The sequence below is a fragment of the Devosia sp. 63-57 genome (genome assembly GCF_001899045.1).
Classification (GTDB): Bacteria; Pseudomonadota; Alphaproteobacteria; order Rhizobiales; family Devosiaceae; genus Devosia; species Devosia equisanguinis.
The window spans coordinates 286,687-342,062 of the sequence record NZ_MKUY01000004.1 but is presented as its reverse complement, the minus strand read 5'-3'; the positions used below and the strand labels follow the sequence as shown (position 1 = coordinate 342,062).

Here is a 55,376-nt window from a genome sequence, read left to right as displayed (position 1 = left end):
GATCCGCAAGGCGGACGGCATCGCCTTGCTGTTCACGCCACCATTCGACAAGACGTCACGCGATCCCGGTTACATCAAGGGCTATCCACCGGGGCTTCGCGAGAATGGGGGCCAATATAGCCATGCGGCCATGTGGGCAATAATGGCGTTCGCCAAGCTGGGCCTCAGCGAAAAGGCGCATGATCTGTTTGCTCTCGTCAACCCAATAAACCACGCTTCGGATCCTCGGTCCGTCGCACGCTACAAGGTGGAACCCTATGTCATAGCGGCCGATGTCTATTCGGTCGCACCGCATATTGGTCGAGGCGGCTGGACTTGGTACACGGGATCAGCCGGCTGGATGTATCGCGCCGGCATCGAAGGCATCTTGGGGCTGCGGCGGCAGGGTGATGCGCTGGTTGTCGATCCCTGCATTCCGCCGGATTGGCCGGAGTTTTCCGCAACACTGAACTTGGCGGACACAAATTGCCAAGTCATCGTGCGCCACCGAAGTGAGCGATCCGAGGCACCCAGCAGCGCGACAATGGACGGGGCAGCGCTGCTGCCTCAAAGGGGCGTCTTCCAGGTGCCGCTCGATGGCGGCGAACATACCCTTGTCATCGAACTTGGCCGCAAAGCCCCGCCTGGCCCCTGAGCGTGCCCTGCGCCTGAGATTCATCCCGCCGCAATTCGGCGTGCAGCCATTTCCGTTACGCCCCAGGACGCGGGAGCAAGGTGCATCCGAGATGAACTCCGCGCCGTGGCGGGAGCCGCATTCGGCCTCGGCTTGTGCGGATTGGAAAGAAGTGACCGTAGGACAAGGAACGAAGGCATGTGCACCTCGTTGAGCCTGCACCTCACCTTCCGTGAGCGAGCTGATCAAGGAGCGTCACGGTGGCCGCCGAGAAAACACTAAGCGACCTCTTTGAGGATACTCTCAAGGACATCTATTACGCGGAACGGAAAATCCTGAAGGCCTTGCCCAAGATGAAGAGGGCAGCGCAATCCGAGGCACTCAAGGCGGCGTTCGAAAAGCACCGCGGCGAAACTCAGGGGCATGTCGAGCGCTTGCAACAGGTGTTCGAGCTGATGGGCAAGGTCGCACGCGGCAAGACCTGCGAAGCCATCGAAGGCATCATCTCCGAGGGCGAGGATGTCATCGACGCATTCAAAGATACGGTTGCGCTTGATGCCGGCCTTATCTCCGCCGCCCAGGCCGTCGAGCACTATGAGATTGCCCGCTATGGCACCCTCAAGCGCTGGGCCACCGAGCTCGGTCTCGACGAAGCGGCCACTTTGCTCGACGCGACGCTGCAGGAAGAACTTCAGACCGATACCGATCTGACCCAGTTGGCGGAGACTTCGGTCAATTCAGCCGCTGTGGCTTGATGCGCATGGGCCCGGGAAACCTGGCCTTTTTAATTGTCTGCGAGAATCGGAGGCCCACAATGGCCAGGAAAACCAAGTCGACGGCTTCATCCCCATCAATGGATGCGCGCGTGCATGACCAGGTGTTGACGCGCGACAATGGCGGGGAGTTGCATCAGCTTGCCACGGGCGATACCCCGGTGACCACCACCGCTCACGGCGTGCCGGTCAGCGACGACCAGAATTCACTCAAGGTCGGGGCACGCGGTCCGGTCCTGATGGAAGACTTCCATTTCCGGGAGAAGATCTTTCATTTCGATCACGAGCGCATTCCCGAACGTGTCGTGCATGCCCGAGGCTATGGCGCGCACGGCTATTTCGAGGCCTATGATGTCCTGGCCGATTATACCAGGGCAGACATCTTCCAGCGTCCCGGCGAAAAGACACCGGCCTTCGTGCGGTTTTCAACCGTGGCGGGGTCCAAGGGGTCATTCGATCTTGCGCGGGATGTCAGGGGCTTTGCCGTCAAGCTTTATACGCAGGAGGGCAACTGGGATCTCGTTGGCAACAACATTCCGGTCTTCTTCATTCAGGACGCCATCAAGTTTCCCGACGTCATCCATTCGGTGAAGCCCGAGCCCGATCGCGGCTTCCCCCAGGCACAGTCGGCGCATGACAATTTCTGGGACTTTATTTCGCTTACACCCGAATCCATGCACATGATCATGTGGGTCATGTCCGACCGGGCCATCCCGCGATCCTTCCGATTCATGGAAGGGTTCGGCGTGCACACCTTCCGCCTGCTGGACGCGGAGGACCGCTCCACCTTTGTCAAATTCATCTGGAAGCCCAAGCTTGGCCTGCAATCGGTGGTGTGGAACGAAGCCGTCAAGATCAACGGCGCCGACCCGGACTTTCACCGCCGCGACCTCTGGAATGCCATCCAGGCTGGCGACTATCCCGAATGGGAATTGTGCGTCCAGCTTTTCGATCAGGACTTTGCCGACAGCTTCGACTTCGACATTCTCGATCCCACCAAGCTCATTCCCGAAGAAATCATCGCCCCGGTCCCGGTTGGCCGGCTGGTGCTCGATCGCATGCCCGACAATTTCTTCGCCGAAACCGAGCAGGTCGCGTTCATGACGCAGAATGTCCCGCCCGGGATCGACTTTTCCAACGATCCCTTGCTGCAGGGGCGGAACTTTTCCTACCTCGATACCCAGATCAAGCGGCTGGGCTCGACCAATTTTACCCATCTGCCGATCAACGCGCCCAAATGCCCCTTCCACCATTTCCAGCAGGATGGTCACATGGCGATGCACAATCCGGCGGGTCGGGCGAACTACCAGCCCAATTCATGGGCGGCCGGGCCGCGTGAAGATCCCAGGAGGGGACATCGCGCCTTTCCCGAGGAACTCGAGGGCACCAAGAGCCGGCTGCGTCCTGAAAGTTTCGCCGACCACTACAGCCAGGCGCGGCAGTTCTTCAACAGCCAGACCGTGCATGAACAAAAGCACATCGCCATGGCGCTCACATTCGAGCTGAGCAAGGTGGAAACACCGGTTATCCGCGAGCGCATGATTTCCCATCTGCTCAATATCGATCCGGGCCTGGCCGAAACCGTGGCCGACAAGCTCGGCATCACTGAACTTCCTGCACCTGCCGATGCGGCGGTGCCGCCACGTGATGACCTTCCCGCATCGGACGCACTGAGCATCATCAAGAATGGCCCGGACAGCTTTGCCGGCAGGAAGGTCGGTGTTCTCGTCACTGACGGCTGTGATGCTAGCCTGGTGAAGAAGGTTCAAGCGGCGCTAGAGAAAGAAGGCGCATTGATGGAAATCGTCGCGCCCAAAGTGGGTGGCGTAACGGCGGGCGATGGCTCGCATATCGATGCTCACCATATGATCGATGGCGGCCCGTCGGTCCTGTTCGACGCCGTCGCCCTGATCGTGTCCGCGGATGGTGCTGAGCGCCTATTGGGCGAGGCGGCGGCGCGAGACTTCGTTACCGATGCTTTTGCTCATTGCAAATTCATTGCCCACAGTGCCGAAGCCGCTCCGTTGTTTGAAAAGGCCGGGATAGCAGCGGATCTGGACGAGGGGGTCATCGCCCTAGACTCAGCGAGCGCGATCACTCAGTTCATCGAGAGCTGCCGAAAGCTGCGGCTCTGGTCGCGGGAGGATGTGGTCAAGCTCTAGCCTGCCTTCCAACCGGCACGGCGTGAAAAGGCGGATGAACAGCCAGTTCTCCAGTGGCACATTCTCATCGAGGAGTCCTTAATGCGTATTCTTGTCGGCAGTGAGCTGACCTTCGAGCTGGCCCAGCCCACGCCGCTGATCGCCATCCTCAACGTGCATTCCTCCCGCGTATCCGACCTTGAGGGGCCGGACCATCTGCTAACCTCCCCAATCGTGCCGGTGGAGGGATATCGCGACACGTTCGGAAACTGGTGCAATCGGCTGGTGGCACCCAGGGGACAAATGATCCTGCGAACGCGAGCCGTGGTTCGGGATGATGGGCGATGGGACGAGGCCGCGCCGGATGCAGAGCAACTACAGATACAGAACCTGCCGCACGACACGCTGCAATTCCTTTTGGGCAGCCGCTATTGCGAGACCGCATTTCTATCGGAAACGGCCTGGAACCTGTTTGGCAACACGCCTTTGGGCCGCGCTCGCGTTGAGGCGGTCGTGAATTTCGTCCATGAGCACCTGCAATTCGACTATACCAAATCGCGCCCCACCCGCACCGCCTGGGAGGCCTACAACGAAGGTGTCGGGGTCTGCCGGGATTTCGCCCATCTGGCGATAACGTTTCTGCGCTGCCTCAACATCCCGACGCGCTATTGCACCGGCTATATCAGCGATATCGGCCTTCCCCCGCCCTATGCGCCGCAGGATTTCGCGGCCTGGATCGAGGTCTTTCTGGGCGGTCAGTGGTATATGTTCGACCCTCGCAACAACGATCCAAGGATCGGCCGCATACTGATCGCGCGTGGCCGCGATGCCGAAGACGTGCCCCTGACGCTAACCTTCGGGCCGAGCACACTTGTGGGGTTTTCCGTGATCACCCAAGAAGCCGACAGCTGATTAAGACCCCTTTGCGGGCATTCGCGGTTCGTGCATCAGACAGGTCCAGTCAATGGGACGCGGTCCTCCAGGACAGTTTTGGCAAGTCAAAAGACCCCAGCCGGGACGAAGATCATCCAGCCTCGCGCAGGTGGAGCGATACGCTATGAAGCGAGCGTTTTTAGCGCCGCGGTCAGCCGCGGCAGATCGTACGGCTTGGAAAAGAACAAGGCACCACGAGGCAAATCCTCAGGTGCGACCTTTCTATGTCCGGAACCGATGATGACACAAATATCTGGGCGGCTCCGCGATATAGTTCGGGCAAGTTCCAGCCCATCCATGGATCCGGGCATGTCGACATCGGTGAACAATGCGGAGATTTCTGTCTTCTGTCCGAGATAGGACATAGCTTCGTCGGCATTTGCTGCTTCGATGGCGACGAACCCCGCTTCTTCCACGAGATCGACGGCAGACATACGAATAAGCGGTTCGTCCTCTACGACGAGCACGACGAACGGTGCCGCTTCAGTGGGCCGGTATGCCATTTATTGTCCTAATCGCCGAGTTCCTGGATCAGGCTCATCGGCGCGCGGAACACCGCGACCAACCCTGTCGGTTCATAACGTTTGTCGACATCGCCTGTTCCGGCGATTCCCATACGGATCAGCCGCGAGCCAAATCCCTTGCGCGTTGGCTCGACGACGCTGGGACCGCCTCGCTCGTGCCAAGTCAGGTTCAGGACCCTGTCACCGCCCTCACCCGTTACGGTCCAGGAAACATCGACCCTGCCGTCCTGGTTCGATAATGCCCCGTACTTGACGGCATTGGTTCCCAGTTCATGGAAAATCAGGGACAGCGAAAGACCTGCCTTGGGGCCGAGAGGAACGTCGGGGCCGGTAATGGCGATGCGATTTGGCTCCGCGTGGATCGCCAGCACTTTTTCGATCACAGCTCTCATTCTGGCTCGTGACCATGACTGGTTCAGCAGGATTTCATGAGCAGCGCTCAACGCCTGCAATCGAGCTGAGAAGGCGTCGACTGCGTCGCGCTCCGACACATTCTTCAATGTCTGTGTGGCAATGGCCTGCACGATGGCCAGAGTGTTCTTGAGGCGATGGCTCAATTCCTGATTGAGGACGCGTTGCTCGTCTTCGGCCCCGATCTTGCCAAGGGAAGCGTAAGTGCGGTCGGCGACGCCCCTGGCGAATTCCATTTCGTCCCGGGTCCATATCCGTGCCGTGCTGTCATGGGCGAACAGCACGCCGACGAGCTGGCCGCGTTCGACGACAGGCACTTTCAGCAGCGAGCGCACGTTGTGCTCCAGATAGTCGGCGCCATGCCCCCCAAGCCATTCAGCCTGCGCAACATCGGGCAGCGCCAGCGTCTGCCCGTTTGCCAGCTTCTCCAATATCTCCGCAAACCCGCCGAGCGGTTTACCACCAGCAAGGGAAATGACGTTCGGAGCGTTCCAGTCGAGTTCGACCACGAAAGCATCGGCCTGGCGATCGATGCGGGAATAACCGGCGCGATCGACCGCCAATCCCTGAGCCAGGACCGCTGAGGAAATGCGCAGGGCCTCCTCGATCGTGCCGACTTCGCGAAGACGGTCGCCAAGCGAGAGCAACGCGGCATTCCGGATATCGCGCTGCTTGCTGTCGCTGATGTCGATGACCACACCAACCATTTTGGTCGGCTGGCCATTTGGGTCCATCACAAATCTGGCGCGCCGTGCCACCCAGCGTAATTCGCCATCGTCCGGCCGCCGGATTCGATATTCCACGTCCAGGCGTGCCGTCCCGGTGCGCCTTGTCTGCTTGTCCGAACGGAGAGCCTCATCGTCCTTTTCCACCAGCGCTTCAAGAGTAGCAGCGGGATAAGATCGCTGTGCCGGAAGCCCGAAAATGCGGCAGAACTCCTCGGAAACTTCTACTTCGCCGCTGGCGATATCGACTTCGAAGATGCCGATGCCGCCGGCATGCTGGGCAATGCGCAATCGGGCTTCGTCCAGCCGTATCTGTTCGTTCTCCGCCACCAGACGTGTTGCTTGCGCCTGGCGACGTATGCCCAGACGGCGCTGCACCTCGGTCTGATATGCCTGTGCCCTGAGGGCGCGACGAAGCTCGAGCTGCGTCATGACCTGACGGGCAAGCACGCGAAGCGTGCGCTGCTGCAGTTCACTCAATTGCCGAGGCTCGAAATCGAGTACGCATACCGTACCGATTGGGAGTCCCTCATCGGTCTTGAGTAGCGCGCCGGCATAAAATCGCAGATGCGGTTCGCCAGTCACCAGAGGATTGCCGTCGAACCGCGCATCCTTGGTGGCGTCAGGAACGATCAAGAGGTCTTCCTCCAAAATCGCCTTGGCGCAGAATGAGCTTTCGAAAGGTGTTTCCCTTACACCCAAGCCCACTTCGGCCTTGAAGAACTGGCGTCTGTCGGCAATCAGGTTGACCACCGCAATCGGTGTACCACAGATGTCCGAGGCCAGCCGGGCGATATCGTCGAAGTCAGTCTCGCGCGGCGTATCAAGTATTTCGTAGCGCGCCAGTGCGGACAACCGCTCTTCCTCACGGTCGATGGCGTCGTTGACCGCAATAATCATCGCCCGAAATCCTTTATGTCATTCTCGACGTTTTTGATCGAATTTGGCCTCTGTTCGCAAATACAATCATAATATGGCGGCAGGCCCCACGCGTAAGGCATTTTAGTGAAAAAGGTCATGGCACGATGATGGATTACATGCCATCGCGGAAGCCGTCGGAAGGCGCCCATCGCTGAAGCCAATCATATTTGCCAGGCTCTATCCACACGTCGTGCAGTTAGCATTCCAGCGGAACCGCCTGTTCTCCTAATACAGGCGAGTATGAAATGTCCGTCGGCGGGTTGTACGATAGGAATGGTTCCGGAAACAGAGCGGCTGCTATCTGCGTTCTGAACTTAAAAGGCAGACAGTCTGAAAACGGCCCCAAGTGAGCCATCGGCGCGCCTGCAGACCTAATGGCGGCTTTCCGCCATGCGACCACCAATTGCGGACAGACTGCTCACGGCCCCAACCTTGCCATTGCTAAAACTGGTGTCGCGAGCAGCTCTATTCTGAAACCACCTGTTTGCAAGGCCAGTACCCGGGAAATTTCTAAGGGCCTTGCCCTCGCGCCAGCAAGGTAAGTGGAACCGTCCGGGGCGGTATCCCCAGCCTTCCGCGCTTCGCTTGTGCAGACCGGGTGATCCTCCTCCGCCCCGACCGCCCTTGCTCGTTGCTACCCCAGTCTCGGCGACGGCCAGAAGGTCAGGCGCGGCGTTCCGCTTCGCTGACCTTCAGGCCCGAGGATCAGACATGACCAACATATCCGACAGCAATCCCCGCATCTATGTTGCCTGCCTTGCCGCATACAGTAACAGCTATCTGCATGGGGCTTGGGTCGACGCGGATCAGGACACCGATCAGATCAGGGATGAAATTGCCGCGATGCTTGCCCGTTCCCCTGTAGAGGGCGCGGAGGAATACGCCATTTACGATTATGAGGGCTTCGAGGGCGTTAGCATCTCCGAATATGCCGGCATCGACACCGTGGCGCGAATGGCCGCTTTCATCGCAGAGCATGGCGCACTTGGCGCGGGCCTGCTGGAGCAGTTCAGCGGCGACATGGACCAAACCGAGTCCACGTTGGAGGATTGCTATCATGGTCGGTTCGCCAGCCTCGCCGACTACATGGAGGAATTGACCACCGAGAGCGTCACGATTCCCGAGGCGCTGCGCAACTATGTCGATTGGGACGCGATGGCGCGCGAAGCCGAGATGGGCGGCGACCTGTTCACCATCGAGACCGCGCGCGGCGAGGTGCATGTGTTTTCCAATAGATGAAAACATGACTTCCTGTCCGTGCTCATGCGGGCAGGCATCTCGAAAGCACCGACTGTCGCCAACCCAAATGCACCAATAGAGTGATCGAGTTAGCCGCTCAACGTATCTGTTTTGAGCGGGTTCTATATTTCCAGTGATCCTTGAACCTCTTTTTGCCGGGCGCTGCCCAGCATCCCGGCTTGGGGAGGTGACGCCATGCTCAGCATCGATTGGCGATCTCCGGCGGCATACGGGCACACAAAGCACATCCCTGCCGCTGGTTTCGCTTGGGAATATTGCGCCGCAACGACGAATATCGTCGGGACTTTCAGACCATCGCATCGACCGGAGGGGCGGCTGCCCGCGACCTTGAAGCGTTCGCGCATCGCTGGGGTTTGCGAATTCCCTTGCGATCCCGACGCGCCGCATGACCGGCAATCGCTGATCTGGTGTCCGCGCCTTCAACCGCAAGCCGTGATGTTGTCGCCGGTCGATCACAAGGATGACGACACCGAACCGATATTGACGTTGGCACATCTCGAAGGCCTCGACCTGCGCCAGGCTACCGATGGCTGGCACGGTATCTGGCAGGTGGATGGCGTCACCCATCAATTCTGGCTGCCCGAGGCCGTGCCGGACGCCGCCGCGTTCTATGCCGTCACGCTGCCGATGGATTCATTTCTGGAGCTGCGCACGCACGCGGCACGCCGTTTCTGGCGATCTCTCACCGGCCGCGCACCCGGTCCTGATTTCCGAGCCGTGCCTGCGCAACTCCGGCAATGGCATATCTTGACCCTGCGCGCGCTTGACGCGCGGTTGCGCGGTTGCGCGGCGAAAGCTATCGCACCATCGCCGAAGTCCTGCTCGGCTTTCGCGGCACGAAGGAGGATTTCGAGAGCGATCCGCGCAAGAACAAAGCCCGCAGTCTGGTCGCGCACGGCATCAAGATGATGCGCGGGGGCTATCGGCTTCTGCTTCACTACCCGATCAAGCCCGACAAGCGTTGATCGTTCTCGGCCTTTGACCTCACGCCTTGTTGGCTGCCGCCTGCTCCAGAATCTTTCGATAGCCCTCGCGCGAAAGCCATTGCGCGCGTTCGAGGTGGCTTTGCCAGCAACGGTAGGTCCGAAGCTCCTTGGCGACGGGATCACGGTGCAGCACGATTTGCGCGACTTCCTTCCAGTCTACGCCCTCGGCCTTGGCATCGAGCAGCCGCAGATAGGTCACGAAATGCCGTTCGTCATAGATGGTGATGGCGTCGCCGGTTGGCGCTTCATCGTCCACATCTGGATCGAGTTCGACGGGAACCCGCATAGTCATTCCCGTATCCGAGAGAGCTTTGTCTGCGGTGCGCCCCCGCAAACGATTCTCTCTGACTCTTGGTCATGGGGGAGTTAGTAACCGTCACGAAACGGCCCCATGGCCTTTAGCTCGGAAAGCCTGTTGTATACGCCACAGGCTCCCCGACCATAGGTCAAAGCCCCGTCCTCGCTGGAGGAACTGGCGGAAATCACCGGCCGGGCCGGCTCCAATCTCTCACGCACCCTGAAAACGATGGAGAGCTACGGCCTTGTGCGGTTTGAGCCGGGCCACGGCCGCAAGCTCGCGCCCAAGGTGGTGCATGACCGCGTGGAACTGACGTTGCCCCTGATCGACCGTACGAAGCCGAGGAAGGCCATAGGAGATCGGCCATGAACATGCACAGCCCAACCATAACCGCTCGCGCTGCCCTCTATCTGCGCGTTTCGACCGCCCGGCAGGCCGAGCATGACATTTCCATTCCCGATCAGAAGCGGCAGGGCGAAGCCTATTGCGAGCAACGCGGCTTCCAGCTCGTTGAGACTTACGTTGAACCCGGTGCCACCGCCACCAATGACAAGCGCCCCGAGTTCCAGCGCATGATCGAGGCAGGCACGTCCAAGCCTGCGCCCTTCGATATAGTCGTGGTGCATAGCTTCTCGCGCTTCTTCCGCGATCACTGCGAGATGGAGTTCTACGTTCGCAAGCTGGCGAAGAACGGCGTCAAGCTGGTGTCCATCACGCAGGAGATGGGCGACGATCCCATGCACCAGATGATGCTGCAGATCATGGCGCTGTTCGACGAATACCAGTCAAGGGAGAACGCCAAGCACGTCCTGCGCGCCATGAACGAGAACGCCCGGCAAGGCTTCTGGAACGGCGCACGGCCACCTATCGGCTATCGCATCGTCGCGGCCGAGCAGCGGGGATCGAAGACCAAGAAGAAGCTGGAGATCGACCCGCTGCACGCCGACACCGTGCGGCTGATCTATCGCCTGTTCCTCGAAGGCGATGGCACGGCCGGCGCGATGGGCGTCAAGGCCATCGCCACCTATTTCAACGAGCGCCGCTTCTTCACCCGCGATGGCGGGCGCTGGGGACTGGCGCAAATCCACGCCATCCTGACCCGCACCACCTATATCGGCGAGCACAGGTTCAACACCCGCTCGCACAAGGACCGGGAGAAGAAGCCAGAGAGCGAGGTCGCGATTATGGCGGTGCCGCCCCTGATCGAGCGCGAGATTTACGACGCGGTGCAAGCCCGCCTCAAATCGCGCAATCCCATGGTGACGCCGGCGCGTGTCTCCAGCGGCCCCACACTGCTGACAGGCATTTGCTTCTGCGCCAAGTGCGGAGGTGCGCTGACGTTGCGCACCGGCCAAGGCAGCACGGGAGCGACATACCGATATTACACCTGCTCGACCAAGGCTCGGCAGGGCAAGACCGGCTACAAGGGCCGCACGCTCCCGATGGACAAGCTGGACCATCTGGTCGCCGATCATATCGGGGATCGGCTGCTCCACCCCAAGCGACTGGAAACCGTCCTCGCCAGTGTCATCGACCGGCGGCAGGAGCGCGCCGAGCCCGCCGGGAGCATCTTGCCGAGCTGAACCGGCGAATCACGGAAGCCGACCAGCGGCTCGGCCGTCTCTTTGACGCCATCGAATCCGGCATGGTGGACAAGGACGACGCCATGGCGAAAGAACGCATGGTGAGCCTAAAGGCGTTGCGGGATCAGGCCGCCGCCGACGCCGAGCGCACACAGCTCGCCCTCGACAGTCCAGGCAATCAGGGCGTCAGCCCCGATATGCTCAAGGGCTTCGCCCGCAAGGCTCGTGAGCGGATTCGACTCGACGATGGCGGCTACCGACGCGACCATCTGCGCGCTCTGGCGCAGCGCGTCGAGGTCGCCGACGACGAGGTTCGCATCATGGGATCGAAATCGGAACTGCTGCGAACGCTGGTCGCCGCTTCTAGCGTAGAAACGGCGGCGTTCGGCGTTCATAGTTCTGTTCTGAAATGCGCGCCCGAAGAGATTCGAACTCCTGACCCCCAGATTCGTAGTCTGGTGCTCTATCCAGCTGAGCTACGGGCGCGCAGGCCTGCTTTGGCAGGCACTTGTTGGAGCGGGGCAAGGCCGCCGTCCAGAAGTGAGGCATCCCTTACAGGGCCCTTTTGACCATTGCAAGCGGCTACTTACGTTTTTTGCAACAGAGCTGTGGATCACGCCTCGATCGGCGCCATTGGCAGGGTGAGGTCGAAGCGCGTGCCCTTGGGCTGGTCGACAAAGCTGAGCTGGCCGCCATGCGACTGCACGATTTCGCGCGCGATGACGAGGCCCAGCCCGGTGCCACCGGAGCGCGCCGAGCCTTCGAAGGCGACGAAAAGGTTGTCGCGCGCCCGCGGCGGCAGGCCCGGCCCATTGTCCATTATCGAAACCTGCGCCATCGCCCCGGCCAGCCCGGCAGAGGCAGAGACCACAACTTCGAGCGGGTCGCCGCCGCCATTGAGCTTTTCCAGTGCCTCGCGCGCATTCTTGAGCAGGTTGAGAAACACCCGACTCAATTGCCCGGCATCGGCAGTGACCACCAGTTCGGCCGGCACCTGGTTGACGAAGGCCACCGTCGGATGGCCGGACAGCCGCGCCTCGAAGGCGGCCTCCTCCACCAGCGGCCGCAGCGCCACCGGGGCAAACTTCGGTGGCGCCACCGCGTCGCGCCCATAGTCGAGCACCGCCTGGGCAAAGCCGATGGCCTTGTCCAGCGTCGTGACCAGTCGCGGCGCCAGCCGCTGCACATTGGGATCGTCCAGCGTCGCCACCTGATCGGAAAGCAATTGCGCCGAGGTCAGCGTATTGCGCAGGTCGTGATTGATCTTGGCCACCGCTAAGCCGAGATCGGCCAGGTGCTGGCGTTGTCGCAACATGGAGAAAAGGTCGCTCTCCATCGCCGCCAGCTCGCGCTCGGCAATGCCGATTTCGTCGCGCCGGCTGGAGGGGGTGAGAATCAGCGCCGCATTGTCCGGCTCCTTGCGGAAAGCCAGCATATTGGCGCTGAGCCGCACCATCGGGTCGATGAACAGCCGGCTCACCACCATATAGAGCGCGAAGGCGGTCACCGAGGCGATCCCCAGCGACACCAGCATGATATTGCGCGAATAGTCGAGCATGTCGCGGCGCAGCGGCTGCTCGGGCATCAGCAGCTCGACCAGACTTTCTTCATTGTCGCCCTCGCCCACGATGCGCAGCGTGCGGCCCGGGCCGGCGAGCAGGGTGTCGATGGCGCCCATGATCTGGCTGGGCAGGTCGCGCTGCCGCAGGTCGGCCATGGTGACGACGTCGGGCATCACCGGTTCGGCCCGCTCGATCAGCTGGCTCTGTCCGGCACGGCGATAAACGATGGCGTCGGCTTCGGCCGAGGTCAAAAGCCGGTCGGTCAGCTCGCGCGGCAGCGCCATCACGTCGGGCACGGCATCGAGCACCCGCGCCGCGACCACGCCCACGCGCAGCCGGTCTTCGAGCCAGGTATTGCGAAAGCTGGCGACGGAGGGGAAATAGATGACGATTTCGACCAAGAGGATCACCCCGATAATGGTGGCGATCAGCTTGTTGGAGAGGCCGGCAAATCGGCCGCGCAGGGCGCTCGGGTCGTCGTTCATCGTCTTGGGATCATAGGGCAAATCCGCCCGCCCCGACAGTCCAATCCGCAATTTTGCTTAGCGCGGCAGCAACCGCCTTATCGCGCGCAGCATTGGCGTCGCCCAGCCCGGCTTTTCGCCGGCCCGTTGCCGCTCGCCCAGCGCCGCCAGTACGCCGAACAGGCTCGGATGGGGCATGCTGAGATCAGCCAGCGCCCCGGCCGGCAGACCGCGCTCCATGGCCAGCGCCAGCACTGCAGCGAGCTCGCCGGCATCGGGCCCGACAATGCTGCCGCCCAGGACCCGGCCCCGGGCATCGACCACTATCTTGGCCACGCCCATTTCGACGCCGAGCGCCCGCGCCTTGTCGTTCTCGACCATATTGGCGCGCAGCACCCTAGTGCCAGCCCGCGCCTTCTCGCCATTGCCGGGCAGAAGACCGATCTGCGCCAAGCCTGGCGCCGTCTGCACCAGCAGCGGTTGCGCCGGCAAGCGCCGTTGCGGCGCCCCCAGCACCAAGGCCTCGACCACGCTCCGACCATGCGCCAGCATATGGTGCCATTGCTCCAGCCCCGCCGCCGGCCCGGTAAGGCGCAGCAGCCGGTTGGAGGTGCGACCCAAGGCACCGGTGACAAAATTGCCGTTCTGGCCGCTGGCCGGCCGCAGTTTCAACCGATCGATTCGCAGCGTCTCGAGATCGGCCCTTCGCCCCATCGCCACCAGCACATGCGACACGTCGAGCGCCTCCTGCGTGCCGTCGGCATGTTCGGTGACCACCCCGGTCCCCATGGCGCGCGGCACGATGCTGCGCACATTGGCCCCGGTCATGATGCGGATGCCCTCTTCGCTCAGCGCGCGTAGCAAAAGCGAGGCCGCCTCCGCGTCATGCCCGGGCAGGACCGGCCCCTGTGGCACCACGGTCACCGCCGCGCCCAGCCGCCTCTGGATCTGCGCCTGTTCCAGCGCCTCGGCGCCGCCGCCGATCACAACCAGATGGGTGAGTTTTCGCGTATTCGCAGCCAGGCTATCCACGGTGAAAAAGCCGATCTCGCTTAGCCCCGGCAAGTCCGGCACCACCGGAGCGCCGCCCATGGCAATGAGCACGTGGCGCGGCCGCATCTGCACATCACCAATGGCCAGCGTCCGCTGATCGACGAATTCCACCGGCCCGCGCACCAGGTCTACACCCTGGGCGCGCATATGGTCGGGACTGTCCTCGGCCGCGCGACTCGCCGCAATTTGCGCAGCGCGCTCTTGCACCGACTTGGGCACAATTTTTGGCGCTTCATCGGCAAAGCCGAAACCGGCGCCGCGCCTTTGCGCCTGCGCAATGGACGCACTGACCGCCAGCGCCGCCTGCCGCAGCGCGGCCTGCGGCTGGTCGCCGGGCTCGGCAACGCCGCGGTCGGCCAGCACGACATGGGCCCCTAGGCGCCGCGCATGCAGGGCCAGTGCCATGCCGAGTGCGCCCGCGCCGACAATCACCAGATCGGGTTTCGTTGTTTCAGCCATGTGTGCCGCTGGCGAGATGAGGTTTCCCTCTTATCTTCGCATATGGCCTCCATTACAACCGGTCCAAGCAGACGAGGAAAGCGCGGCAGGCGCGTTGACTTGGCCCCGTCTTTTCCCTATAGACCCCACCAACCTGACGCTGGCGCGGTCTCCCCGCCGGCGGGTATCGATTTTCTGCGAAAGCAGCAGCAATAAGAGGAACCGTGCCTCGCGCGGTCTGATGTTATGAAGCGTACATACCAGCCTTCCAAGCTCGTGCGTGCCCGCCGTCACGGTTTCCGTGCCCGCATGGCAACCAAGGACGGCCGCGCGATTCTCAATCGCCGCCGCCGTGACGGCCGCAAGAAGCTGTCGGCCTAAGGGTTCGTGGCCGGATGACGGCCGAGGACACCCGATCCGAAGCGAAATTGCGCCGTCTCGTGCGGCGCTCGCAATTTTTAGGAGCAGCCCGGGGCAATCGCGCCGGGCGCTCTGCGTTTGGGCTACAGGTCGCGCCGTCGCCGGAAAGTGAACCCGGCATAGGGTTTACGGTGACCAAGAAGGTCGGCAATTCTCCTGAACGCAACCGCATGAAACGCCGCCTTCGGGCGGCTGCGGCAGCATGTGCGCGTGACTTTCACGCTGGCCATGACTATGTGCTGCTGGCGCGGCGTGAGGCTCTCACTGTGCCCTTCGCCAAGCTCGTCGCCGATCTGGGCGGCCTCATCTCCCGCGTGCACGACACCAACGCGGCCCCGAAACGCAATTCTGCCGGCCACGGCCAACGGAACGCCTGATCATGAATTCAGACAATCGCAATGTGATCCTAGCCATCGTGCTCAGCATGGCTGTGCTGTTTGGCTGGCAGTTCTTCATTGCCGGCCCGCAACTCGAGCGCGCCCAGCAACAGGCCCAGCAGGTCGCTGCCCAGCAGCAGGCTGAAGCACAGGCAAATCTGGCGGTTCCCCAGACCGGCACCGATGGCGCCACCAGCGCCACCCCGGCTGAAAACACCGCCAACCAGACCTTCGCAGATCGCGCCAGCGCCATTGCCGCCAGCCAGCGCGTCGAAATTTCGACGCTCGATCTCGAAGGCTCGATCAACCTGACCGGCGCCCGCATCGACGATCTCGAGCTCAAGCAATATCGCGAGACGGTCGATCCCAATTCGCCCATCATCACCCTGCTCTCCCCGTCCGGCGCACCGAACGGCTATTACATCGAGCAGGGCTGGGCCCCCGCCGCCGGCACCACCATTGCCGTGCCCGATGGCCAGTCGGTATGGACGCTCGAAGGCGACAACACCACCCTGACCGCCACCACGCCGGTGACCCTGCGTTTCGACAATGGCCAGGGCCTCGTCTTCCGCCGCACCTTCTCGTTGGACGACTATTATCTCTTCACCGTTACCCAGAGCGTCGAAAATGCCGGCTCGGGCGATGTGGCGCTGTTCCCCTATTCGCGCGTCGTGCGCCAGGGCACGCCCAAGGTGCAGAACTTCTTCATCCAGCACGAAGGCCTGTTGGGTGTGCTGGGCTCCAACAACTGGGTGGCGCGCAAGTATCACGACATCCAGAACGACAAGCAGGTCGATTTCGCCTCGACCACCGGCTGGCTCGGCATCGCCGACAAATATTGGGCCACTGCCGTGCTGCCCAAGCCGGGCACCAATATCAATGCTCGCTTCACCTATGCCATGTCCGGCACCACGCCGGTCTACCAGTCCAACTATGTTGAGACCCAACCGGTCGTGGTTCCCGCCGGCGGCTCGGTGACCCACGAATCCTACGTCTTTGCCGGCGCTAAGGAAGAATCGGTCATCAATTCCTATGAGCGCGAATACGGTTTCGACCGCCTCGAACTCTTGATCGACTGGGGCTGGTTCCACTTCATTACCAAGCCGATGCACTGGCTTCTGGTGACGCTCTATGGCTTGCTCGGCAATTTCGGCCTCGCCATCCTGGCGGTGACCGTTATCGTCAAGGCGCTGTTCTTCCCGCTGGCCAACCGCTCCTACGCCTCCATGGCGGCGATGCGCCGCGTGCAGCCGGAGATGAAGGCCATCCAGGAGCGTCTAAAGGACGATCGCACGGCCCAGCAGCAGGCGATGATGGAGCTCTACAAGAAGGAAAAGATCAATCCGCTGTCCGGCTGCTGGCCGGTGCTGATCCAGATCCCGGTCTTCTTCGCGCTCTATACCGTCATCTTCATCTCGCTCGAAATGCGGCACGCGCCGTTCTTCGGCTGGATTCAGGACCTGGCGGCACCCGATCCGACCAATATCTTCACCCTGTTCGGCCTGATCCCGTGGAACCCGATGGCGGTTCCGTTCATCGGCTCCTTCCTGCATCTGGGCATCTGGCCCGTCATCATGGGCATCACCATGTGGGTGCAGATGAAGCTCAACCCGCCGCCGCCGGATCCGACCCAGGCGATGATCTTCAACTGGATGCCGATCATCTTCACTTTCATGCTCGGCGCTTTCCCGGCCGGTCTCGTGATCTACTGGGCCTGGAACAACCTGCTCTCCATCACCCAGCAATGGGTGATCATGAAGCGCCACGGCGTCGAGGTGAACCTGCTCGGCAACATCGCCGACAGCTTCCGGCGCAAGCCCAAGCCGGCCGAAGACGCCAAGAGCTGATCGACCGCAACCGACCAATCCAATCCTGCCCGCCGGTGATAGACCGGCGGGCAAGTTCTTTGAGGCGACACCAATGACCCAGCCCGATTTTTCGCCCCACATCGTCGAGCGTGGCCGGCTGCTCTTTGCCCGCCCCTTCGCCTTCGTCAAAGGCTGCGTGCGCATTGCCGACCTGCCGCCCATGGACCGGGTGGAGATCGCCTTTGCCGGCCGCTCCAATGTCGGCAAGTCCAGCCTGATCAATGCGCTTTGTGGCACGTCGGGCCTCGCCCGCACCTCGAACACGCCGGGTCGCACGCAGGAACTCAACATCTTCGAGAGCCAGAGCGAAAACCTGCGCATCGTCGACATGCCCGGCTATGGCTTCGCCAAGGCGCCCGAGCCCAAGGTGAAGGCCTGGACCCAGCTCATTCACCAGTATCTGACCGGCCGCGCCACACTGCGCCGCGTCTATGTGTTGGTCGACAGCCGCCACGGTCCCAAGGACAATGACATCAGCGTCATGAACGAGCTCGACCGCGCCGCGGTGAGCTATCAGGTGGTGCTGACCAAGATCGACAAGCCTGCGGCCAAGGATCTGCAGAAGGCCATCGATCTCACCCGCGCCACCATCGCCAAGCGCCCTGCCGCCCACCCCGACATCATCGAGACCTCTAGCGAAAAGGGCGACGGTCTCTCCCACCTCCGCAGCGAAATCGCCCTGCTGCTGGAAAGCTGAGACGCGCAGGAGCCCGCCCCTTCGGGAAGGACTGACCCGGCCCTCGCCCCCATCACCTTTCCGCCCTCGGGCTCGACCCGAGGGCCACCCATCAGCCATCAGCCACCCACCGCTCGTCACCCTCGGGCGAAGACCCGAGGGCTCTGCACGTCACGACATCGCCACAAGCAAGACCCCTCGGCTCAAGACCGAGGGTGACGTCCGGTGAAAACCGTCTCGGCCCAGCCCCACTGAAGTGCAGCCGGTTCACCGCCCCTGCCCCAGATCACACTTCCGGCACCGCTTTCTGTTTTTTAACTCTTTGGTGACCATAAAGGCGGCAAAGGGAAGTTCGGCTGGCTGCTTGTCCCGCAGGGGACCGGATTGCCGGGCATTTCTCTTAATTTTGACAGATTCCGCCCCCATCGCCTTCCGCACTGGGGTCGGGCGCTTGAGCCGGGCCGAAAAGGATCACTTCATGGAAGCCATGGATGCAGTGGGAGCAGCCGCTCCACATGCGGACCTCTCCATCTGGGGGCTGTTCTGGGCCGCCGACATCGTCGTGAAGTCGGTGATGCTCGGCCTGCTCGCGGCCTCGATCTGGTGCTGGTCCATCATTGTCGACAAGTCCATTTCCTACCGGCGGATGAAGGCGGAGATGAACCGCTTCGAGCGCACCTTCTGGTCCGGCCAGTCGTTGGAAGAGCTTTACCAGCAACAGGCAGAAAAGCCCTCGGGGGGCCTCGGCGCCGTCTTCGTCGCCGCGATGAAGGAATGGAAGCGCAGCCACGAGCAGAACGCGGCCAGCTTCGTGGGCATGCAGCAGCGCCTCGACAAGGTGCTCGATGTCGCCATCGCGCGTGAAAGCGAATATCTCGAGAAAAATCTCGGCTTCCTGGCCACGGTCGGCTCTGCCGGTCCCTTTATCGGCCTTTTCGGCACGGTCTGGGGCATCATGAACGCCTTCACCAATATCGCGGCCTCCTCCGACACCAATCTGGCCGTCGTCGCCGGCCCGATCGCCGAAGCCCTGTTCGCCACCGCCATTGGCCTCGTGGCCGCCATTCCGGCCGTTATCGCCTATAACAAGCTCTCCTCCGATGCCGGCAAGATGATCGGTCGGCTCGAAGGCTTTGCCGACGAATTCTCCACCATTCTCAGCCGCCAGCTCGAAGCCAGGAGCCGCTGACATGGGCATGGGTGTTTCATCGGGCGGAGGGGGCGGCGGTGGCCGCCGTCGGCGCCGCAAGAGAAACGCGGTGATGAGCGAGATCAACGTGACGCCGATGGTCGACGTCATGCTGGTGCTGCTGATCATCATGATGGTGGCCGCCCCGATGATGACCTCGGGCGTGCCCATCGACCTGCCGCGCACCGCCGCCAGCGAAATGCCGAGCCAGACCCGGCCGATCACCGTCGCGGTCACGCCCGAAGGCACGCTGTTCATCGACGAGACCCCGGTCACCGAACAGACCCTGGTCTCGGCCATGAGCGAATTGGCCACCCCGGAAGACCGCATCTTCCTGCGCGGCGACACCACCGCCAATTACGGCACTGTCATGCGCGTCATGGGCCTGCTCTCGGCCGCCGGCTATACCAAGATCGGGCTCGTCACCGAGCGTGAGCGATAGGCCGGCACGACATGCGCACCGGCCTCACCGTATCGATATCCGCACACGTGCTGCTGATTGCTCTCGGCCTGCTCAATCTGGGCTGGACCGAGCCGTTGCAGCCCAGTGTCGAGTCGATCTCGGTCGATCTGGTGCCGATCGAGGAATACACCAATATCCGCATGGGCCAGCTCGATAGCGAGGTGGTGGAAACCAATACCCCCTCGGTGGTCGAAAGCGACCAGCCGCCCGAACTGGCGCAGCCCACCGGCAATACCGAACAGGACCAGGTGACACCCTCGCCGGCCGATGTGCCGACGCCCCAGCCGGTGACCGAACAGGCCCCCGCCCCCGAGCCCGCGCCGCAGCCTGAGCCGACGCCCGAACCGACGCCTGAGCCGGAACCAACCCCGGAACCCGAGCCCACGCCCGAGCCGACGCCAACACCGCAGCCGCAGCCCGAACCTGCGCCCGAGCCGACACCCGAACCGGTGCGCGTCGCCCCGGTGCCGATGACGCGCCCGCAGCTGCCCGAGCCCACCACGACGCCCGAACCGACCCCGACGCCAGAACCGACCCCGACGCCAGAACCGACCCCCACGCCGACGCCCGCTCCCACCCCGGCGCCAACACCGGCGCCCACGCCCGAGCCGACGCCCACACCTGAGCCGACACCCACCCCGGAAACCCCGAGCGTCGCTGCCCCGGTGCCAGCCGCACGGCCGAGCAATCTGGCGCAGTTGCGCCAGCAATTCGCCGCCGCCGAAGCCGAGCGCAAGAAGCGTGAGGAAGAAGAGCGCCGTCGCCAGGCCGCTGCCCAGCAGACCCAGACCCAGGGCAGCACGCCGACGCCGCGCCCAGGCCCGACCGCGCCCAATGCCAGCCAGGCCGACGATATCGCCGCCTTGATCAACAATGCGCCCACCACCGGCGGCACCACCGGCCAGGGCGGCTCACCCACCCTGGGCGACACCACCGGAACATCCGCCCGTCTCAGCCGTTCGGAAATCGACGGGCTGGTGGGCCAGATCAAGAACTGCTGGAACCTGCTGCCCAGCGATCTCAATTCGGGCATGACCGTGCGTCTGATGGTGAGCCTTAATCGCGACGGGTCGGTCAATGGCACGCCGCAGATCATCTCCGCCGATCCGTCCCCGGCCGGTGGCCAGATCGCCCGCGCCGCCCAGCGCGCCGTCATGAGCTGCGGCCCCTATACCCTCTCCGCCAACGCTTATGACGAGTGGCGGCAAATCGATGTTGAACTGAGACCCTGACCTTGAATTTGCCCGTTTGCCGGCCTTGATTGGCGCAAACGGCCAGACCGGAGAAAACACAAGATGACCCTGCTTTCCCGACGCAACGCGCTCAAACTTGGCCTCGCTGGCGGCGCCCTATTGGCCACCTCGTCCTGGTCGATGGCGCAGCTGCGCATCGTCGTCGAAGGCGCCAATTTCCAGCCGATGCCGATCGCCATCCCCAATTTCGCTTCGGCCGATCCCAATTTCGGCAAGGAGATCGCCGAGATCGTGCGCAACAATCTGCGCCGCTCCGGCCTGTTCCTGCCGCTCGATCCGGCCTCGCTGCCGGTGCAGGTGGGCGACGTCAACAATACGCCCGATTTCGCCACCTGGCGCACCGCCAATGTCGATGCCCTGGTCATGGGTGCCGTCGAGCGCGGCGGCCAGATTTCCGCTTCCGTGCGCGTCTGGGATACCCAGCAGGCCAGCCAGGTCGTCGGCAAGAGCTACAATACCGACCCCAATTCGGCCCGCCGCATCGCCCACCAGGTCTCCGACGCCATCTATGAGCAGCTGACCGGCGGCTCCGGCTATTTCGATACCCGCGTCATCTATGTCGCTGAGAGCGGGCCCAAGGCCAATCGCGTGCGGCGCCTGGCCATCATGGACCAGGACGGCGCCAATGCGCAGTACCTCACCGATGGCTCCTCCATGGCCCTCACCCCGCGCTTCTCCCCGCGCGGCGACATGGTCACATATATGAACTTTGCCGATGGCAATCCGCAGGTCTATCTGCTGCAGCTGGCCACCGGCCGTCAGCAGCGCCTGGCCTCGGTTGGCGCCATGACCTTCGCTCCGCGCTTCTCGCCCGATGGCGGCACCGTCGCCTTCTCGGTCGAACAGGGCGGCGCCACCAATATCTATTCGGTGGGCACCGGCGGCGGCCAGCCACTGCAACTGACCTCGGGCGCGGCTATCGATACCGGCCCCTCCTATTCGCCCGATGGCAGCCGCATCGTCTTTGAAAGCGATCGCGGGGGCTCCCCGCAGATTTATATGATGGGCGCCGGCGGCGGCAATGCGCAGCGCGTCAGCTTCGGCCAGGGCAGCTATTCCACTCCGGTCTGGTCCCCCAAGGGCGATCTCATCGCCTTTACCCGCCAGTCCGGCGGCCAGTTCCACATCGGCATCATGAACCCCGACGGCTCGGGCGAGCGCCTGCTCTATTCCAGCTTCCACGCCGAAGGCCCCACCTGGGCGCCCAATGGTCGCGTCATCATGTTCTTCCAGGATCCGGGCGGCAATGACGGCCCGCGCCTGATGAGCGTCGACATCTGGGGCCGCAACGCCATCACCATCCCCACCGAAACCTACGCCTCCGACCCCGCCTGGTCCGGCCTGCGCAGCTAGGCGCACGGCAGGTCACACAAACGCGATGGTACTCCTCCCCCTCCTTCAGGGGGAGGTGGGGTGGGGGTGTGCAGCACTCTCAAACCCACATTCTTGGCAGGCATGGGGTAGTGCTAGGTCTTGTCATGCGCCTTCGCACCCCTCCCCCCATCCGTCACGCAGGATTGACGATGCATCCGCCTGCCGCTGCGTTATGATCCAGCGAAACGCTCAGGGAGTTGGTCAATGCAGATGTCGCGCAGGGGATTTATGGTGGCCGGGGCCGCGAGCCTGGCTCTCTCGGCACTGACACTATGGCGCCGGCCCGATGCCGTTATGGCCAGCGAAGGTGATTTTCCCTTCAAGCTGACCGACGCGGAATGGCAGGCCAAGCTCTCGCCCCAGGCCTATGACGTGCTGCGCCACGAAGGCACCGAGCACCCCTTTACCTCCACGCTCAACACCGAAAAGCGCGCCGGCATCTTCCATTGCGCCGGCTGCGACCAGGCGCTTTTCGACTCCACCACCAAATTCGACAGCGGCACCGGCTGGCCCAGCTTCTACGATTTCATTCCGGCCAGTATCGGCACTTCGGTCGATACCAGCTACGGCATGACCCGCACCGAGGTGCATTGCTCCAATTGCGGCGGCCACCAGGGCCATGTCTTTAACGATGGCCCGGCCCCGACCGGCCTGCGCTATTGCATCAATGGGGTGGCGCTCAGTTTCGTGGCGGCGTGACGCATTGCACAATGCGCGCCAATGGCGATATGGCTGGGCAAATCCCGCCAAGCACCAGACTCATGAAACTCACCATCATCCAGACCGGCGACGTGCCCGAGCCGCTGCGCCCCACTTACGGGCCCTATTACCAGATGTTCGAGCGCATGTTCGACGCGGCCCGCCCCGGCTTCACTTATGAGATGGTGACCAGCTATGACGGCAATGCTTTGCCCGATCCATCCCAGCTGGAAGGCATCGTCATCACCGGCTCTGCCGCCGGCGTTTATGACGACTTGGACTGGCTCGAACCGCTGCGCAATTTCATCCGCTCGGCCTACGCTGCCAAAACACCGATGCTCGGCATCTGTTTCGGCCACCAGATCATGGCCGATGCGCTGGGCGGCGATGTGCGCAAATCCGAAAAGGGCTGGGGCCTCGGACGCCACGATTATCATGTCGTGAGCCGCCCCGGCTTCATGGCCGACGCCCCCGAAACCCTCAGCGTCGCCTGTTCACATCAGGACCAGGTGATTGGCACCCCGCCTGAGGCCGAGGTCATCCTTGCCTCCGATTTCACCCCCAATGCCGGTCTTTTCTATCGCAATGGCCGGGCCCTCAGCTTCCAGCCCCATCCCGAATTCGACGAGCCCTATGCCAGGGCACTGGCCGAACTGCGCCGTGGGCGGGCCCCGGACACTGTCGTCGCAACCGCCGAAAGCTCCTTCACCAAGGCGTCGGACAGTGCGCGCATGGGCGGCTATTTGGCGCAGTTTTTTGCCGACGCGGCGGCCTCAACGGTAAAGCTGCCTTAACGATACGGGGAGCAGTGTTGGCGCCGAAATCGAACAGTCGAGCGTCAACAATGCGACTTTTCCAGACCCTTTCCATTCCCGGCAAGCTCGTCGCCGCCTTTCTGGTCTTCGGCGTACCGGTGGTCATCTTCGGCGGCCTGGCGCTGCATGCGCTGTTCCAGGCCGGGCAGACCACCGCCATGGCCATGCTGATGGTGGCCGGCGCCGCCGCCGCGCTCGGTTGTCTCAGCGTCTTCCTCCTGTTCCAGCGCCTTGTCGCCGCCCGCCTACGCACGCTGGTGGGCATTACCGGCGCCCTGGCCGCAGGCGACACCGCCGTCGCCATTCCGCCCCAGACACTCAATGACGAGCTGACCGTCATGTTCGAGGCCTTCGAACGCTTCCGCGCCGCCCTGCTCGAACAGCAGGCCCTCGTAGAGACCGATCGCCAGCACAATGCCGAAAGCGGCCAGCGTCGCCGCGCCGCCGACCGGCTCACCCAGGATCTCGAGACCACCATTCGCGCCGTCATGCAGGGCGATCTCGCCTGCCGCGTCGCCAGCGACTACGAGCAGGCCGAACTGCGTCAACTGGCCGGCGAGGTTAATGCGCTCCTGACCGCCATGGACCAAGGCCTCACCGGCACCGGCCACGTCCTCTCCGCTCTTGCCCGCGCCGACCTCTCGCAGCGCGTCACCGGCGATTTTACCGGCGCTTTCGCCGCCTTGCGCGACAATACCAATGCCGTGGCCGACCGGCTTGCCCGCGTCATGGGCGATCTGCAGACCACCTCGCACCGGCTCAAGACCGCGACGGGCGAAATCCTTGCCGGCTCCAACGACCTGTCCGAACGCACCAGCCGCCAGGCCGCCATGGTCGAAGAAACCACCGCCACCGTCGAACAGCTGGCCACCACCGTGGGCGCCAATGCCACCCGCGCCGAGGACGCCAATCGTTCGGTGGTCGACGCCTCGCGCATCGCCGTCGAGAGCGGCAAGGCCATGGATGCGGCCAAGCGCGCCATGGAGCAGATTTCCACCTCTTCGGCAAAAATCTCCAACATCATCGGGCTGATCGACGACATTGCCTTCCAGACCAATCTGTTGGCTCTCAATGCCTCGGTGGAAGCCGCCCGCGCCGGAGAAGCCGGCAAGGGCTTTGCCGTGGTCGCCGTCGAAGTTCGCCGCCTCGCCCAGAGCGCAGCCGGCGCCTCCGCCGAAATCAAGCAGCTGATCGACATCTCGGCCGGCGAAGTGCAATCCGGCACCCAGGTTGTCCTGCAGATCGCCGAGCGCATCGCCGCCCTCAACAGCTCGGTCACCCAGAGCGCCACCCTGATCGGTCAGATCACCGCCGCCAGCCGCGAACAAGCCATCTCCATCGACGAGGTCAGTGTCGCCGTGCGGCAGATGGACGAGATCACCCAGCACAATGCCGCGCTGGTCGAACAAACCAACGCCGCCATCGAGCAGACTGAAGCGCAAGCCAGCGAACTCGACCGCATCGTCGCCGTGTTCAAGCTGGATGGCAGCCCGGCACAGGCACAACGCCGCGCAGCGTGAGTTCTCAACCCGGACACGATGCAGCTTTTCCCCCTTGAGCGGGAGTGTTCCCTCTTGGCGAATTGATAACAGATGTCTGTGCTGTTTCGCCTCCCTCCCCCTTGAGGGGAGGGATTGAGGGTGGGGGTCTATCATTGGATTGGTAGACAACACCCGCGCGGGCCATACCCTCAAGGAGAAGGGGGCCGGCTGGTGCTTTTGGCATCATATTTCCCAGTACTCAACGCGGCTCCTCCCCATCCTTCAGGGGGAGGTTGGGTGGGGGTGTGCAACAGGCTCAAACCCAAATGCAATAACCCTGCCCCCAAAGGCCTCGGCGCGATGACGCCGCCAACAGGACCTGAAACCGTCTATCCCCCCGCCAGCCGCGCTCGCAATTCTGCCGGCAGCCGCGCCGCGCCGCCTTCGGTGCGGATCGACACCACCACCACCTTGGCCGTGGTCAGCACCTGACCATCCCGCAAGATGCCCTGCGCCAGCGTCAGCCGCACCCCAGTCATGGCAACGACTTCGGTGGTCACCTCCAAAAGGTCATCGATCCGCGCCGCGGCGACGAAATCGATCTCCATCGACCGCACCGCAAAGGCCAGCCCCTGCCCCGCCAGTTCGGAATGATGAACGCCCAGATCGCGTAAAAACTCGGTGCGCCCGCGCTCGAAGAATTTCAAATAGGCCGCGTGATAGACGTTCCCAGAAAAATCGGTGTCTTCATAATAGATGCGGATAGGGAAGCGGTGGATGGTCACGACATCTCCCGCTCGTCATGCACGACATGCACCGGATTTCCCGGCTGTTGCCGCAAAAATTCCGGCAGCCAGGGTGGCAGCAGGTTGACGGTTTCGAGCGCGTCGCCGGCAAGCGGCACCCAGGAGAACTGCAGCTCGTGCCCCTCGTCCTGCCGCACCAGCCAGGGTGATTGTCCGTTCGGCCCCTGCCCGGGAAGGTCTGCCGCATAGAAAAAGCCCAGCTCGTGATAGGCCTCGCCCCGCCCGGCATAAAAGCTCTCTGACGTCGCCAGCAGCGGCCCGACCACCCCTGGCATATCCAGTTCCTCGGCAATCTCCCGGCCCAGGGCCACCGCGCTGGCCTCGCCCATTTCAACCCGCCCGCCGGGCAGCATCACATAGTGATCGTCATCCTCGCGACAGACCAGCACATGCCCATTCACCACGATCACCGCCGCGACGCGGTAGTTGAAGGTCGTCCCCTCGATCGGAAAACTGATCACCTGGCGGCTCATTCCTCGCCCTCCTCGAACAGGCTCGGCTGGATGCCGACAAAGCCTTGCGGCACCACTTTGCCCATATGTTGGAAGGCGATCGAGGTCAGCATGCGGCCGCGCGGGGTGCGCTGGATGAAGCCCTGCTGCAACAGATACGGCTCGACGATTTCCTCGATGGCGTCGCGCGGTTCGCTCAACGCCGCCGCAATGGTCTCGATTCCCACCGGTCCGCCATTGTAGAAATCGGCAATAGTGGTGAGATATCGCCGGTCCAGCTGGTCGAGGCCCCGCGCATCGACATCGAGCCGGATCAGCGCCTTGTCGGCAATGGCGCTGTTGACTTCCCTGGCCCCGTCCACCTGCGCGAAATCGATGACCCGTCGCAACAGCCGCCCGGCGATACGGGGCGTCCCTCGCGAGCGACGGGCGATTTCCATCGCGCCATCGGCCGCCATCGGCATGCCCAGGAGCCGTGCCCCGCGCGTCACGATCTGCACCAGTTCCTCGGGCGTATAGAAATTGAGCCGCACCGGAATGCCGAAACGGTCGCGCAGCGGCGTGGTCAAGAGGCCCGCGCGCGTCGTCGCCCCCACCAGGGTAAACTTTGCCAGATCGATGCGTACCGAGCGCGCCGCCGGGCCCTCGCCGATGATCAGGTCGAGCTGAAAATCCTCCATCGCCGGATAGAGCACTTCCTCGATTGCCGGATTGAGCCGGTGGATTTCGTCGATGAACAGCACATCGCGTTCCTCGAGATTGGTCAGCAGCGCGGCGAGGTCCCCGGCCTTGGCAATCACCGGGCCGGAGGTGGCGCGAAAGCCGACGCCCAGCTCCTTGGCGATGATCTGTGCCAAAGTGGTCTTGCCCAGCCCGGGCGGGCCGACGAACAGCACATGGTCGAGCGCGGCCCCGCGCTGCTTGGCCGCCTGGATAAACACTTCCAGATTAGCCCGCGCCGCCGCCTGGCCGACGAAATCGGCAAAACCGGACGGCCGCAGCGAGACATCGAGATTATCGTCGCGTCCGGCGGATGCGGAAGTAAGAGAGGTCACGAAAAAGTCTCCGCTGCCGTCATGCCGGCCAGCGCCTGGGCATCATGATCGAAAGTAACTGTGGTGGAGCAGCCTGCCCGCAAATTGGTTGCTGCGATCAGTGCATCTGCCAGGTCGCATCTGGCATTTTCTGCCTCATACAGACATTGCTCGACCAAAGCCGCTGACTCGATGAGGAAGTCTTCGCTACGCAAAAGGCCACGACAGGCCCTAAATACATCGGATTTCGGCCACCGCTTGAGTTTGGTGAGCACCCAAACCAATTCAACCAGCGCGACCAGGGATATATGGATGGGATGATGTTCAGCTGCCGTTATTATGCGACGGGCGATTTCCGATTGAAGGGGATCATCCCGCGTCAGAAACCGCACCAGCACATTGGTATCAACGCCCAGCACGAATACGCTCGTCTTCTTCGGCCAGTGCCGCGGCATAAGCCTCATCTTCTTGCCCAACCGTCATGGCGTGATCGCCCGGCCGATGCAAAATGCCATAGAGATCTTCTGCTCGGACAGTGCGTGGCATCAGCACATAACGATTGCCGTCCTTGATAATATCGACCTTATCGCCGGGCTGAAGCCCCAAATCTTCCCGGACATCCTTGGGCAAGGTCATCTGCCCCTTGCTCGTTAGTGTCGCAGTTGCCATTGCAGCCTCCATTCCTTACTTTTAAAATTTAGTAAGGAAACACACCAAAAACAAGGATCACTGGCTCAATTCCCGCAGGCCCAGCCGGATCAGCTTTTCTGTCGCCGTGTCGTCGCCCTCCTTGGCCACCACCCGCGCGACAGCAGCTGAGGCCTGGGCACTGGAATAGCCCAGATTGGTGAGGGCCGAGACCGCGTCGGCAATATTGCCCGAGGCCACGCCCTCGCCCAGCGCCGCCTGCAGGCCCAGCGTGCCGGCATCCACCGCGCCGATGGCGGGCACCTTGCCCTTGAGTTCGGTGACGATGCGGGTCGCCAGTTTCGGACCCACCCCATTGGCACGACCCACCATGGCCTTGTCCTGCAGGGCGACAGCACTCGACAGCTCGGACGGCGACATCACCGACAAAATCGCCAGCGCCACGCGCGCCCCGACCCCTTGCACCGTGGTCAGAAGGGTGAACCAGCTCTTTTCCGCCTCATTGGCAAAGCCATAAAGCCGGATCATATCCTCGCGCACGATGGTCTCGATGAACACTACCCCCGCCTCGCCCACGCGCGGCAGGGCCTGCAGGGTGCGCGAGGAGCAATGCACCTCGTAACAGACCCCGCCGCAATCGATCAGCACCCAGTCATCGCCAAAGCTGTCCACCAGACCCTTGAGCTTGCCGATCATGCCAAGGCCCTCATTTTTGCCGCCGAAACCCGGTGATGCGCGTGACAGATGGCGATCGCCAGCGCATCGGCGGCGTCGGCGCCCTTGATCACGGCACTGGGCAAAAGCGTCTTGACCATCAGCGCCACCTGGTTTTTCTCGGCATGGCCGGTCCCCACCACCGATTTCTTGACCAGGTTGGCGGCATATTCGGCCACCAGCATGCCGCGCAGCGCCGGGGTCACGAGCGCCACCCCGCGCGCCTGCCCCAGGATCAGCGCCGAGCGGGCTCCGGCATTGACGAAAGTCTCTTCCACGGCCGCCTCATCGGGCGAAAATTCGTCGAGCACGCCGTTGATCCCAACCGCCAGCACCGCCAGCCGTTCGGCCAGCGCGCCATCCACCGGTGGGGTCAGCGTACCGCCGGCCACGAAGCGCAGGCGATTATCCACAGCTTCGATGATTCCCCAGCCGCAGCGGCGCAATCCGGGGTCGATACCGATGATTCGAACAGCTTTGCTCATGCTCTACCTTGTACGCAGCCTTGGGCAACATACCAGCGTCAAAGTGAACAAATGAGCAACAAACCGCCTGCCGGTCTCGGTCATTCAAATTTTACCAACTGGGAAAACCTATCCTTCACGAGACAGCGCCTACCGTCCGCGCGGGAATGCAGGGGCAAATAGTCATGATTTCGGGGCCGAACTCCAGGCTTTCGCGGCACGCATGGATGCGAATAGCCCGCTTCACCGGGCTGATCTTGGCGGCCTCTGTCGCCGGTTCGATCATCCTCACCAATGTATTCATGGAAATGTTCTCGGAAGGCATCAACCTTCAGGGATTGCTTGTCGCCATCACCATGCCCATCGTCCTGGGCGGCCCCATCCTGCTGCTGCTGTTCCACAAGCAGGAGCAATTGCATCATGCCAATGCGCAATTGCAGCAGATGGCCACCATCGACTGGCTGACCTCCTGCCTCAATCGCGGCGCCTTTACCGCCGAAGTGTCCCGCCGCCTGCGCTTTGCCACCTGGCAAGGCGCGCTCTTCGTCATCGACGTCGATCACTTCAAGGCCATTAACGACAAGCACGGCCATGACCGCGGCGACGATGCCCTGCGGCTGATCGCCGATGCCATTACCCGCGCTGCCGGCGAGCGCGCCCTGATCGGCCGCCTGGGCGGCGAGGAGTTTGGCGTGTTCCTGCCCAACACAACCGAAGACAAAAGCCGCAGCATCGCCGAGAACATTCGCGATGCCGTGGCCGATGTCGCCTTCATCGTCTCGGGCGCGCGCTGCGCTCTCTCGGTCAGCATTGGCGGCGCCAGCTTCGCCGGCAATTCCGATTTCCGCGCCCTTTATCGCCTGGCCGACGATCAGCTCTACCTGGCCAAGAATGCGGGGCGCGATCGCGTGGCCCTGTGGTCGGCGGCGTGACGGCCTCCCCTGACGAGACCAGCCGCACGTCATGCCCAACGGGTCGTCCCTTCGGCATGCTCAGCCCAATCGGGATAGGGCGGCTTTGATGCAAGCACCATACAAATCGGGACTGCAGACCTGGGCCCATGTCGCCCGCTGGACGCTTTTGGGCACGTTGATCTGTGCAATCGTTTCCATTGCCGTCAACCTGACCTTGTTCCAGGGTCTCGACAATGAGGCGCGTCTGCGGGCACTGGTGAGCGCGGTTTTCCTGCCGGCCATCTTCGCCTTCCCGCTTTTCCTTTATCTCGGGTTTCGGGTGCGCGGCCTCGAGATGGTCAATCGGCGGCTGAGCTTCATCGCCCGCACCGACAGCCTCACCTCCTGCCTCAATCGCGGCGCCTTCACCGCCCGCATCGAGGCGCTCCTCGCCGAGGCGCCGGAAAACTTCTCCGGCGCGCTGCTGATGATCGATGCCGACAACTTCAAGGCGATCAACGATGCCTATGGCCACGCCATGGGCGACGAGGCGCTGACCATTATCGCCCGCTCCATTCGCGCCGCTCTGCGCACGGGCGATCTGGTGGGCCGCATGGGGGGCGAGGAGTTCGCGGTGTTCCTGCCAAAGGTCGACGAGCGCCAGGCCGCCCGCATTGCCGAGCGCATCCGCCACTGTGTCAACACCGCCGATTTCAACCCCGAGGGTCGCGCCCATCCCCTCTCGGTCAGCGTCGGTGGCGCGGCCTTCGAGGATCGCACCAGTTTTTCGGCCCTGTTCCGCATTGCCGATCGCCAGCTTTATGGGGCCAAAAAGGCCGGGCGCAATTTTGCCGCCATCGTGCATGTGGGCGACGCACCCGACATCGCCCTGCGCCAGCCCGCATGAAAAAGGGCGGCCGGAGCCGCCCTGATATCGTCGGCAAGGCCGGGCGCCTCAGCCCGCCAGCTTGGCCGCGTCTTCATCGCTCATGTCGAAGTTCGAATAGACGTTCTGCACGTCATCGTCTTCTTCGAGCGTATTGATCAGCTTCATCAGGGTCGCGCCCTTTTCCGCATCGATCGGGGTGACGTTCTGCGGCTTCCAGATCGCCTTGACCGACTCGGCCTCCCCCAGCACCGCTTCGAGCGCCGAGGCCACTTCGGCCATCGCCTCGAAGGAGGTGTAGATATAATGGCCCTCGTCGTCGCTCTCGACATCGTCGGCGCCGGCTTCGATCGCCGCTTCCATCACCTTGTCTTCCGAACCGACCGCGGCCGGATAGGTGATTTCGCCGACGCGATCGAACATGAAGCCGACCGAGCCGGTTTCACCCAGCGCGCCGCCATTCTTGGAGAAATAGGAGCGCACATTCGAGGCGGTGCGGTTGCGGTTGTCGGTCAGTGCCTCGACGATGACGGCCACGCCGCCGGGGCCATAGCCCTCATAGCGGATTTCGTCATAGTTCTCGGCATCGCCACCGGCGGCCTTCTTCACGGCGCGCTCGATATTGTCCTTGGGCATGGACTGGGCACGAGCATTGGTGATGGCCAGGCGCAGGCGCGGATTGAACGCCGGATCGGGCTGACCCATCTTGGCGGCAACGGTAATTTCGCGGGCGAGCTTGGAAAAGATCTTCGAACGGATCGCGTCCGACTTGCCCTTGCGGTGCATGATGTTCTTGGCGTGGGAATGGCCAGCCATGTGTCCCTCGATGGGTAAATTTCTGAAATCGGGCCGCTTATAGGGGCTGGACGCGCAAAAATAAAGCGCCCGCCCCGCGGCGTGATCGCGGAACGGGCGCTTGTCAGGGCGGAAAAATCAGCCCGGATCGTGCTTGTTCCAGATGCTCTGGTCGATCTTGCCGCTGAGTTCGGGATAGTCGGCGGCATGGAACAGTGGTTCCTTTCCGGCTTTCCTCTGATTGGTATAGTCCCGCGTCAGCTTCACCACCGTGCCCGACAGCAGCACGATGACGATGAGGTTGACCGTCGCCATCAGCCCCATCGAGGCATCGGCGGCGTTGAACACCGTCGCAACGCTCTCATAGGCACCCCAGATCACCATGCCCAAAACCCCGATGCGCAGCACCGTCAGCCCCGGCACATTGCCAATTCTGAGGAAGGTCATGGCGTTCTCGGCATAGGAGTAATTGCCGATGATCGAGGTGAAGGCGAAGAACAGGATGGCGATGGCAATGAAATATTGCCCCGCCCCGCCAATATGCACGCTCATTGCAGCCTGCGTCAGCGGCGTGCCGGTCAATTCGCTGCCCGGCACCATGACGCCAGAGAGCAGGATCATCAGCGCCGTCGCCGTACAGATCAGAATGGTGTCGATGAAGACGCCCAGTGCCTGAACGAAACCCTGCGAGGACGGATGGTGCGGATCAGGCGTCGCCACTGCGGCGATATTGGGCGCCGAGCCCATGCCCGCCTCGTTGGAAAACAGTCCGCGCTTGACACCATTGAGCAAGGCCCCCGCAATGCCACCGCCCGCCGCATCGAGCCCGAAGGCGCTTTGCACGATATGGCCGAGCATGCCGGGGACTTCCCCGATATGGATTATCACCACATAGAGCGCCACCAGCAGATAGATCACTGCCATGAACGGCACGATGATTTCGGCCACCCGCGCGATCTGCTTGATGCCCCCGAAAATCACCACTGCGGTCAAAAAGGCCAGCCCCACCCCGACCCAGAGCTTGTCGAAGCCGAAGGCGCCCTGGAAGGCATCGGCGATCGAATTGGCCTGCACCGCGTTAAAGACGAGACCGAAGGCCAGGATCAGGCAGACCGAGAAGATCGCCCCGGCCCAGGGCGCGCCAAGACCCTTGGCGATGTAAAAGGCCGGCCCACCGCGATATTCGCCATTGTCGTTCTTGGTCTTGTAGAGCTGGGCCAGCGTCGATTCCGAATAGGCGGTGGCCATGCCCACCAGCGCCACCATCCACATCCAGAAGATTGCGCCGGGCCCACCCAAATAGAGCGCCACCGCAACGCCGGCGAGATTACCCGTCCCGACGCGCGACGCCAAGGAGGTGCACAGCGCCTGGAAGGGGGTGATCCCGGCGCTGTCATTCTTCTTGCCGCCCATTACGGCGCGGAACATCTCGCCGAAATGCACGAACTGGATGAAGCCCAAACGCACGGTAAAAAAGATGCCAACCGCCAGAAGGCCGTAGATGAGGATATAGCCCCAGAAGATGTCGTTGAGGAAATTGATGATCGGATCGAGCATGGCCCTGGCCCTCTGCGCGTGACTTTGGATCGGCACGTCATGCCGCATCCGGGGCCATTGTCCGCTTCACGCTGACCAGCAGAACCTGCGCCCCAGGCGCAACCATCCGATCCGACCGCAGATCGGCGCTTCCGGCAAGCGAAAAATCTGGAGGCTGTCAGGCGGTCGGAAAATCCGGCTCGGCCTGGGCAAGCACGCCGCCCAGCCGCAGCGGTGCGACATAACGGGCCAGCCCGCTGTGCGGATCGGTCTCCACCGCAATGCCGCAGAGCGTTGCTTCCCCCTCTGCCGGAGTGAAGCGGCCATTGGGAATGCCGGTCAGAAAGCGGTTGAGCGGCTCATCGGTCTCGGTGCCGATAATGCTGTCGAAGTCCCCGCACATGCCTGCATCGGCCTGAAACGCCGTCCCACCCTTGAGCACCCGATGATCGGCGGTGGGGATATGGGTATGGGTGCCGACCACAAGGCTCACCCGGCCATCGAGAAAATGCCCCATGGCCTGAATTTCCGACGTCGCCTCCGTATGAAAATCCACGATGATGGCATCGGCCACCTCGCCCAGCGGCGCGCTTTCGATAGCCGAGGCCACGGCGCGAAACGGATCGTCGATCGGCGGCATGAACACTCGGCCCAGGGCATTGACCACCAGCACCCGATGGCCATTGCGCCCCTCGACCATCATCGCCCCGCGCCCCGGCGTGCCCGGCGCATAGTTTATGGGGCGGATCAGGGTCGGCTCGCGCTCGATATAGCTCAGCGCCTCGCGCTGGTCGAAGGCATGGTCGCCCAGGGTGACGATATCGGCGCCGGCATCGCGCAGGCCCTGAAAATGGCTCTCGATCAGCCCCTTGCCATGGCTGGCATTCTCGCCGTTGACCACCACGAAATCGAATTTGTGGCGGGCGATCAGCCCCGGCAGGTGCTCGGCCACGGCGTCGCGACCGGAGCGGCCGACGACATCACCCAGAAAAAGCAGTCTCATGAAGGGGTTCCGAAAAAGCGCACGCCCGCCTCGGTGATCACGGCATCCAGCGGCACGTCGTGCTCTTCCCGCGGAATGTCCTGCAGTTCCTGCACGTCGAAGGCCAGCCCGACCAACAGTGGCTTGCGCGGCAGGGCCGCCAGCGTGCGATCGTAATAGCCGCCGCCATAGCCCAGCCGCGTGCCGGCCGCATCAAAACCCAGAAGCGGCATCAGGACGATATCGGGCACTGCCCGCGGCGCCAGGTCCGACGGCGCCAGCGTACCGAAGCCGGCCTCGTAGAGCGGCGCATCCGCCTCCCAGACCCGAAGATCCAGCGGCTTGTCCGCCCCATCGACCACCGGCAGCACCACGCGCTGCCCACCATCCATCAGCCGGACGAGGATCGGCTGGCAGTCGAGCTCGTCGCGAATGCGCCAATAGCCGGCGATGACCTGCTCGGGTTCGTAGGCGATCTTGTCGAAGAAATGCGCCGCGACCGCCTCGGCGGCGGCGCTACGCTCATCTGCTGACAGTGTGGCGCGGGCCGCATGGGCCGTCTTGCGCAGTCCGGCTTTCGCTTCCTCGATTGCCTGGTCCGCCATACGCCTCTTCCAGCAAGATAATCAGGTGCCACCCTGGCCGTGGGACTTGCGATCCCGGGAACCTACTTACGTAGGTGGGCGCCGTATGTCCGAGCCCACGGGCCCGGTCAGGGACAGCTCCCTTAGGATCGATTAAGGCCCCGGGGATATGTGTGTCCTCACGCACCGGGCAGCATCGACAGATATAGGCGCTTCGCCGCCGCCTGCAAAGGCCGGGCGGCATGATCCTGCCCAATTGCACAGCACAATTGCACCCATTAATGGGGAAGCCCTGGAGGGGCCTCATGTTCGCCTATGTGCTGATCGTCGTCACCATAGCCATCGCCATCAGCGCCCTGGCCGAACGCCGCAATCTCCAACCCGCCCTGGTGGTGGTGATGGTGGGGCTGGCCGCCAGCTATATTCCGGGCATTCCCCGCCTCGAACTCGAGCCCGAATTCATCCTCTCCATCGTGCTGCCGCCCATGCTGTTCTCGGCGGCCCGCGACTTTTCCTTTTCCGAATTCCGTCGCCAGATGGGACCGATCACGAGCCTCGGCGTCTTCCTCGTCTTCGCCACCACCTTCGTCGTTGCCGGCGCCGCGCTGCTTGCTTTGCCCGAACTGGTGCCCATTGCCGCGCTGATCCTGGGCGTCGTCGTGGCACCGCCCGATGCGGTGACCGCCACCACCATTGGCCGCCGCGCCGGCCTGCCCACCGGGCTCATGTCCGTACTCAAGGGCGAAAGCCTCATCAACGATGCCGCCGCGCTCACCTTATTCGCCGTCCTCATCGCCACCGCCACCGGCACCCATGCCTTCATCGACAGCCTGCCACTCTATTTCCTCTACGCCGCCATAGTCGGCATCGTGGTCGGCGTTCTCATCGGCAATCTGGTGCAATGGACCCGCAGGCGCCTGGCCAGTCCTGCGCTCTCCACCGCCCTTTCGGTGATCGTGCCCTTTGCCGCCTATCTCACCGCCGAGGAACTGCATGCCTCCGGCGTCCTTGCCGTGGTCGCGGCAGGCTTTGCCGTCGGCCATCACGGGGTGCAGGCCGGCTATAAGGAGCGCATGCAGGAGGGCGCCTTCTGGCGCACCACCGATACCCTGCTCGAAACCTTCGTCTTCGCCTATATCGCGGTGCAGCTGCGCTTCGTCATCACCGATGCCGACCAGGCCGGCTTCGATATCGGCGAACTGGCGATCACCACCCTGGCCGTCTTCCTCGCCAGCGTCCTCATGCGCTTCATCTGGGTGTTTGCCACCGCCGGGGTGCGACAGCTGACCTATCGTCGCCATCTCGAGCGCTATCGCCGCTCGCTCGACGGCACCCCGATCAGCAAGCCGCAGCGCCCCCTGACCTGGCGGGAAAACATCGTCCTGGGTTGGACCGGCATGCGCGGCGTCGTGACCCTGGCCGCAGCCGCCGGTGTCCCCGCCTTCCTCGCCGATGGCAGCCCCTTCCCGGGCGACGACGCCATCCTCGCCGTCGCCTTCCTCTTCACCATCGCCACGCTGCTGATCCAGGGCCTGACCCTGCCCGGCCTGATCCGCCTGCTCAAGCTCGAGGACCCCAGCCAGCGCGATTTCGTCGCCGAACAGCGCCAGCTCGCCGAGGCGCTGGTGCATGAGGCAACCACTTCAGCGCTCGATAGCTACAGCGCCAGCCACCCCGGCCGCGAATCCCAGCGGTTGATCGCCGCCACCAACCGGCGCCTGCGCCATGAAGGCAATCTTGCCCGGCCCAGCGAACGCGATGCCAGCGAGGCTCTGGCCCTGGGCAAGGTGCTGCTCGAGGCCCGCCGCATCCGCCTCGTCGCCGCCCGCGACAATCTCGAACTCGACGACACCATCGTCCGCGAAATGCTCGAAAAACTCGACATCGAACAGGCCTTCATGGACAGCATGTCCGAACCCGGTTGAGGGCAAAGACATCGGCCGGTGCTTCTGAACAACTCTCGCCCAGCGCCCAATGCCGCTCTTCCCCCTTCTTCAGGGGGAGGCCGGGTGGGGGTATGCAGCACGCTCAAACCCATAGGCGATAGCCCTGCCACAAAGGCGAGTGAGGAGCCACATCGCCGACTAGATCATTTCAACTTGATGTGGACTCTGGTCGCTTTCGCCTCCCTCCCCCTTGAGGGGAGGGATTGAGGGAGGGGGTCAATCAGTGGATCGCTTAACCAACCCCACCCCGGCCCTCCCCTCAGGGGGGAGGGGGCGATGAAGCCGCATCAACCAGAACTTGAAACGCTCTAAGCGCGGCTCCCACGCCCCTCAGCTCTTCAGCGGCGCCGTTTCGTCCAGCACACCGGCCACGCTCTCGATCACCCGCGCGGCTTCCGCCAGCTTGGCGGCGAACTGAGCCTCGGTATTTTCGAGCTCGACAGCAATATCCTGCCCGGCGCGGGTCAGCTCCAGCACGTCGCGTTCCAGCGCAGCGATGCGCCGTTCGGCTTCGCTCAATTCGTCCAGCACCGCGATCCCAGCCATCACCGTCAGCCGGTTGTCGCCGATCTCGCCGACGGCGCCCTTGAGCTGCTCCACATTGCGGTTGAAGCGCTCGGCCAGCCCGATCAAATGCTTCTGCTGGCCATCTTCGCAGGCCATGCGATATTTGCGGCCATTGATCTCGACATTGACTTCAGGCACCGGCCTACTCCGCCTTCTGCAGCACTGCGCGCACGCTTTCCATGGCATCGACCAGCCGGCGCGACACTTCTTGGGCGCCATCGTCGAGGCGCTTGGCGCGCGCAGCGGTCTTGTCGAGCTCGGTGGCCAGCCGGGCCCGCTCATGCACCAGGCGCTGGGTATCCACCTCGATGCGCTGATGGCGCTGGATACGGCCGGTCAGGTCGCGCAGGCTCGCCTCCAGTCGCGCCATCGCCCGGTCGAACCGGGCTGTGGCGGAGACCAGCCCCTCTTCATGTTCCGTCTCACTCATGGCCACTACTGCCCTCGATACGCGGCGATTCCGGCCCACCAAACCTGCCCCAGCCGGGCCGTCAATGCAACCATCCACCCCGCGCAATGCCCCGGGAATGCGGGAGATGACATTGACAGCGGGACCGAACCTGTTATGCCTCAACCCGCCTTTGGGAGGAGGCCGGCAGCGCCGCCGCTCCCACGAATTCAAGCCTTCTTTAGAGAGCGGTCCTCCCGATGACGAATACCACCCAGCAGAACGAATTGGCCAATGCGATCCGGTCCCTGTCCATGGACGCGGTGGAGAAAGCCAATTCCGGCCATCCCGGCCTGCCCATGGGCTGCGCCGACATCGCCACAGTGCTCTTTACCAAGGTGATGAAATTCGATCCCGCGAACCCCCATTGGGCTGATCGCGACCGCTTCATCCTCTCGGCCGGCCACGGCTCGATGCTGCTCTATTCCTCGCTCTACCTCTTGGGCTACGAGGACATGACCATCGACCAGGTCAAGAATTTCCGCCAGCTCGGCGCCAAGACTGCCGGCCATCCCGAATATGGTCATGCCACCGGCATCGAAACCACGACCGGTCCGCTGGGCGCCGGCCTTGGCAATTCGGTCGGTTTCGCCGTCGCCGAAGCCAAGCTCGCCGCAGAATTCGGCTCCGACATCGTCGACCACCACACCTTTGTGTTGGCCGGTGACGGGTGCCTGATGGAAGGCATTTCCCAGGAAGCAATTTCCCTGGCCGGTCACCTCAAGCTCAACAAGCTGATCGTCATCTGGGACAACAATAACATCACCATCGACGGCAAGGTTTCCAATGCCGACTCGACCGATCAGATCGCCCGCTTCAAGGCTGTCGGCTGGAACACTATCGAGATCGACGGTCATGACCAGGATGCCATCGAAAAGGCCCTGCTCGAAGCCAAGGCTTCGACCGACAAGCCGACCCTGATCGCCGCCAAGACAACCATCGGTTTCGGCGCGCCCAAGAAGGCCGGCACCGAAAAGGTCCATGGCGCCCCGCTCGGCGCCGAGGAACTGGCCGGCGCCAAGGCCGCGCTCGGCATCGACTACCCGGCCTTTGAAATCCCCTCGCATATTCTCGAAGCCTGGCGCGCTGCCGGCACCCGCAGCCAGAACCTGCGCGGCGAATGGGAGGCCCGTCTCGCCAAGTCCGACAAGAAGGACGAGTTCACCCGCCGCATGTCCGGCACGCTGCCATCCGGCTTCGCCGACGCCTTCACCGCCTATAAGAAGAAGCTGGCCGAGGACAAGCCGAAGGTCGCCAGCCGCAAGGCCAGCCAGATGGCGCTCGAAGTCATCACCAAGACCGTTCCGGAAATTCTCGCCGGCTCGGCCGACCTCACCCATTCCAACCTGACCAACACGCCCGACACCGTGCCGTTCCAGGCCGACAATCATGCCGGCAATTACATGATGTACGGCATTCGCGAGCATGAAATGGGCGCCGCTATGAATGGCGTCACCCTGCATGGCGGCCTCATCCCCTATGGCGGCACCTTTATGGTCTTTACCGACTATGCCCGCCCGGCCATCCGCCTCGCCGCGCTGATGGAAATCCGCTCCATCTTCGTCATGACCCATGACTCCATTGGTCTCGGCGAAGACGGCCCGACCCACCAGCCGGTCGAGCACCTGACCGCCCTGCGCGCCATTCCCAATCTCAACGTCTTCCGTCCGGCCGATGCCATGGAAACCGCCGAGTGCTGGGAACTGGCCATGATGGCGGCAAAGACCCCCTCGATCCTGGCTCTCAGCCGCCAGAACCTGCCGGCCGTGCGCACCGAATATTCGGCAGAGAACAAGTCGGCCAAGGGCGCCTACACCCTGGTCGGCCCCGCCGATGCCGATGCGGTGATCTTCGCCACCGGCTCGGAAGTCGCCATTGCCGTCGAGGCCCAGAAGGAACTGACCGAAAAGGGCATTTCCGCCCGCGTCGTCTCGGTCCCCTCCATGGAGCTCTTCGCCAAGCAGTCCGACGCCTACAAGGCCGAGGTTATCGGCAAGGCCAAGGCCCGTGTTGCGGTGGAAGCCGGTATCGAGATGAGCTGGAACAAGCTGCTCGGCGACAAGGGCAAGTTCGTGGGCATGCACTCCTTCGGCGCCTCGGGTCCGATTGACGCACTCTATGCCCACTTTGGCATTACGCCGAAGGCCGTTGTTGAAGCCGTCACCAGTCAGTTGTAAGAGAGCCGCGCCTCCCTTTGTCTTCCCTCCCGTTAGGAGCGTCTAACATGGCAGTTCGCGTCGCCATCAATGGCTTTGGCCGCATCGGCCGCAACATCCTGCGCGCCATCATCGAATCCGGTCGTACCGATATCGAAGTCGTTGCCATCAACGATCTCGGCCCGGTCGAAACCAATGCGCATCTGCTGCGCTTCGACAGCGTCCATGGCCGTTTCCCGCACACCGTGACCGTTTCCGGCGACACCATCGATGTAGGCCGCGGCCCGATCAAGGTGACCGCAGAACGCGATCCTGCCAACCTGCCGCACGCCGCCATGGGCATCGACATCGCGCTCGAATGCACCGGCATCTTCACCTCCAAGGAAAAAGCCTCGGCCCATCTCAAGGCCGGCGCCAAGAAGGTGATCATCTCCGCTCCCGGCGACGGCGCCGACAAGACCATCGTCTTCGGCATCAACCACCAGTCCCTCACCAAGGACGACGTGGTGATCTCCAACGCCTCCTGCACCACCAACTGCCTGGCCCCGCTGGCCTATGTGCTGCACAAGGAATTCGGCATCGAAAAGGGAATGATGACCACCATCCATTCCTATACCGGTGACCAGCCGACCCTCGACACCATGCACAAGGATCTCTATCGCGGCCGCGCGGCTGCGCTTTCGCAGATCCCGACCTCGACCGGCGCGGCCAAGGCCATTGGCCTCGTCCTCCCCGAGCTCAAGGGCAAGCTGGATGGCGTCTCGGTGCGTGTGCCGACCCCGAACGTGTCCTGCGTGGACTTCAAGTTCATCGCCAAGCGCGACGTGACCGCCGAAGAGATCAACGCTGCCGTCCGGAAATATGCCGATGGCGAGCTCAAGGGCGTGCTGGGCTACACCACCCAGCCCAACGTCTCGATCGACTTCAACCACGATCCGCACTCCTCCACCATGGCTCTCGACCAGACCAAGGTGATGGGCGGCAATTTCGTGTCGGTGCTGTCCTGGTACGACAATGAATGGGGCTTCTCCAACCGCATGGCCGACACCGCCGTCGCCCTGAGCAAGACGCTCTAAGGCTTTCGATTCAAAGTTTGAAAAGGGCGTCCTCCGGGGCGCCCTTTTTGTTGGACGCACCCTCTATTCCTCTCCCCCTCGGGGAGAGGTGGCTCGGCGCAGCCGAGTCTGTGAGGGGGAGAACAGCCCCGGTGACAGCGACTGTAACTTGCGCCATCGTGCACTTGGCTGGAGCACAACCATGACCCTCAACCGATCCATCCGCTGGCGCGGCCTTGACCTCGACACGCTCGAGCACGCCCATATCATCGCCAATAGCCGCGACACCCGCATTCGCGGCGCTATCATCGGCCCGGATTTTGGCCTCTTCTACCGCATCAAGCTCGACGAAAATGGCCATACGCGCACGGTGAAAATCGAGCGTGCAGACGGCAGGGGTATCGAGCTTTTCTCCGATGGCGCCGGTAGCTGGTCCGATGACCGCGCCGAGCCCATTCCGGCGCTGCGCGGCTGCATCGACGTCGATATCTGGCCCACCCCGCTCACCAATGCTCTGCCCATCTGGCGCCACGACTGGACCGATCAGCCCACCCGCTTCGCCATGGCCTGGATCGACGCCACCGACCTCTCCTATCAGCGCTCCGAACAGATCTATACCCGCCTCGATCCCAGCCATTTCCGCTACCAGTCCGCCGATTTCGAAGCCGTGCTCGAGGTCGACGAGGATGGCATTGTCACCGACTATCCCGGGCTTTTTGCCCGCCAGCGCTAGCCGCGCCGCACACTAGCCATTAGCGTGCCCACCGCAATCGGTTGGAGGACTCCCATGCTCGCCCTGAACGCCCCCGTGCTGCGCCCCTTCTGCACTCTCTTGGTAGAGGCGGGCCACATGCGCCCGCTGGGCCTGGCTCGGCTGGGCCAGCGCCGCATCGTCACCATTGCCGGCGGCGAGGTCAGTGGCCCGCGCCTCCATGGCCGCATCCTGCCCGGCGGCGCCGACTGGCTCACCGTCAACCACGAAGGCGTCGCCATTCTCGATGCCCGCTACGCCATCGAAACCCATGACGGCGCCATCGTCGAAATCATCGACCAGGGCTTTCGTCACGGCCCGGAAACCATCATGAAAAGCCTCGTTTCAGGCGAGGCCGTCCCCCCCGAGGCCTATTACATGCGCTCCACCATCCGCCTCGAAACCGGCCACCCCGACTATAGCTTCGTCAACAGCCTGGTCTTTGTCGGCACCGGCGCCAAGACGCCGACGGGGGTGCAGATCGACATCTATTCGGTCGAATAGAGGCGCAAGCCACAGCCTTGGAGCCATTGCGCTGGCCATCCAGGCTCGTCTATGACCGACGCCGAGAAAACGAGCAGAGCGGGGAAACGTGTCCGAACCACATGTGATCATTGCCGGCGGCGGCATCGGCGGGCTGGCCACGGCGCTGACCCTGCAGCAGATCGGCGTCCCCTTCACCGTCTATGAATCGGTCCGCGAACTCGCCCCGCTGGGGGTCGGCATCAATATCCAGCCCAATGCCGTGCGCGAGCTCTACGCCATGGGGATCGGTGCCGCCCTGATGGATCAGGTGGGCGTCGAGGCGCGCGAATGGGCGCTGGTGGGCCTCAATGGCAACGACATCTATTCCGAGCCGCGCGGGCTGCTCGCCGGTTACAAATGGCCGCAATATGCGGTGCATCGCGGCCGTTTCCACATGCTGCTGCACAAGGTGCTGCTCGAGCGGGCCGGGCCGAACGTGGTCAAACTCGGCCACAAGGTCACCGGCTATGAGCGCCATGACGATGGTAGCGTCACCGCCCTGATCCAGCGCGCCGACGGCACGCAATTGCGCCACCGCGCCACTCTGCTCATCGCCGGCGACGGCATCCATTCGGCCGTCCGCGCCACCATGCATCCCGAGCAGCCGCCGATCCATTGGGGCGGCGCCATCATGTGGCGCGGCACCACCCAGGCAAAGCCCATCCGTTCGGGCGCCTCCTTTGTCGGCCTCGGCACCCATCGCCACCGCATGGTCTTTTATCCGATCTCAAAGCCCGATCCCGAAACCGGCCTCGCCATGATCAACTGGATCGCCGAGGTCACGGTCGACAAGAATGACGGCCGCTATTCCAGCGGCTGGTTCCGCCCGGTCACCGTGGATGAATTCGCCCATCATTTCGACGGCTGGACCTATGACTGGCTCGACGTGCCCGATCTGCTGCGCCGCTCCGATGTCGCCTATGAAAACCCCATGATCGATCGCGACCCCGTCCCTACCTGGCAGGATGGTCCGGTGGCGCTGATGGGCGATGCCGCCCATGCCATGTATCCCACCGGCTCCAATGGCGCGAGCCAGGCCATCATGGACGCCCGCCATCTCGGCGTCGCCATGCTCGAACACGGCGTCACCCAGGCCGCGCTGCGTGCCTATGACCAGGCATATTGCGGCCCCGTCTCCGAGCTGGTGCTACGCAATCGCGGCGCCGGCCCGTTTGGCCTGCTCAACATCGTCAACGACCGCTGCGGCGGGCAATTCGCTGATATCGACGACGTCGTCCCCGCCGCCGAGCGCAACGACTTCATGGCCCGCTACAAAGCCGCCGCCGGCTTTGCCATCGACCAGCTCAACACCGGCCCCGACACCATCCCCCAAGGCGCGACGCTAAGGGCACCGGTGGAGGCGTAGCAGAAGGGCGCCGATACCTCGGCTCCCGCTCGCCGTCCGCGTTTAGTGGGCGGTTTGATAACCGGCCACGGGCTCTCGCCCCCCAGCCCTCCACGCAAGGGTAGGGAGTCCGAGCTGCGTTTTGGCAACATCTGCCCCGGCACGCGACGCGGCCCCTCCCCCTTCTTTAGGGGGAGGTTGGGTGGGGGTGTGCAGCACGCTCAAACCCATATGCGATAGCCCTCCCACCCACCAGCCACCGCCCTCGGGCCCGACCCGAGGCATGGACAAGGCAGGCCCGGCCTTGCGGGCAATCGTGGCGCAAGGATTCTGGCCCATCCGACGGTCAATAGGAAATAGCGGGTGAACTCTCCGGGTGCGACGTTCCTATGCCAATCCCTTGCCGGACATGACGGACGGCGATGCACAACCGGATCGGCGCACCCTGCCGGCGGTCCGCAATACATGGACAGGGATTACTCTATTGCAGCGCCATCTATTTTCGCGATGGCTTGAAGCCACGAACGCAGATTGGGTAGCTGATCCAGCGCAGTGAGCACTGCTTGGCAGCGATTGCGGGCAGCTGGCTCTCGCAGGCTGGCGCGAACCGCGAAAAGCAATGGGTAAAGGCTAAGGTCAGCGGCAGATATCGCGTTGCCGACGATCCAACCCGTCAGTGCCAGCACGCGATCGAGGGCTTCGAGTTCGGTGACCAGCTTCTGCTCCACTGCATCAACGGCACTTAAATCGCCTTTGCCGAACACCAACGGCCCGATGATGCTTTTGAGCAGCGGCTCGATATAGGACGTCTGGTCCCAAATGGCCTGCATGATGGCTCCAGCTTCCTTCGGCGTGGTGCCGAACAATGGAGGCTCCGAATAGGCCTTATCGAGATAGAACATGATCGCCTGCGACTCCCGCACCACGACACTGCCGTCTTGAAGCACAGGCAGTGTGCCGCGGGGGTTCAGCGAGAGAAATTCCGGTGTCCGGTTCTGACCCAAGGTTGGGTCGAGGATGACTTCTTCGAAGCCAATGCCCTTCAATCGTAAGGCCATCAGACACCGTTCTGCGAACGGGCCGGGCTGCATATGAAAGAACGTTATCGTCACGGCAAGCGGCTCTCTATCTCGAGACCAAAAGAAGGACATTGAATGCACCGCCGCATAGGATCATGGCGAGGCTGAGGGTGAGGCGAGCTTTCATCTAATTTCTCCTTGGACGTCAGCGCTTGCGACATCTGATGCAATAGGGATAGGAGATGTTGCATCATTAATCCAATCGATTGGCTCGATTATGACTATCGATCACGTTAATCTTGGCAGACTTGATCTCAACCTGCTGATTGCGTTTGACGCGCTTGCAATTGAAGGCAGTGTGACCCGTGCTGCCCGGCGTGTGGGCATTGGCCAATCGGCTATGAGCCACGCTCTTTCGCGGTTGCGCGTGTTGATGGAGGACGAGCTTTTTACGCGCATGCCGGAGGGAATGCTGCCCACTCCGCGCGCCAAGGCTCTGATCGGCCCGGTGCGGAACGCCCTCGCTGCGGCTCAACAAATATTGCTGAAGCACCAGCCGTTCGACCCGATTTCGGCAAGCCGCACATTCTTCATCGGCATGCCAGACAGCATCGAGCTGGTGCTTTTGCCAAAGCTGCTCGCAGTGGCTCAAAAGATCGCCCCGGGCATTATTCTGCGTGCAAGGCGGACCGATCGGTTCCAGGCGTTGGACCAGATCGATGGGGACGAGTTGCACCTGGCCGTGGGCGAGTTCAACCAGGGTGGCATGCATCACAAACGTCGCGGGCTTTTCAAGGCCAACTATCTTTGCCTGTTCGACGGGACTCAAGTGCCAATTGCCGGCGATTTCACTTTGGAAGACTATCTAGCCTATCCACATGTCCTGCTGGGATCGATCACCACCAAGCCACATGGCGTGGTCGACGACGCCTTGGCCGCAATTGGTCGAAGCCGAAAGGTTGGGGTGACCACGGAACATTTCATCTCGGTGCCCTATCTGCTGAAGTCCGGGCCGATGATCTCGACTTGCGTGCAGCCGGCGGCGGGCATATTCGCCACCGAATTTGGCCTGAATGCGAAGTCACCGCCGCTGCAACTGCCGAACATTGAGGTATCGATGTTGTGGCACGCGTCCTACGACACGGACCCTGCGCATCAGTGGCTTCGCGGTCTCATCGTCGACATTCTCAGCTAAAGAAAAAGTCCGCCAATGAACCTACCAGCCTGCTGATAGATACGGGCCGCCTATATTGCAGCATATGTCACGACCGCTGCGGATGGTCGAATGCCCGTGTTGAACGTCCGAATTGGGGTCGCCACCAACCCCACTGCACCCGACGCCGAGTGACCGCGCGGCGTTTCCGCGCGCCTGGGGCCCGGCGGCGCAGATTTTTCGTTCCCCGGCTTCCGGCTTTCGTGCCACTCTGCTAACCCACGGCCAAACACCACCTGCCTGCGGAGACTGCCCGATGAGCGCGACTTTCAAGACCCTCGACGAACTCGACCTCACCGGCAAGCGCGTGCTGCTGCGCGCCGATCTCAACGTGCCCGTGGCCGATGGCAAGGTGACCGACGCCACCCGCATCGAGCGCCTGGTGCCCACCATCCGCGAAATCGTCAAGAAGGACGGCAAGGCCATTCTCCTCAGCCATTTCGGCCGCCCCAAGGGCAAGGTGAACCCCGAATTCTCGCTCGAGCAGGTCTGCGAGGCCGTCGCCAATGAGACCGGCCACCCCGTCGGCTTCGTCGCCACCGACTGGGTCGATGTTTCCGCCGCCAGGGCCGCCATCGACGAGGCTCCCGAGGGCTCGGTGCTGGTCATGGAAAACACCCGTTTCCATCCCGGCGAAGAGGAAAACGACGTCGAACTGGCCAAGCGCATGGCCAGCCTCGGCGATGTCTATGTCAACGACGCCTTCTCCGCCGCCCACCGCGCCCATGCCTCCACCGAAGCGCTGGCGCATCTGCTGCCCGCCGCCGCCGGCCTCGCCATGGAAGCCGAACTCAAGGCGCTCGAAGCCGGTCTCGGCAAGCCCAAAAAGCCGGTGGTCGCCATTGTCGGCGGCGCAAAAGTGTCCTCCAAGATCGACCTTCTAGAAAACCTGGTCACCAAGGTCGATGGCCTCGTCATCGGCGGGGGCATGGCCAATACCTTCCTCTTCGCCCAGGGCCATGGCGTCGGCAAGTCGCTGTGCGAAAAGGACCTCGCGGACACCGCGCGCCGCATCATGGACAAGGCCGAAAAGGCCAATTGCGCCATCATCCTGCCCATCGATGCCGTGGTCTCCTGGCACTTCAAGGCCAATTCGCCCACCCGCCTCTATGGCGTCGACGCGGTCGACCCAGATGGCATGATTCTGGATATCGGCCCGTCCTCCATCGAGCGCATCAACGCCGCCATCGACGATGCGCATACCGTGGTCTGGAACGGCCCGGTCGGCGCCTTCGAGATGGAGCCCTTCGATGCCGGCACCGTCGCCATCGCCAAGCATGTCGCCAAGCGCACCCATGATGGCCACCTGGTCTCGGTGGCCGGTGGCGGCGACACCGTCAGCGCCCTGGCCCATGCCGGCGTCAAGGACAAGCTCACCTATGTCTCGACCGCCGGCGGCGCCTTCCTCGAATGGATGGAAGGCAAGCCCCTCCCCGGCGTCGAAGCGCTGAAGAAATAACGATTACCTTCTCACAGCGGCGCGACCAAAATCGCGCCGCTTGACCTTTGCAGCTGCGAGGTTCATTTTTGTCATGCAAATGCATGACAGGAGGCAATCATGGCTGCAAGTTCCCTGGTCCAGGCGCGCATCGAGCCGGAAATCAAGGATCGCGCAACGGCCGTTCTGGCCAGCATGGGCCTGTCCGTATCCGACGCCGTGCGCATTCTTCTCACCAAGGTCGCCAATGAAGGCGCCCTCCCGGCCGGGCTCACGACCTCTCCGGAAGACTACGACCGCTGGTTTCGCGCCAAGGTGCAGGAAGCGCTGGACGATCCACGGCCCAGTATTCCCCATGAAGAGGTAGAGGCACGCTTCGCCAAGCTGAGAGCCGAAACCCGCCGTATGGCCGGAAAGGAATGAAGCTTCTCTGGCGCCCGTTCGCTGAAGAGGATCGGCGTGCGATCTTTCTCTACATCGCCACTGACAACATCGCAGCGGCAGAAGCGCTCGATGACCGGATCGCATCATGTGCACGGCAATTGCTGGATTTTCCCGGCAGCGGACGGGAAGGCCGGATATCCAATACACGTGAGCTCGTTATTCCCGGCACCCGCTACCTCATTGTCTACAGCGCCAGCCAGGAGACAACCGAGATTATCCGAGTGCTGCACACGGCCCAGAATGGCCTCCGGACGAAGACTCGCCGGAAAACTGACCGCACCAGCCCCAACGTGGAGCCGACCCCGACCGAAAAGTTCCCCACCGCCTTTTCGTCCTTTCGTCTAATAACCACAGGTCTAATCGAAAGCGCGCTGACCAAAGTCTAGTATCGGGCCAATGCAGTTCCGAGGGGAAGACGATGTCCAAATCGCTCAATGCGATCGCCCAGAAGCTCATGACACCGGGTCAGGGCATCCTGGCAGCCGATGAATCCGAAGGCACGATTGCCAAGCGCTTTGCCAAGATCAACCTTCCCAACACGATCGATCTGCGCCGCGACTACCGCGAAATGTTGTTCGGCGCCTCGGACGCGATGCGCAACTATGTTTCCGGCGTCATCCTGACCGAAGAGACGCTCAAGCAGGAAGCCGCCGACGGCACCCCGTTCCGCGCCATTCTCGCCGATGCCGACACTATTCCCGGCATCAAGGTCGATCGCGGCGCCTTCCCCATGCCGGGGGAAACCGGCGAAAAGATCACCGAGGGCCTTGATGGCCTGCGCCAGCGCCTCGCCCATTATGCCGAACTCGGCGCCGGCTTCGCCAAATGGCGCGCCGTCATCACCATCAACGACGTAGCCCCCACCCGCAACAATATCCGCGCCAATGCCCATGCCCTGGCGCGCTATGCCATCCTCTGCCAGGAAGCCGGCATCGTGCCGGTGGTCGAGCCCGAAGTTGTCGGCGACGGCGATCCCGGCAATCACTCGCTCGAGCGCTGCGCCCAGGTCACGGGCGACGTGCTGGAGGCCACGTTCAAGGAACTGCGGCTGGCCGGTGTCGATCTCGCCGGCATGCTGCTCAAGCCCAATATGGTGCTGCCGGGCGTCAATTCCCGCGACCGCCCCAGCATCGAGGAAGTGGCCCGCCGCACCGTCGAAGTGCTCAAGGAACACGTCCCGGCCGCCGTCCCCGGCATCGCCTTCCTCTCCGGCGGCCAGACCGATGAGGAAGCCACCGCCCACCTCTCGGCCATGAACCGCATTTCGGGAAAACCATGGCCGCTGACCTTCTCCTATGGCCGCGCCTTGCAGAATGTGGCGCTGCGCACCTGGGCCGGCCGCCGCGAGAATTTCAGCGCTGCCCGCGCCGCCTTCGCCCACCGCGCCCATATGAATTCGCTGGCCGCCCTGGGCGAATGGTCCGGCGATCTCGACAAGGCAGCCTGATTTCCGTTGACGCTCCCAACGTCACGGCAGACGCGCATTTCCCCCGGAATGCGCGTCTCGCTTTTTGGCAGATCCTTTCCGCCCCATTGCGCCAGCTCCCTCCCGCCCCTATTGGTTTTGTCCCTTTCTTGCCAAAAAGGCCGAATAGGGAGCATTCGCTTACACCTCGGGAACGCCATGGCGCCGCAGCTTTATCTGATCACTCCTCCCGCTCCCGAACCGGCAGCCTTTGCGCGCCAGCTCATGGCCGTGCTCTCCGGCCCGGCGGTTTCAGCAATCCTGGTCCGGCGCGGCACCCAGGACGAAACGGCCTATGCGGCCCTCGTCGAGCGCCTGGTGCAGATCGGCCAAGCGGCCGGCGCCGCGGTGCTGGTGGAAGACGACGTGGCCCTGGCCCGGCGCCTCGGCGCTGATGGCGTGCACATCACCACTGGTGGCACCAAGGCCATCCGGGAGGCGGTGTCCGCCCTCAAACCAGACGGCATTGTCGGTGTCGGCAATATCGGCTCGCGCCACGACGCCATGAGTTTTGGCGAACTCGATGTCGACTATGTGATGTTCGGCGCCCTCGACGGCAAAGCCGACCCGCAGGCGGCCGACCTGGCGCAATGGTGGACCGAGACCTTCGAAGTGCCCGCCGTCCATATCGATCCAGCCGCCAGCCCCGACAGCGTCGCCGGCAATCCCGCAGAATTCGTCGCCTTGTCCGATCTCGTCTGGAGCGCTGCCGACCCGGCCGCCGCTCTTGCCGCCTTCGACCGCGCACTCCGGGAGCCTGCATGATCACCCTGCGTCAGCTCCTGCCATTGGCCCTGCTGGGCCTCGCCATGCCGGCAATGGCGCTCGCCACCCCGGTCCTGGCGCAGACCGAAAATGCCGAAGCCGTCAGTGACGCGGTGTTCGGCCCCCGCCAGCCGGCCGATTACGCCTTCGGCGCCTTCCAGCGCGGCTATTTCCTCACTGCGTTCGAGCTGGCCCTGCCGCGCGCCGAAAAAGGCGATGCCGCGGCCCAGACGCTGATCGCCGAGATCTATTCCAAGGGCCTGGGCGTGGCGCAGAATGCCGAACGCGCTGCCGGCTGGTATCAGCTCGCCTCCAATAATGGCGATCGTCTCGCCACCTTCGAATTGGGCATGCTCTACCAGGATGGCGTCGGCGTCCCCAAGAACCGCGAGCGCGCCGCTGCCCTGTTCCGCCAGGCTGCCGAGGCCGGCTATATCCCGGCCAAGTACAATCTCGCTTTGCTGCATGTGGAAGGCATTTATGCCGATCCCAGCCTCACCACGGCCGCCGCCCTGATGAAGGAAGCCGCCGACGCCGAACTGCCCGAAGCGCAATATGATTACGGCTCCATGCTGATCGAGGGGGCCGGCGTCGTGCCCGACCAGGCGGAAGGCGCCCGCTATATTGGCCTCGCCGCGGCCCAGGGGCTGACCGCGGCCCAGGTCGATTACGCCACCCTGCTCTATTTGGGCCAGGGGATTGCCCATAATCTCGAGGAGGCCGTCAGCTGGTATCGCCGCGCCGCCGAATCCGGCAATCCCGTGGCCCAGAGCCGTTACGCCAAGCTGCTGGCCGTGGGTGAAGGCATCAATCTCGACCTCGAGGAATCAGCGATGTGGCGCGCTCTGGCGCGGCGCCAGGGCCTTACCGACCCCTCGCTCGACCGCCTCCTCGTCTCCATTCCCGATGATGCTCTGGCCCGCGCCGAGGAACGTGCACGCTTCTGGCCCTCCGCCCCGCCGGGGACCCAGACAAATGCACAAGCCACGGCTCCGATAGAGGTGCAGGGGCCGGTGCTGCCCAATTCCACCGATCCCGAAAATGCCCCGAGCCAGGTGGTCGATCCAGCCGCCAATGCCGCGCCTCCGGCCGAGCAAGAACCGCAAGACCCTTGAACCGGGCTCTATTCTGAGGCAATAAGCCCGCCAAACGTCAATTCCGCGGCAGGCCCCAGCCTCTTGAGCCCGCGCCACCGGTCACTCCTGGCCGCGGCGCCGGACCGGTCCCGCCGCCCCAATGAGCGAGCATATAATCATGGCGCGGTCCGCCCTCCTCAACGTCATGGTCAGTGCCGCCATCAAGGCCGGCAAGTCTTTGTCGCGCGATTTCAACGAGGTCGAAAACCTGCAGGTCTCCCGCAAGGGCCCGGCCGACTTCGTTTCCAAGGCCGATATCCGCGCCGAGCAGATCGTCTATGACGAGCTGCGCAAGGCCCGCCCCACCTATGCCTTCCTGATGGAAGAGGGGGGTGAAGTCGCCGGCACCGATGGTCAGCACACTTGGATCATCGACCCGCTCGATGGCACCACCAATTTCCTCCACTCCATCCCGCTCTTTGCAGTGGCCATTGCCCTGCAGCGCGGCGACGATATCGTCGCCTCGGTGATCTATAATCCGGTAATGGACGAGCTCTACACTGCCGAAAAGGGCGGCGGCGCCTGGCTCGCCGACCGCAAGCGCCTGCGCGTCGCCAGCCGCCGTCACCTCTCCGACGCCGTGATTACCACCGGCATCAAGACCCAGGGCACATCCAACGACGCCCTGCAGCTGCGCCAGCTGGCCAGCATCAACCCCGCCGTCGCCGGCATTCGTCGCTCGGGCTCGATCTGCGTCGACATGGCCTGGCTGGCCGCCGGCCGCTATGACGGCGTCTGGGAAGCCGGCCTCAAGCCCTGGGACGTGGCTGCAGGCTTCCTGATGGTCAAGGAAGCCGGCGGCGTGGTCACCGATTTTGCCGGTCAGCCCGGCTCGGTCTGGAACGGCCAGGTGGTCGCCGGCAACGAGACCATCCAGGCCGCCCTGCTCAAGACGCTCAAGCCCATCCAGTAGCCTCTGGCGCATCCGCCGGCATTTCCAACCCTCGGGCACCCCCGGGGGTTTTTCATTGCCGGGCAAAGCGTTGGCCATCAAGCCCGCGGTTCGAGCACCAGCACTTCCTCGAACCAGTTCATGTCCTCGAAGACGCAAAGCGCGGGCGCGCGCAATTCCAGTACCGGCGCCGCCGCCCGCAGATCCGTCACCACCGCATCCAGCATGGCCTGCCAGTCCGGCAGGGCCTGATCATCCAGCCAGGCGATCGGATAGGCAAAGGTGCTGTGAAACTCGTAGTGATCGTGGTTGGGCTGGCGCAGCCCCAACAGCTCCGACAGCCGGTTGCGCCAATCGGCCATGGCGTAGCGGTCCTCTGCGGTGGCGCCCTGCAGTCGCAGGCCGATCGGAGCGGCGCCGGTGACCTCCACGGCAAAGCGCGGACCGGGTTCGAAGCCGGCCAGCCGCGCCTGAAAAATCTCGGTCATGCGCTCGAGTGGCGTATCGATCGCCACGTCATGCGGCCAGAATGGCAGGGCGCGATTGCGGTCGAGCACCCCCTCGAACAGCGTCATGTGCAGGCTTTCCGGGGCGGTGAAGGCAAATTTGTGCGCATCGGGCATGTTGAGGAAGCGCTGCCGCGCCGCCAGCAGCGCCGCCTCGGTCGCCGATCCCGCCACGGGATGGCAGACAATGGTATTGCCCCGCTCGCTCTGGAACAGACCATCTTCCGAATAGCGCCGGCCGAGATAGCCTGCTGCCGGCTCCGGGCATAATAGGCTAGGGTCGTGGGGTCGATCGCCTCGTTCATCGAGCGGCTCCTGTTCGCAATTGCCTGTCGCGCCTCTAGCGGCGGCATGCGAAACTGCGATGACGACACCGCCTTTCGGCGCGCGAACGCGCTTGTGTCCGGCCCCCATTAACCTTTCTCATTGCCCGGAACTCCGGCGCTGACTAGTCTGCGGCATGTGATTTGCACGCGAAGGGGCAAGGCAAAGGCTTATGTCGCAAGGATACGATCCCTACCACCTGGCCAGCCCGACCGTTTACCTGGTCAAGATCGTCATCTTCCTGGTGCTGGTGGGTCTGGTCGCCGCCATCCTCTTCACCAATATCGTCACCTTCTTCTGGGCCAACCCGTTCATCAACTCGATGATCTTCCTCGCCCTGTTCGTCGGCATCTTCCTCAGCTTCCGGCAGATTTTCCGCCTGTTCCCGGAGGTCAAATGGGTCAATTCTCTCCAGGACGGCACCGCCCCCACCACCCGCCCGCCGGTCTTGCTGGCCCCGGTTGCCGGCCTGCTGCGCGAACGGATCGGGGAGGCAATCATCACGCCCTCCTCCATGCGCTCCATTCTCGATTCCGTCGGCAACCGGCTCGATGAAGCCAAGGACACCTCGCGCTATCTCACCGGCCTCCTGGTGTTTCTGGGCCTGATGGGCACCTTCTACGGCCTGCTCGAGACCGTGAGCTCGGTGGCCGGCGTCATCAACGCCCTCGACGTCACCTCCGCCGACAGTGCCGCGCTGTTCGGCAATCTCAAGGAAGGCCTCGCCGCCCCGCTCGGCGGCATGGGCACCGCCTTCTCGTCCTCGCTGTTCGGCCTTGCCGGTTCGCTGGTGCTGGGCTTTCTCGACCTGCAGACCAGCCAGGCCCAGAACGCCTTCTATACCGATCTTGAGGACTGGATGACCTCGATGACCGAGCTCGACCATCCGGTGACCGCCATGCAGGCCAATTCGATGGCGGGTGGCGGCGCCGACATGCAAGCGGCCATCGAGCGGCTGGGCGCCAATATGCAGAACCAGAATGCTTCCCAGAACGCCATCCGCGCCATGGCCGAGCTGGCGCGCGGCATTGATGGTCTGGTCAAGCACATCCGCACCGAACAGGACGATCTGCGCAAATATATCAATGAACAGGGCGAGACCAATAAGCGCCTGCGCGATCTGATCGAGGCCATGCTCAACGAACCCGACAACGAGCGTCGGGACTAGCCGCATGGCCCTCCCCCGGTCCCGCCGCCGACAGGAAGCCAATTACTGGCCGGGTTTCGTCGATGCCCTGTCGAGCCTGCTGCTCGTCATCATCTTCATGCTCAGCCTGTTCATGCTGACGCAGTTCTTTCTCGGCCAGGAGATCCAGGGCCGCGACACCGCTCTGGCTCGCCTCAACAGCCAGATCGCCGAACTGACCGAATTGCTGCAGCTCGAGCGCGCCAATTCCGACGACCTGACCAGCCAGTTGGCGACCCTGACGGCGACACTCGCCGGCGCCGAGGCTGAAAACGCCTCGCTCACCACCCAGCTCTCGGGCATCGGCGCCGGCCTGGGCGATCGCGACAGCACCATTGCCGGATTGCAGCAGGACCTGATCGACGCCGAGCGCCTCTCCGACGAGGCCAATGCCCAGGTTGTATTGCTCAATCAGCAATTGGCGGCACTGCGCACCCAGATCGCGGCACTCGAATCGGCGCTCGAAGCCTCGGAAAGCCGCGACGCCGAAAGCCGCACCCAGATCGCCGATCTCGGACGCCGTCTCAATCTGGCCTTGGCCCAGCGCGTGCAGGACCTGTCGCGCTATCGCTCCGACTTCTTCGGTCGCCTGCGCCAGATCCTCGAAACCCGCGCCGATGTGCGGGTGGTTGGCGATCGCTTCGTCTTCCAGTCCGAAGTGCTGTTCGATGCCGGCCAGGCCAATGTCTCGGCTGCCGGTTTCCCCGAACTCGATGCTCTGGCCGACGCCATCCTGCAGCTGGAGCAGGAGATTCCGCCCGATATCAACTGGGTGCTGCGCATCGACGGCCATACCGACAAGCGTCCGATTTCCAATGCCCGCTTCCCCTCCAACTGGGAGCTGTCGGCGGCCCGCGCCATCTCGGTGGCGCAATATCTGGTCTCCAAGGGCGTCGCCCCGGCCCGCCTCGTCGCCGCCGGCTTCGGCGAATTCGCCCCCCTCGACCCCGCCGACACCGACGAAGCCTACCGCCGCAACCGCCGCATAGAATTCAAGCTTACCGAGGGGTGATCCACGACGGCGCGCAGCGCCGCCAAATTGCTCCAGTGGAGCAATTTGAGTGGATCACGGGTTGAGCCCTGCGAAACCCCGGGCCCGAC

At 63.2% G+C, this 55,376-nt stretch carries 58 protein-coding genes, 1 tRNA gene, 1 other RNA gene and 2 pseudogenes (1 of these 62 running past the window's edge); 39 read left to right on the top strand and 23 right to left on the bottom strand.

Features of this window, described 5'->3' with window-relative positions; genetic code table 11:
- The 4 genes from BGO80_RS06840 to BGO80_RS06825 all read left to right on the top strand — a co-directional run.
- A protein-coding gene (locus BGO80_RS06840; protein WP_286720302.1) for a glycoside hydrolase family 94 protein crosses the window boundary here: on the top strand, positions 1-634 show its 3' end. Its footprint begins 7,844 nt before the window's first position; 634 of the gene's 8,478 nt are visible here — the last part of the coding sequence; its start codon lies off the left edge, out of view; its stop codon occupies positions 632-634.
- A gap of 239 nt (positions 635-873) precedes the next feature.
- Entirely contained in the window at positions 874-1,368 is a 495-nt protein-coding gene (locus BGO80_RS06835) for a YciE/YciF ferroxidase family protein (RefSeq protein ID WP_286720299.1), read from the top strand.
- Positions 1,369-1,427: 59 nt separating this feature from the next.
- Complete coding sequence (katE, locus tag BGO80_RS06830) at positions 1,428-3,548, top strand: catalase (RefSeq protein ID WP_286720296.1); 2,121 nt, start codon at positions 1,428-1,430, stop codon at positions 3,546-3,548.
- Between the two features lie 81 nt (positions 3,549-3,629).
- Positions 3,630-4,439: a transglutaminase-like domain-containing protein gene (locus BGO80_RS06825; protein ID WP_286720293.1), complete on the top strand. Its 810-nt coding sequence runs from the start codon at positions 3,630-3,632 to the stop codon at positions 4,437-4,439.
- 143 nt (positions 4,440-4,582) lie between these two features.
- On the opposite strand, the gene BGO80_RS06820 is transcribed toward BGO80_RS06825, so the two are convergent.
- Both BGO80_RS06820 and BGO80_RS06815 read right to left on the bottom strand, forming a co-directional pair.
- On the bottom strand, positions 4,583-4,963 hold the full coding sequence (locus BGO80_RS06820) for a response regulator (protein WP_286720291.1): 381 nt from the start codon (positions 4,961-4,963) through the stop codon (positions 4,583-4,585).
- A gap of 8 nt (positions 4,964-4,971) precedes the next feature.
- On the bottom strand, positions 4,972-7,020 hold the full coding sequence (locus BGO80_RS06815) for a GAF domain-containing protein (protein WP_286720289.1): 2,049 nt from the start codon (positions 7,018-7,020) through the stop codon (positions 4,972-4,974).
- A gap of 732 nt (positions 7,021-7,752) precedes the next feature.
- Here BGO80_RS06815 and BGO80_RS06810 point away from each other — a divergent pair.
- The 4 genes and pseudogenes from BGO80_RS06810 to BGO80_RS06800 all read left to right on the top strand — a co-directional run bounded on the left by BGO80_RS06810 (position 7,753) and on the right by BGO80_RS06800 (position 9,266).
- On the top strand, positions 7,753-8,280 hold the full coding sequence (locus BGO80_RS06810; protein WP_286720286.1) for an antirestriction protein ArdA: 528 nt from the start codon (positions 7,753-7,755) through the stop codon (positions 8,278-8,280).
- 195 nt (positions 8,281-8,475) lie between these two features.
- Positions 8,476-8,690, top strand: a pseudogene (locus BGO80_RS19415) (transcriptional regulator domain-containing protein).
- A gap of 46 nt (positions 8,691-8,736) precedes the next feature.
- A pseudogene (locus BGO80_RS19410) lies at positions 8,737-9,051 on the top strand (DNA -binding domain-containing protein); the annotation flags it as partial.
- Between the two features lie 32 nt (positions 9,052-9,083).
- Positions 9,084-9,266, top strand: coding sequence for a DNA -binding domain-containing protein (locus tag BGO80_RS06800; protein WP_286720283.1), 183 nt, complete (start codon positions 9,084-9,086; stop codon positions 9,264-9,266).
- Positions 9,267-9,285: 19 nt separating this feature from the next.
- Here BGO80_RS06800 and BGO80_RS06795 read toward each other — a convergent pair whose 3' ends face one another.
- Positions 9,286-9,573 (bottom strand): DNA -binding domain-containing protein, encoded by a 288-nt coding sequence (locus BGO80_RS06795; RefSeq protein WP_126148907.1) that lies wholly within the window; start codon positions 9,571-9,573, stop codon positions 9,286-9,288.
- A gap of 177 nt (positions 9,574-9,750) precedes the next feature.
- Here BGO80_RS06795 and BGO80_RS06790 point away from each other — a divergent pair, with 177 nt between their 5' ends.
- Together BGO80_RS06790 and BGO80_RS06785 are read left to right on the top strand one after the other, a co-directional pair.
- Positions 9,751-9,954 (top strand): HVO_A0114 family putative DNA-binding protein, encoded by a 204-nt coding sequence (locus BGO80_RS06790; RefSeq protein WP_329601435.1) that lies wholly within the window; start codon positions 9,751-9,753, stop codon positions 9,952-9,954.
- Entirely contained in the window at positions 9,951-11,168 is a 1,218-nt protein-coding gene (locus tag BGO80_RS06785; protein ID WP_329601430.1) for a recombinase family protein, read from the top strand. Before BGO80_RS06790 ends, BGO80_RS06785 begins: the two co-directional genes overlap by 4 nt.
- Before the next feature lie 107 nt (positions 11,169-11,275).
- Here the strand turns inward: BGO80_RS06785 and BGO80_RS19405 are convergent, their stop codons facing one another.
- From BGO80_RS19405 to BGO80_RS06770, 4 genes are all read right to left on the bottom strand, one after another.
- On the bottom strand, positions 11,276-11,563 hold the full coding sequence (locus BGO80_RS19405) for a hypothetical protein (RefSeq protein WP_353744199.1): 288 nt from the start codon (positions 11,561-11,563) through the stop codon (positions 11,276-11,278).
- 17 nt (positions 11,564-11,580) lie between these two features.
- Positions 11,581-11,654, bottom strand: a tRNA-Arg gene (locus tag BGO80_RS06780).
- Positions 11,655-11,781: 127 nt separating this feature from the next.
- A complete protein-coding gene (locus tag BGO80_RS06775) occupies positions 11,782-13,215 on the bottom strand; it encodes a sensor histidine kinase (protein WP_286720281.1) in 1,434 nt (477 codons plus the stop codon).
- Positions 13,216-13,272: 57 nt separating this feature from the next.
- Positions 13,273-14,706: an FAD-dependent oxidoreductase gene (locus BGO80_RS06770; RefSeq protein WP_286720278.1), complete on the bottom strand. Its 1,434-nt coding sequence runs from the start codon at positions 14,704-14,706 to the stop codon at positions 13,273-13,275.
- Between the two features lie 225 nt (positions 14,707-14,931).
- Here BGO80_RS06770 and rpmH point away from each other — a divergent pair, with 225 nt between their 5' ends.
- The 11 genes from rpmH (at position 14,932) to BGO80_RS06715 (ending at position 25,339) form a co-directional block, all read left to right on the top strand.
- The gene (gene rpmH / locus BGO80_RS06765) at positions 14,932-15,066 is read left to right on the top strand and encodes a 50S ribosomal protein L34 (RefSeq protein ID WP_035077916.1); all 135 of its coding nucleotides are present in this window, start codon (positions 14,932-14,934) and stop codon (positions 15,064-15,066) included.
- 14 nt (positions 15,067-15,080) lie between these two features.
- Positions 15,081-15,482 carry a ribonuclease P protein component gene (gene rnpA / locus BGO80_RS06760; protein ID WP_126149213.1) on the top strand — a complete coding sequence of 134 codons (402 nt, stop codon included), beginning with the start codon at positions 15,081-15,083 and terminating at the stop codon, positions 15,480-15,482.
- 2 nt (positions 15,483-15,484) lie between these two features.
- Complete coding sequence (gene yidC, locus BGO80_RS06755) at positions 15,485-17,329, top strand: membrane protein insertase YidC (protein ID WP_286720267.1); 1,845 nt, start codon at positions 15,485-15,487, stop codon at positions 17,327-17,329.
- 73 nt (positions 17,330-17,402) lie between these two features.
- Positions 17,403-18,047 (top strand): ribosome biogenesis GTP-binding protein YihA/YsxC, encoded by a 645-nt coding sequence (yihA, locus tag BGO80_RS06750; protein WP_126149211.1) that lies wholly within the window; start codon positions 17,403-17,405, stop codon positions 18,045-18,047.
- Positions 18,048-18,513: 466 nt separating this feature from the next.
- Positions 18,514-19,215, top strand: coding sequence for a protein TolQ (gene tolQ / locus BGO80_RS06745; RefSeq protein WP_126151939.1), 702 nt, complete (start codon positions 18,514-18,516; stop codon positions 19,213-19,215).
- Position 19,216: 1 nt separating this feature from the next.
- Positions 19,217-19,657 carry an ExbD/TolR family protein gene (locus tag BGO80_RS06740; RefSeq protein WP_126151922.1) on the top strand — a complete coding sequence of 147 codons (441 nt, stop codon included), beginning with the start codon at positions 19,217-19,219 and terminating at the stop codon, positions 19,655-19,657.
- Positions 19,658-19,668: 11 nt separating this feature from the next.
- Positions 19,669-20,910: a cell envelope integrity protein TolA gene (gene tolA / locus BGO80_RS06735; protein ID WP_286720258.1), complete on the top strand. Its 1,242-nt coding sequence runs from the start codon at positions 19,669-19,671 to the stop codon at positions 20,908-20,910.
- 63 nt (positions 20,911-20,973) lie between these two features.
- Positions 20,974-22,284: a Tol-Pal system beta propeller repeat protein TolB gene (tolB, locus tag BGO80_RS06730; RefSeq protein ID WP_286720255.1), complete on the top strand. Its 1,311-nt coding sequence runs from the start codon at positions 20,974-20,976 to the stop codon at positions 22,282-22,284.
- A gap of 231 nt (positions 22,285-22,515) precedes the next feature.
- Positions 22,516-23,004, top strand: coding sequence for a peptide-methionine (R)-S-oxide reductase MsrB (gene msrB / locus BGO80_RS06725; protein WP_286720747.1), 489 nt, complete (start codon positions 22,516-22,518; stop codon positions 23,002-23,004).
- A gap of 62 nt (positions 23,005-23,066) precedes the next feature.
- Positions 23,067-23,798 carry a type 1 glutamine amidotransferase gene (locus tag BGO80_RS06720; protein ID WP_286720252.1) on the top strand — a complete coding sequence of 244 codons (732 nt, stop codon included), beginning with the start codon at positions 23,067-23,069 and terminating at the stop codon, positions 23,796-23,798.
- 50 nt (positions 23,799-23,848) lie between these two features.
- A complete protein-coding gene (locus BGO80_RS06715) occupies positions 23,849-25,339 on the top strand; it encodes a methyl-accepting chemotaxis protein (protein ID WP_286720249.1) in 1,491 nt (496 codons plus the stop codon).
- A 350-nt stretch (positions 25,340-25,689) separates the two neighbouring features.
- On the opposite strand, the gene ybgC is transcribed toward BGO80_RS06715, so the two are convergent.
- From ybgC to ruvC, 7 genes are read right to left on the bottom strand one after another with little or no spacing between them, the layout of a single operon-like run.
- Positions 25,690-26,085, bottom strand: coding sequence for a tol-pal system-associated acyl-CoA thioesterase (ybgC, locus tag BGO80_RS06710; RefSeq protein ID WP_286720247.1), 396 nt, complete (start codon positions 26,083-26,085; stop codon positions 25,690-25,692).
- A complete protein-coding gene (locus tag BGO80_RS06705) occupies positions 26,082-26,579 on the bottom strand; it encodes an NUDIX hydrolase (RefSeq protein WP_286720244.1) in 498 nt (165 codons plus the stop codon). The genes ybgC and BGO80_RS06705 overlap by 4 nt, the downstream gene beginning before the upstream one ends.
- The gene (gene ruvB / locus BGO80_RS06700) at positions 26,576-27,613 is read right to left on the bottom strand and encodes a Holliday junction branch migration DNA helicase RuvB (RefSeq protein ID WP_286720241.1); all 1,038 of its coding nucleotides are present in this window, start codon (positions 27,611-27,613) and stop codon (positions 26,576-26,578) included. The genes BGO80_RS06705 and ruvB overlap by 4 nt, the downstream gene beginning before the upstream one ends.
- Complete coding sequence (locus tag BGO80_RS06695) at positions 27,610-28,011, bottom strand: type II toxin-antitoxin system VapC family toxin (protein ID WP_164550474.1); 402 nt, start codon at positions 28,009-28,011, stop codon at positions 27,610-27,612. The genes ruvB and BGO80_RS06695 overlap by 4 nt, the downstream gene beginning before the upstream one ends.
- A complete protein-coding gene (locus tag BGO80_RS06690) occupies positions 27,998-28,261 on the bottom strand; it encodes an AbrB/MazE/SpoVT family DNA-binding domain-containing protein (protein ID WP_126151929.1) in 264 nt (87 codons plus the stop codon). The genes BGO80_RS06695 and BGO80_RS06690 overlap by 14 nt, the downstream gene beginning before the upstream one ends.
- 57 nt (positions 28,262-28,318) lie before the next feature.
- Positions 28,319-28,936 (bottom strand): Holliday junction branch migration protein RuvA, encoded by a 618-nt coding sequence (gene ruvA, locus BGO80_RS06685; RefSeq protein WP_286720236.1) that lies wholly within the window; start codon positions 28,934-28,936, stop codon positions 28,319-28,321.
- On the bottom strand, positions 28,933-29,439 hold the full coding sequence (gene ruvC / locus BGO80_RS06680) for a crossover junction endodeoxyribonuclease RuvC (protein ID WP_286720233.1): 507 nt from the start codon (positions 29,437-29,439) through the stop codon (positions 28,933-28,935). The genes ruvA and ruvC overlap by 4 nt, the downstream gene beginning before the upstream one ends.
- 206 nt (positions 29,440-29,645) lie before the next feature.
- Here ruvC and BGO80_RS06675 point away from each other — a divergent pair, with 206 nt between their 5' ends.
- Positions 29,646-30,350, top strand: a complete 705-nt coding sequence (locus BGO80_RS06675) for a GGDEF domain-containing protein (RefSeq protein ID WP_286720230.1) — start codon at positions 29,646-29,648, stop codon at positions 30,348-30,350.
- 88 nt (positions 30,351-30,438) lie between these two features.
- Positions 30,439-31,218 (top strand): GGDEF domain-containing protein, encoded by a 780-nt coding sequence (locus BGO80_RS06670; protein WP_286720228.1) that lies wholly within the window; start codon positions 30,439-30,441, stop codon positions 31,216-31,218.
- A 48-nt stretch (positions 31,219-31,266) separates the two neighbouring features.
- Here BGO80_RS06670 and BGO80_RS06665 read toward each other — a convergent pair whose 3' ends face one another.
- The 5 genes from BGO80_RS06665 to ssrS form a co-directional block, all read right to left on the bottom strand.
- Positions 31,267-32,013 (bottom strand): YebC/PmpR family DNA-binding transcriptional regulator, encoded by a 747-nt coding sequence (locus BGO80_RS06665; protein WP_126151934.1) that lies wholly within the window; start codon positions 32,011-32,013, stop codon positions 31,267-31,269.
- 117 nt (positions 32,014-32,130) lie between these two features.
- Entirely contained in the window at positions 32,131-33,549 is a 1,419-nt protein-coding gene (locus BGO80_RS06660) for an alanine/glycine:cation symporter family protein (protein ID WP_286720226.1), read from the bottom strand.
- Positions 33,550-33,706: 157 nt separating this feature from the next.
- On the bottom strand, positions 33,707-34,531 hold the full coding sequence (locus BGO80_RS06655; protein WP_286720223.1) for a TIGR00282 family metallophosphoesterase: 825 nt from the start codon (positions 34,529-34,531) through the stop codon (positions 33,707-33,709).
- Positions 34,528-35,115, bottom strand: coding sequence for a 5-formyltetrahydrofolate cyclo-ligase (locus tag BGO80_RS06650; protein WP_286720221.1), 588 nt, complete (start codon positions 35,113-35,115; stop codon positions 34,528-34,530). Before BGO80_RS06650 ends, BGO80_RS06655 begins: the two co-directional genes overlap by 4 nt.
- 21 nt (positions 35,116-35,136) lie before the next feature.
- Positions 35,137-35,294, bottom strand: a non-coding RNA gene (gene ssrS, locus BGO80_RS06645) — 6S RNA.
- 105 nt (positions 35,295-35,399) lie between these two features.
- Between ssrS and BGO80_RS06640 the strand changes: the two genes are divergently transcribed.
- Positions 35,400-37,019 carry a cation:proton antiporter gene (locus tag BGO80_RS06640; protein ID WP_286720219.1) on the top strand — a complete coding sequence of 540 codons (1,620 nt, stop codon included), beginning with the start codon at positions 35,400-35,402 and terminating at the stop codon, positions 37,017-37,019.
- 351 nt (positions 37,020-37,370) lie between these two features.
- On the opposite strand, the gene BGO80_RS06635 is transcribed toward BGO80_RS06640, so the two are convergent.
- The gene (locus BGO80_RS06635) at positions 37,371-37,745 is read right to left on the bottom strand and encodes a cell division protein ZapA (RefSeq protein ID WP_286720216.1); all 375 of its coding nucleotides are present in this window, start codon (positions 37,743-37,745) and stop codon (positions 37,371-37,373) included.
- A 4-nt stretch (positions 37,746-37,749) separates the two neighbouring features.
- Positions 37,750-38,037, bottom strand: a complete 288-nt coding sequence (locus tag BGO80_RS06630; protein ID WP_126151919.1) for a DUF4164 family protein — start codon at positions 38,035-38,037, stop codon at positions 37,750-37,752.
- A 218-nt stretch (positions 38,038-38,255) separates the two neighbouring features.
- On the opposite strand from BGO80_RS06630, the gene tkt reads away from it, so the two are divergent.
- The 5 genes from tkt (at position 38,256) to BGO80_RS06605 (ending at position 43,908) form a co-directional block, all read left to right on the top strand.
- A complete protein-coding gene (tkt, locus tag BGO80_RS06625) occupies positions 38,256-40,232 on the top strand; it encodes a transketolase (RefSeq protein WP_286720212.1) in 1,977 nt (658 codons plus the stop codon).
- Positions 40,233-40,279: 47 nt separating this feature from the next.
- The gene (gap, locus tag BGO80_RS06620; protein WP_286720209.1) at positions 40,280-41,287 is read left to right on the top strand and encodes a type I glyceraldehyde-3-phosphate dehydrogenase; all 1,008 of its coding nucleotides are present in this window, start codon (positions 40,280-40,282) and stop codon (positions 41,285-41,287) included.
- Positions 41,288-41,468: 181 nt separating this feature from the next.
- Positions 41,469-41,999, top strand: a complete 531-nt coding sequence (locus BGO80_RS06615; RefSeq protein ID WP_286720206.1) for a putative glycolipid-binding domain-containing protein — start codon at positions 41,469-41,471, stop codon at positions 41,997-41,999.
- Between the two features lie 54 nt (positions 42,000-42,053).
- Positions 42,054-42,521: a DUF3237 domain-containing protein gene (locus tag BGO80_RS06610; protein WP_286720204.1), complete on the top strand. Its 468-nt coding sequence runs from the start codon at positions 42,054-42,056 to the stop codon at positions 42,519-42,521.
- An 88-nt stretch (positions 42,522-42,609) separates the two neighbouring features.
- Positions 42,610-43,908, top strand: coding sequence for a flavin-dependent oxidoreductase (locus BGO80_RS06605; protein ID WP_286720201.1), 1,299 nt, complete (start codon positions 42,610-42,612; stop codon positions 43,906-43,908).
- Between the two features lie 455 nt (positions 43,909-44,363).
- Here BGO80_RS06605 and BGO80_RS06600 read toward each other — a convergent pair whose 3' ends face one another.
- Complete coding sequence (locus BGO80_RS06600; protein ID WP_164550471.1) at positions 44,364-44,999, bottom strand: glutathione S-transferase family protein; 636 nt, start codon at positions 44,997-44,999, stop codon at positions 44,364-44,366.
- Between the two features lie 184 nt (positions 45,000-45,183).
- Here BGO80_RS06600 and BGO80_RS06595 point away from each other — a divergent pair, with 184 nt between their 5' ends.
- From BGO80_RS06595 to BGO80_RS06560, 8 genes are all read left to right on the top strand, one after another.
- Positions 45,184-46,101 carry a LysR family transcriptional regulator gene (locus BGO80_RS06595; RefSeq protein ID WP_126151907.1) on the top strand — a complete coding sequence of 306 codons (918 nt, stop codon included), beginning with the start codon at positions 45,184-45,186 and terminating at the stop codon, positions 46,099-46,101.
- 274 nt (positions 46,102-46,375) lie between these two features.
- Positions 46,376-47,578, top strand: a complete 1,203-nt coding sequence (locus tag BGO80_RS06590; RefSeq protein WP_286720196.1) for a phosphoglycerate kinase — start codon at positions 46,376-46,378, stop codon at positions 47,576-47,578.
- Between the two features lie 99 nt (positions 47,579-47,677).
- Positions 47,678-47,980, top strand: a complete 303-nt coding sequence (gene relB / locus BGO80_RS06585; RefSeq protein WP_286720193.1) for a type II toxin-antitoxin system RelB family antitoxin — start codon at positions 47,678-47,680, stop codon at positions 47,978-47,980.
- Positions 47,977-48,387, top strand: coding sequence for a type II toxin-antitoxin system RelE/ParE family toxin (locus tag BGO80_RS19400; protein ID WP_353744198.1), 411 nt, complete (start codon positions 47,977-47,979; stop codon positions 48,385-48,387). The genes relB and BGO80_RS19400 overlap by 4 nt, the downstream gene beginning before the upstream one ends.
- Before the next feature lie 32 nt (positions 48,388-48,419).
- The gene (locus tag BGO80_RS06575) at positions 48,420-49,448 is read left to right on the top strand and encodes a class I fructose-bisphosphate aldolase (RefSeq protein ID WP_286720190.1); all 1,029 of its coding nucleotides are present in this window, start codon (positions 48,420-48,422) and stop codon (positions 49,446-49,448) included.
- Positions 49,449-49,625: 177 nt separating this feature from the next.
- Complete coding sequence (locus tag BGO80_RS06570; protein ID WP_286720188.1) at positions 49,626-50,231, top strand: thiamine phosphate synthase; 606 nt, start codon at positions 49,626-49,628, stop codon at positions 50,229-50,231.
- Positions 50,228-51,346, top strand: a complete 1,119-nt coding sequence (locus tag BGO80_RS06565) for a tetratricopeptide repeat protein (RefSeq protein WP_286720185.1) — start codon at positions 50,228-50,230, stop codon at positions 51,344-51,346. The genes BGO80_RS06570 and BGO80_RS06565 overlap by 4 nt, the downstream gene beginning before the upstream one ends.
- 139 nt (positions 51,347-51,485) lie before the next feature.
- Positions 51,486-52,280, top strand: a complete 795-nt coding sequence (locus BGO80_RS06560; RefSeq protein ID WP_126151909.1) for an inositol monophosphatase family protein — start codon at positions 51,486-51,488, stop codon at positions 52,278-52,280.
- Between the two features lie 77 nt (positions 52,281-52,357).
- Here BGO80_RS06560 and BGO80_RS06555 read toward each other — a convergent pair whose 3' ends face one another.
- Positions 52,358-53,179 (bottom strand): DUF1868 domain-containing protein, encoded by an 822-nt coding sequence (locus BGO80_RS06555; protein WP_286720181.1) that lies wholly within the window; start codon positions 53,177-53,179, stop codon positions 52,358-52,360.
- Between the two features lie 82 nt (positions 53,180-53,261).
- Between BGO80_RS06555 and BGO80_RS06550 the strand changes: the two genes are divergently transcribed.
- Positions 53,262-54,257 carry a flagellar motor protein MotA gene (locus BGO80_RS06550; RefSeq protein ID WP_286720178.1) on the top strand — a complete coding sequence of 332 codons (996 nt, stop codon included), beginning with the start codon at positions 53,262-53,264 and terminating at the stop codon, positions 54,255-54,257.
- A 4-nt stretch (positions 54,258-54,261) separates the two neighbouring features.
- Entirely contained in the window at positions 54,262-55,287 is a 1,026-nt protein-coding gene (locus BGO80_RS06545) for a peptidoglycan -binding protein (RefSeq protein WP_286720177.1), read from the top strand.
- Positions 55,288-55,376: the final 89 nt, after the last annotated feature.

Bases quoted from the DNA above. Each gene is read 5' to 3' on its own strand.
- BGO80_RS06810 (WP_286720286.1), top strand. From the start codon at position 7,753: ATGACCAACATATCCGACAGCAATCCCCGCATCTATGTTGCCTGCCTT.
- yidC (WP_286720267.1), top strand. From the start codon at position 15,485: ATGAATTCAGACAATCGCAATGTGATCCTAGCCATCGTGCTCAGCATG.
- BGO80_RS06740 (WP_126151922.1), top strand. From the start codon at position 19,217: ATGGGCATGGGTGTTTCATCGGGCGGAGGGGGCGGCGGTGGCCGCCGT.
- BGO80_RS06715 (WP_286720249.1), top strand. From the start codon at position 23,849: ATGCGACTTTTCCAGACCCTTTCCATTCCCGGCAAGCTCGTCGCCGCC.
- BGO80_RS06825 (WP_286720293.1), top strand. From the start codon at position 3,630: ATGCGTATTCTTGTCGGCAGTGAGCTGACCTTCGAGCTGGCCCAGCCC.
- BGO80_RS06675 (WP_286720230.1), top strand. From the start codon at position 29,646: ATGCGAATAGCCCGCTTCACCGGGCTGATCTTGGCGGCCTCTGTCGCC.
- BGO80_RS06640 (WP_286720219.1), top strand. From the start codon at position 35,400: ATGTTCGCCTATGTGCTGATCGTCGTCACCATAGCCATCGCCATCAGC.
- BGO80_RS06560 (WP_126151909.1), top strand. From the start codon at position 51,486: ATGGCGCGGTCCGCCCTCCTCAACGTCATGGTCAGTGCCGCCATCAAG.
- BGO80_RS06815 (WP_286720289.1), bottom strand. From the start codon at position 7,020: ATGATTATTGCGGTCAACGACGCCATCGACCGTGAGGAAGAGCGGTTG.
- BGO80_RS06670 (WP_286720228.1), top strand. From the start codon at position 30,439: ATGCAAGCACCATACAAATCGGGACTGCAGACCTGGGCCCATGTCGCC.
- BGO80_RS06630 (WP_126151919.1), bottom strand. From the start codon at position 38,037: ATGAGTGAGACGGAACATGAAGAGGGGCTGGTCTCCGCCACAGCCCGG.
- BGO80_RS06545 (WP_286720177.1), top strand. From the start codon at position 54,262: ATGGCCCTCCCCCGGTCCCGCCGCCGACAGGAAGCCAATTACTGGCCG.
- BGO80_RS06795 (WP_126148907.1), bottom strand. From the start codon at position 9,573: ATGCGGGTTCCCGTCGAACTCGATCCAGATGTGGACGATGAAGCGCCA.
- BGO80_RS06660 (WP_286720226.1), bottom strand. From the start codon at position 33,549: ATGCTCGATCCGATCATCAATTTCCTCAACGACATCTTCTGGGGCTAT.
- tolB (WP_286720255.1), top strand. From the start codon at position 20,974: ATGACCCTGCTTTCCCGACGCAACGCGCTCAAACTTGGCCTCGCTGGC.
- BGO80_RS06720 (WP_286720252.1), top strand. From the start codon at position 23,067: ATGAAACTCACCATCATCCAGACCGGCGACGTGCCCGAGCCGCTGCGC.
- tolA (WP_286720258.1), top strand. From the start codon at position 19,669: ATGCGCACCGGCCTCACCGTATCGATATCCGCACACGTGCTGCTGATT.
- BGO80_RS06655 (WP_286720223.1), bottom strand. From the start codon at position 34,531: ATGAGACTGCTTTTTCTGGGTGATGTCGTCGGCCGCTCCGGTCGCGAC.
- BGO80_RS06770 (WP_286720278.1), bottom strand. From the start codon at position 14,706: ATGGCTGAAACAACGAAACCCGATCTGGTGATTGTCGGCGCGGGCGCA.
- rnpA (WP_126149213.1), top strand. From the start codon at position 15,081: ATGACGGCCGAGGACACCCGATCCGAAGCGAAATTGCGCCGTCTCGTG.
- gap (WP_286720209.1), top strand. From the start codon at position 40,280: ATGGCAGTTCGCGTCGCCATCAATGGCTTTGGCCGCATCGGCCGCAAC.
- relB (WP_286720193.1), top strand. From the start codon at position 47,678: ATGGCTGCAAGTTCCCTGGTCCAGGCGCGCATCGAGCCGGAAATCAAG.
- BGO80_RS06775 (WP_286720281.1), bottom strand. From the start codon at position 13,215: ATGAACGACGACCCGAGCGCCCTGCGCGGCCGATTTGCCGGCCTCTCC.
- BGO80_RS06650 (WP_286720221.1), bottom strand. From the start codon at position 35,115: ATGGCGGACCAGGCAATCGAGGAAGCGAAAGCCGGACTGCGCAAGACG.
- ruvA (WP_286720236.1), bottom strand. From the start codon at position 28,936: ATGATCGGCAAGCTCAAGGGTCTGGTGGACAGCTTTGGCGATGACTGG.
- BGO80_RS06575 (WP_286720190.1), top strand. From the start codon at position 48,420: ATGTCCAAATCGCTCAATGCGATCGCCCAGAAGCTCATGACACCGGGT.
- katE (WP_286720296.1), top strand. From the start codon at position 1,428: ATGGCCAGGAAAACCAAGTCGACGGCTTCATCCCCATCAATGGATGCG.
- BGO80_RS06595 (WP_126151907.1), top strand. From the start codon at position 45,184: ATGACTATCGATCACGTTAATCTTGGCAGACTTGATCTCAACCTGCTG.
- BGO80_RS19405 (WP_353744199.1), bottom strand. From the start codon at position 11,563: ATGAACGCCGAACGCCGCCGTTTCTACGCTAGAAGCGGCGACCAGCGT.
- BGO80_RS06820 (WP_286720291.1), bottom strand. From the start codon at position 4,963: ATGGCATACCGGCCCACTGAAGCGGCACCGTTCGTCGTGCTCGTCGTA.
- BGO80_RS06610 (WP_286720204.1), top strand. From the start codon at position 42,054: ATGCTCGCCCTGAACGCCCCCGTGCTGCGCCCCTTCTGCACTCTCTTG.
- msrB (WP_286720747.1), top strand. From the start codon at position 22,516: ATGTCGCGCAGGGGATTTATGGTGGCCGGGGCCGCGAGCCTGGCTCTC.
- BGO80_RS06590 (WP_286720196.1), top strand. From the start codon at position 46,376: ATGAGCGCGACTTTCAAGACCCTCGACGAACTCGACCTCACCGGCAAG.
- rpmH (WP_035077916.1), top strand. From the start codon at position 14,932: ATGAAGCGTACATACCAGCCTTCCAAGCTCGTGCGTGCCCGCCGTCAC.
- BGO80_RS06565 (WP_286720185.1), top strand. From the start codon at position 50,228: ATGATCACCCTGCGTCAGCTCCTGCCATTGGCCCTGCTGGGCCTCGCC.
- BGO80_RS06555 (WP_286720181.1), bottom strand. From the start codon at position 53,179: ATGGGGGCCGGACACAAGCGCGTTCGCGCGCCGAAAGGCGGTGTCGTC.
- BGO80_RS06690 (WP_126151929.1), bottom strand. From the start codon at position 28,261: ATGGCAACTGCGACACTAACGAGCAAGGGGCAGATGACCTTGCCCAAG.
- BGO80_RS19400 (WP_353744198.1), top strand. From the start codon at position 47,977: ATGAAGCTTCTCTGGCGCCCGTTCGCTGAAGAGGATCGGCGTGCGATC.
- BGO80_RS06785 (WP_329601430.1), top strand. From the start codon at position 9,951: ATGAACATGCACAGCCCAACCATAACCGCTCGCGCTGCCCTCTATCTG.
- BGO80_RS06705 (WP_286720244.1), bottom strand. From the start codon at position 26,579: ATGAGCCGCCAGGTGATCAGTTTTCCGATCGAGGGGACGACCTTCAAC.
- BGO80_RS06550 (WP_286720178.1), top strand. From the start codon at position 53,262: ATGTCGCAAGGATACGATCCCTACCACCTGGCCAGCCCGACCGTTTAC.
- tkt (WP_286720212.1), top strand. From the start codon at position 38,256: ATGACGAATACCACCCAGCAGAACGAATTGGCCAATGCGATCCGGTCC.
- ruvC (WP_286720233.1), bottom strand. From the start codon at position 29,439: ATGAGCAAAGCTGTTCGAATCATCGGTATCGACCCCGGATTGCGCCGC.
- BGO80_RS06570 (WP_286720188.1), top strand. From the start codon at position 49,626: ATGGCGCCGCAGCTTTATCTGATCACTCCTCCCGCTCCCGAACCGGCA.
- yihA (WP_126149211.1), top strand. From the start codon at position 17,403: ATGACCCAGCCCGATTTTTCGCCCCACATCGTCGAGCGTGGCCGGCTG.
- BGO80_RS06665 (WP_126151934.1), bottom strand. From the start codon at position 32,013: ATGGCTGGCCATTCCCACGCCAAGAACATCATGCACCGCAAGGGCAAG.
- tolQ (WP_126151939.1), top strand. From the start codon at position 18,514: ATGGATGCAGTGGGAGCAGCCGCTCCACATGCGGACCTCTCCATCTGG.
- BGO80_RS06615 (WP_286720206.1), top strand. From the start codon at position 41,469: ATGACCCTCAACCGATCCATCCGCTGGCGCGGCCTTGACCTCGACACG.